This is a genomic window from Methylobacterium platani (assembly GCF_001653715.1).
Lineage (GTDB): Bacteria > Pseudomonadota > Alphaproteobacteria > Rhizobiales > Beijerinckiaceae > Methylobacterium > Methylobacterium platani.
This window is the reverse complement of the sequence record NZ_LWHQ01000022.1, coordinates 109420-165065: the sequence shown is the minus strand read 5'-3', so window position 1 is coordinate 165065 and position 55646 is coordinate 109420. Positions and strand designations below refer to the sequence as shown.

The 55646-nt window shown below is 73.1% G+C and carries 52 protein-coding genes (2 of these 52 only partly in view); 16 read left to right on the top strand and 36 right to left on the bottom strand.

Annotation, left to right across the window (positions count from 1 at the left end):
* From mnmE to A5481_RS13315, 5 genes are all read right to left on the bottom strand, one after another.
* Positions 1-258: the start of a tRNA uridine-5-carboxymethylaminomethyl(34) synthesis GTPase MnmE gene (gene mnmE / locus A5481_RS13335; RefSeq protein WP_048434569.1), read on the bottom strand. The gene continues 1053 nt to the left of window position 1, outside the view; the window shows 258 of its 1311 coding nt (coding positions 1-258); the start codon lies at positions 256-258; its stop codon lies off the left edge, out of view.
* A gap of 336 nt (positions 259-594) precedes the next feature.
* Positions 595-1908 carry a transcription termination factor Rho gene (rho, locus tag A5481_RS13330; RefSeq protein WP_048434568.1) on the bottom strand — a complete coding sequence of 438 codons (1314 nt, stop codon included), beginning with the start codon at positions 1906-1908 and terminating at the stop codon, positions 595-597.
* 521 nt (positions 1909-2429) lie between these two features.
* Entirely contained in the window at positions 2430-3032 is a 603-nt protein-coding gene (locus A5481_RS13325) for a Smr/MutS family protein (protein ID WP_245298639.1), read from the bottom strand.
* The gene (gene mltA / locus A5481_RS13320) at positions 3029-4252 is read right to left on the bottom strand and encodes a murein transglycosylase A (RefSeq protein ID WP_082173627.1); all 1224 of its coding nucleotides are present in this window, start codon (positions 4250-4252) and stop codon (positions 3029-3031) included. Before mltA ends, A5481_RS13325 begins: the two co-directional genes overlap by 4 nt.
* Before the next feature lie 114 nt (positions 4253-4366).
* Entirely contained in the window at positions 4367-5089 is a 723-nt protein-coding gene (locus A5481_RS13315; protein WP_197514181.1) for a Tim44/TimA family putative adaptor protein, read from the bottom strand.
* Between the two features lie 442 nt (positions 5090-5531).
* On the opposite strand from A5481_RS13315, the gene secB reads away from it, so the two are divergent.
* Entirely contained in the window at positions 5532-6029 is a 498-nt protein-coding gene (secB, locus tag A5481_RS13310; RefSeq protein ID WP_048437546.1) for a protein-export chaperone SecB, read from the top strand.
* A 90-nt stretch (positions 6030-6119) separates the two neighbouring features.
* On the opposite strand, the gene A5481_RS13305 is transcribed toward secB, so the two are convergent.
* On the bottom strand, positions 6120-6734 hold the full coding sequence (locus A5481_RS13305; RefSeq protein ID WP_245239263.1) for a LysE family translocator: 615 nt from the start codon (positions 6732-6734) through the stop codon (positions 6120-6122).
* Positions 6735-7000: 266 nt separating this feature from the next.
* Here A5481_RS13305 and A5481_RS13300 point away from each other — a divergent pair, with 266 nt between their 5' ends.
* Positions 7001-7414 carry an EVE domain-containing protein gene (locus A5481_RS13300; protein ID WP_048437550.1) on the top strand — a complete coding sequence of 138 codons (414 nt, stop codon included), beginning with the start codon at positions 7001-7003 and terminating at the stop codon, positions 7412-7414.
* Positions 7415-7436: 22 nt separating this feature from the next.
* Positions 7437-7817, top strand: coding sequence for a hypothetical protein (locus tag A5481_RS13295; RefSeq protein WP_082984922.1), 381 nt, complete (start codon positions 7437-7439; stop codon positions 7815-7817).
* Between the two features lie 19 nt (positions 7818-7836).
* Here the strand turns inward: A5481_RS13295 and A5481_RS13290 are convergent, their stop codons facing one another.
* On the bottom strand, positions 7837-8211 hold the full coding sequence (locus A5481_RS13290; RefSeq protein ID WP_048437715.1) for a PRC-barrel domain-containing protein: 375 nt from the start codon (positions 8209-8211) through the stop codon (positions 7837-7839).
* A 176-nt stretch (positions 8212-8387) separates the two neighbouring features.
* Here A5481_RS13290 and mepA point away from each other — a divergent pair, with 176 nt between their 5' ends.
* Positions 8388-9323 carry a penicillin-insensitive murein endopeptidase gene (gene mepA, locus A5481_RS13285; RefSeq protein ID WP_064503985.1) on the top strand — a complete coding sequence of 312 codons (936 nt, stop codon included), beginning with the start codon at positions 8388-8390 and terminating at the stop codon, positions 9321-9323.
* Between the two features lie 41 nt (positions 9324-9364).
* Here the strand turns inward: mepA and msrA are convergent, their stop codons facing one another.
* Positions 9365-10027: a peptide-methionine (S)-S-oxide reductase MsrA gene (gene msrA / locus A5481_RS13280; RefSeq protein WP_064503984.1), complete on the bottom strand. Its 663-nt coding sequence runs from the start codon at positions 10025-10027 to the stop codon at positions 9365-9367.
* 136 nt (positions 10028-10163) lie between these two features.
* Positions 10164-10421, bottom strand: a complete 258-nt coding sequence (locus A5481_RS13275) for a hypothetical protein (protein ID WP_048432021.1) — start codon at positions 10419-10421, stop codon at positions 10164-10166.
* Positions 10422-10878: 457 nt separating this feature from the next.
* On the opposite strand from A5481_RS13275, the gene A5481_RS13270 reads away from it, so the two are divergent.
* A complete protein-coding gene (locus A5481_RS13270; protein WP_048432022.1) occupies positions 10879-11925 on the top strand; it encodes a PAS domain-containing protein in 1047 nt (348 codons plus the stop codon).
* A gap of 4 nt (positions 11926-11929) precedes the next feature.
* Here A5481_RS13270 and A5481_RS13265 read toward each other — a convergent pair whose 3' ends face one another.
* The 4 genes from A5481_RS13265 to A5481_RS13250 are packed head-to-tail and all read right to left on the bottom strand — an operon-like array spanning position 11930 to position 15522.
* Positions 11930-12394 (bottom strand): DUF3237 domain-containing protein, encoded by a 465-nt coding sequence (locus A5481_RS13265; RefSeq protein ID WP_048432023.1) that lies wholly within the window; start codon positions 12392-12394, stop codon positions 11930-11932.
* Positions 12391-13611 (bottom strand): ABC transporter substrate-binding protein, encoded by a 1221-nt coding sequence (locus A5481_RS13260; RefSeq protein ID WP_048432024.1) that lies wholly within the window; start codon positions 13609-13611, stop codon positions 12391-12393. The genes A5481_RS13265 and A5481_RS13260 overlap by 4 nt, the downstream gene beginning before the upstream one ends.
* A gap of 15 nt (positions 13612-13626) precedes the next feature.
* Entirely contained in the window at positions 13627-14508 is an 882-nt protein-coding gene (locus A5481_RS13255; protein ID WP_048432025.1) for a beta-keto acid cleavage family enzyme, read from the bottom strand.
* Between the two features lie 30 nt (positions 14509-14538).
* The gene (locus A5481_RS13250; RefSeq protein ID WP_048432026.1) at positions 14539-15522 is read right to left on the bottom strand and encodes a 3-hydroxyacyl-CoA dehydrogenase NAD-binding domain-containing protein; all 984 of its coding nucleotides are present in this window, start codon (positions 15520-15522) and stop codon (positions 14539-14541) included.
* 135 nt (positions 15523-15657) lie between these two features.
* Here A5481_RS13250 and A5481_RS13245 point away from each other — a divergent pair, with 135 nt between their 5' ends.
* The 5 genes from A5481_RS13245 to A5481_RS13225 all read left to right on the top strand — a co-directional run bounded on the left by A5481_RS13245 (position 15658) and on the right by A5481_RS13225 (position 22241).
* Entirely contained in the window at positions 15658-16449 is a 792-nt protein-coding gene (locus A5481_RS13245; RefSeq protein ID WP_048432027.1) for a crotonase/enoyl-CoA hydratase family protein, read from the top strand.
* Between the two features lie 463 nt (positions 16450-16912).
* Positions 16913-18127: an ABC transporter substrate-binding protein gene (locus tag A5481_RS13240; RefSeq protein WP_048432028.1), complete on the top strand. Its 1215-nt coding sequence runs from the start codon at positions 16913-16915 to the stop codon at positions 18125-18127.
* A 4-nt stretch (positions 18128-18131) separates the two neighbouring features.
* Entirely contained in the window at positions 18132-19937 is a 1806-nt protein-coding gene (locus tag A5481_RS13235; RefSeq protein ID WP_048432029.1) for a feruloyl-CoA synthase, read from the top strand.
* Complete coding sequence (locus A5481_RS13230; protein WP_048432030.1) at positions 19934-20395, top strand: acyl-CoA thioesterase; 462 nt, start codon at positions 19934-19936, stop codon at positions 20393-20395. The genes A5481_RS13235 and A5481_RS13230 overlap by 4 nt, the downstream gene beginning before the upstream one ends.
* A 448-nt stretch (positions 20396-20843) precedes the next feature.
* Positions 20844-22241, top strand: coding sequence for a GntP family permease (locus A5481_RS13225; RefSeq protein WP_048432031.1), 1398 nt, complete (start codon positions 20844-20846; stop codon positions 22239-22241).
* 112 nt (positions 22242-22353) lie between these two features.
* On the opposite strand, the gene A5481_RS13220 is transcribed toward A5481_RS13225, so the two are convergent.
* The 5 genes from A5481_RS13220 to A5481_RS13200 form a co-directional block, all read right to left on the bottom strand.
* Complete coding sequence (locus A5481_RS13220; RefSeq protein WP_048432032.1) at positions 22354-22839, bottom strand: MarR family winged helix-turn-helix transcriptional regulator; 486 nt, start codon at positions 22837-22839, stop codon at positions 22354-22356.
* A 111-nt stretch (positions 22840-22950) separates the two neighbouring features.
* Positions 22951-24486 carry an FAD-dependent oxidoreductase gene (locus tag A5481_RS13215; RefSeq protein WP_048432033.1) on the bottom strand — a complete coding sequence of 512 codons (1536 nt, stop codon included), beginning with the start codon at positions 24484-24486 and terminating at the stop codon, positions 22951-22953.
* Positions 24487-24563: 77 nt separating this feature from the next.
* Entirely contained in the window at positions 24564-25814 is a 1251-nt protein-coding gene (locus A5481_RS13210) for a cytochrome P450 (RefSeq protein WP_048432034.1), read from the bottom strand.
* 14 nt (positions 25815-25828) lie between these two features.
* On the bottom strand, positions 25829-27109 hold the full coding sequence (locus A5481_RS13205; RefSeq protein WP_048432035.1) for an NAD(P)/FAD-dependent oxidoreductase: 1281 nt from the start codon (positions 27107-27109) through the stop codon (positions 25829-25831).
* Positions 27106-27315 carry a ferredoxin gene (locus A5481_RS13200; protein WP_048432036.1) on the bottom strand — a complete coding sequence of 70 codons (210 nt, stop codon included), beginning with the start codon at positions 27313-27315 and terminating at the stop codon, positions 27106-27108. Before A5481_RS13200 ends, A5481_RS13205 begins: the two co-directional genes overlap by 4 nt.
* A 263-nt stretch (positions 27316-27578) precedes the next feature.
* Between A5481_RS13200 and A5481_RS13195 the strand changes: the two genes are divergently transcribed.
* A complete protein-coding gene (locus A5481_RS13195; protein ID WP_048432037.1) occupies positions 27579-28130 on the top strand; it encodes a Ros/MucR family transcriptional regulator in 552 nt (183 codons plus the stop codon).
* A gap of 223 nt (positions 28131-28353) precedes the next feature.
* Here A5481_RS13195 and A5481_RS13190 read toward each other — a convergent pair whose 3' ends face one another.
* Positions 28354-29985, bottom strand: coding sequence for a dihydroxyacetone kinase subunit DhaK (locus tag A5481_RS13190; protein WP_048432038.1), 1632 nt, complete (start codon positions 29983-29985; stop codon positions 28354-28356).
* A gap of 207 nt (positions 29986-30192) precedes the next feature.
* Here A5481_RS13190 and A5481_RS13185 point away from each other — a divergent pair, with 207 nt between their 5' ends.
* On the top strand, positions 30193-32334 hold the full coding sequence (locus tag A5481_RS13185; RefSeq protein WP_064503983.1) for a hybrid sensor histidine kinase/response regulator: 2142 nt from the start codon (positions 30193-30195) through the stop codon (positions 32332-32334).
* Between the two features lie 110 nt (positions 32335-32444).
* The gene (locus A5481_RS13180) at positions 32445-34403 is read left to right on the top strand and encodes a methyl-accepting chemotaxis protein (RefSeq protein ID WP_048432040.1); all 1959 of its coding nucleotides are present in this window, start codon (positions 32445-32447) and stop codon (positions 34401-34403) included.
* 88 nt (positions 34404-34491) lie between these two features.
* Here the strand turns inward: A5481_RS13180 and A5481_RS13175 are convergent, their stop codons facing one another.
* The 10 genes from A5481_RS13175 to mdeB form a co-directional block, all read right to left on the bottom strand.
* Positions 34492-35769: an NAD(P)/FAD-dependent oxidoreductase gene (locus tag A5481_RS13175; RefSeq protein WP_048432041.1), complete on the bottom strand. Its 1278-nt coding sequence runs from the start codon at positions 35767-35769 to the stop codon at positions 34492-34494.
* A gap of 233 nt (positions 35770-36002) precedes the next feature.
* Positions 36003-37265, bottom strand: coding sequence for an allantoate amidohydrolase (locus tag A5481_RS13170; protein ID WP_048432042.1), 1263 nt, complete (start codon positions 37263-37265; stop codon positions 36003-36005).
* A gap of 277 nt (positions 37266-37542) precedes the next feature.
* Positions 37543-38793, bottom strand: coding sequence for a BatD family protein (locus A5481_RS13165; protein ID WP_048432043.1), 1251 nt, complete (start codon positions 38791-38793; stop codon positions 37543-37545).
* Positions 38787-39608 carry a tetratricopeptide repeat protein gene (locus A5481_RS13160; protein ID WP_048432044.1) on the bottom strand — a complete coding sequence of 274 codons (822 nt, stop codon included), beginning with the start codon at positions 39606-39608 and terminating at the stop codon, positions 38787-38789. Before A5481_RS13160 ends, A5481_RS13165 begins: the two co-directional genes overlap by 7 nt.
* The gene (locus A5481_RS13155) at positions 39608-40528 is read right to left on the bottom strand and encodes a VWA domain-containing protein (RefSeq protein ID WP_048432045.1); all 921 of its coding nucleotides are present in this window, start codon (positions 40526-40528) and stop codon (positions 39608-39610) included. The genes A5481_RS13160 and A5481_RS13155 overlap by 1 nt, the downstream gene beginning before the upstream one ends.
* Positions 40525-41493: a VWA domain-containing protein gene (locus A5481_RS13150; RefSeq protein WP_048432046.1), complete on the bottom strand. Its 969-nt coding sequence runs from the start codon at positions 41491-41493 to the stop codon at positions 40525-40527. The genes A5481_RS13155 and A5481_RS13150 overlap by 4 nt, the downstream gene beginning before the upstream one ends.
* Positions 41494-41500: 7 nt before the next feature.
* A complete protein-coding gene (locus tag A5481_RS13145; RefSeq protein ID WP_048432047.1) occupies positions 41501-41926 on the bottom strand; it encodes a DUF4381 family protein in 426 nt (141 codons plus the stop codon).
* On the bottom strand, positions 41913-42842 hold the full coding sequence (locus A5481_RS13140) for a DUF58 domain-containing protein (RefSeq protein ID WP_048432048.1): 930 nt from the start codon (positions 42840-42842) through the stop codon (positions 41913-41915). Before A5481_RS13140 ends, A5481_RS13145 begins: the two co-directional genes overlap by 14 nt.
* A 2-nt stretch (positions 42843-42844) precedes the next feature.
* Complete coding sequence (locus tag A5481_RS13135) at positions 42845-43873, bottom strand: AAA family ATPase (RefSeq protein ID WP_082172922.1); 1029 nt, start codon at positions 43871-43873, stop codon at positions 42845-42847.
* A gap of 368 nt (positions 43874-44241) precedes the next feature.
* Positions 44242-46974 (bottom strand): alpha-ketoglutarate dehydrogenase, encoded by a 2733-nt coding sequence (gene mdeB, locus A5481_RS13130; RefSeq protein WP_048432049.1) that lies wholly within the window; start codon positions 46972-46974, stop codon positions 44242-44244.
* A gap of 401 nt (positions 46975-47375) precedes the next feature.
* Here mdeB and gcvT point away from each other — a divergent pair, with 401 nt between their 5' ends.
* The 3 genes from gcvT (at position 47376) to gcvP (ending at position 52023) form a co-directional block, all read left to right on the top strand.
* Positions 47376-48521 (top strand): glycine cleavage system aminomethyltransferase GcvT, encoded by a 1146-nt coding sequence (gcvT, locus tag A5481_RS13125; RefSeq protein ID WP_048432050.1) that lies wholly within the window; start codon positions 47376-47378, stop codon positions 48519-48521.
* 17 nt (positions 48522-48538) lie between these two features.
* Positions 48539-48901 (top strand): glycine cleavage system protein GcvH, encoded by a 363-nt coding sequence (gcvH, locus tag A5481_RS13120; protein WP_048432051.1) that lies wholly within the window; start codon positions 48539-48541, stop codon positions 48899-48901.
* A gap of 272 nt (positions 48902-49173) precedes the next feature.
* Positions 49174-52023 carry an aminomethyl-transferring glycine dehydrogenase gene (gene gcvP / locus A5481_RS13115; protein WP_048432052.1) on the top strand — a complete coding sequence of 950 codons (2850 nt, stop codon included), beginning with the start codon at positions 49174-49176 and terminating at the stop codon, positions 52021-52023.
* A 46-nt stretch (positions 52024-52069) separates the two neighbouring features.
* Here the strand turns inward: gcvP and A5481_RS13110 are convergent, their stop codons facing one another.
* From A5481_RS13110 to A5481_RS13080, 7 genes are all read right to left on the bottom strand, one after another.
* Complete coding sequence (locus A5481_RS13110) at positions 52070-52351, bottom strand: helix-turn-helix domain-containing protein (protein WP_048432053.1); 282 nt, start codon at positions 52349-52351, stop codon at positions 52070-52072.
* Entirely contained in the window at positions 52348-52677 is a 330-nt protein-coding gene (locus A5481_RS13105) for a type II toxin-antitoxin system RelE/ParE family toxin (RefSeq protein WP_048432054.1), read from the bottom strand. The genes A5481_RS13110 and A5481_RS13105 overlap by 4 nt, the downstream gene beginning before the upstream one ends.
* A gap of 67 nt (positions 52678-52744) precedes the next feature.
* Entirely contained in the window at positions 52745-53458 is a 714-nt protein-coding gene (gene dnaQ, locus A5481_RS13100) for a DNA polymerase III subunit epsilon (RefSeq protein WP_048432055.1), read from the bottom strand.
* A gap of 51 nt (positions 53459-53509) precedes the next feature.
* The gene (gene coaE / locus A5481_RS13095; RefSeq protein ID WP_048432056.1) at positions 53510-54115 is read right to left on the bottom strand and encodes a dephospho-CoA kinase; all 606 of its coding nucleotides are present in this window, start codon (positions 54113-54115) and stop codon (positions 53510-53512) included.
* Positions 54112-54975 (bottom strand): shikimate dehydrogenase, encoded by an 864-nt coding sequence (locus A5481_RS13090; protein ID WP_048432057.1) that lies wholly within the window; start codon positions 54973-54975, stop codon positions 54112-54114. The genes coaE and A5481_RS13090 overlap by 4 nt, the downstream gene beginning before the upstream one ends.
* Positions 54976-54988: 13 nt before the next feature.
* Complete coding sequence (locus A5481_RS13085; protein ID WP_048432058.1) at positions 54989-55609, bottom strand: Maf family protein; 621 nt, start codon at positions 55607-55609, stop codon at positions 54989-54991.
* Between the two features lie 5 nt (positions 55610-55614).
* Positions 55615-55646, bottom strand: the end of a protein-coding gene (locus tag A5481_RS13080; protein ID WP_048432059.1) for a pyruvate, water dikinase regulatory protein. 799 nt of this gene lie beyond the right edge of the window; 32 of the gene's 831 nt are visible here — the last part of the coding sequence; its start codon lies beyond the right edge, outside the window; the stop codon is at positions 55615-55617.

Sequence of the window (55646 nt, the reverse complement as noted above, 5' to 3'; positions counted from 1 at the left end):
GTGGCAATGCAGTTCCGCCATGTCCTCGCCCGTGGCGGTGCCGGGGCCCGGCAACCAGGCTACCAGGGCGTGATCGAGGATGTCTCCCGTCGCCGGCTCGCGCAGGGTGCGCAGCGACAATCGCCGAGCCGCCGGCAGCGGCGCCCGGATCAGCGCCGACAGGGCCGGGCCGGCCTGCGGACCGCTGAGGCGGATGACCGAGACGGCGGTTCGGCCGAACCCGGTGGCAGGGGCGTAGATGGTGTCGGAAGGGAGCATCGGGTCGCGTCGCGAGGGGAGGGAACGGGCGAACCGCGACGAACCGCGCCTCGCGGCGACCGGGCTAGCACGATCCGGCGCCGGCGCGAACGGATCGGGCGCGCCGCGCGTCGACCACCGGGAACCGCGAGCGGGGGAGGGTGGGACGGCCGGGCCGGCGCAGGCCGCCGGCTCGCAGGTGCCGTTACGCCGCCGACAATCACCATCGTCGACGCGACGCCGGGCGCAAGCGTCGCTGCCCCGATCACCCGACGACCGGAGACCTTCGCCGAAACGAAAACGGCGCCCCTCCCGGGGCGCCGCGCATCGTGCAGCACTCGCGACGAGCCGGTCGCGTCAGGTGTTCATCGAGTCGAAGAAGTCGCCGTTGCTCTTGGTCTGGCGCAGCTTGTCGAGCAGGAACTCGATCGCGTCGGTGACGCCCATCGGGTTGAGGATGCGGCGCAGCACGTAGGTCTTCTTGAGCGAGTCCGGCGGGACCAGCAGCTCCTCCTTGCGGGTGCCGGAGCGGGTGATGTCGATCGCCGGGAAGATGCGCTTGTCGGAGACCTTGCGGTCCAGGATGATCTCGGAGTTGCCGGTGCCCTTGAACTCCTCGAAGATCACCTCGTCCATGCGCGATCCGGTATCGATCAGCGCGGTGGCGATGATGGTGAGCGAGCCGCCCTCCTCGATGTTGCGGGCGGCGCCGAAGAAACGCTTGGGCCGCTGCAGGGCGTTGGCGTCGACGCCGCCGGTCAGCACCTTGCCGGAGGACGGCACCACGGTGTTGTAGGCGCGGCCGAGACGGGTGATCGAGTCGAGCAGGATGACGACGTCGCGGCCGTGCTCGACGAGGCGCTTGGCCTTCTCGATCACCATCTCGGCGACCTGGACGTGGCGGGTCGCCGGCTCGTCGAAGGTCGAGGCGATCACCTCGCCCTTCACCGAGCGCTGCATGTCGGTGACCTCCTCCGGCCGCTCGTCGATGAGCAGCACGATGAGGTAGCACTCGGGGTGGTTCAGGGTGATCGACTGGGCGATATTCTGCATCAGCACCGTCTTGCCGGTGCGCGGCGGCGCCACGATCAGGGCGCGCTGGCCCTTGCCGATCGGCGCGACGATGTCGATGATCCGGGGCGAGAAGTCCTTGCGGGTCGGCTCCGACAGCTCGAGCTTGAAGCGCTGCGTGGGGAACAGCGGCGTCAGGTTGTCGAAGTGGACCTTGTGCTTGATCTTGTCCGGGTTCTCGAAATTGATCGTGTTGACCTTGAGCAGCGCGAAGTAGCGCTCGCCGTCCTTCGGGCCGCGGATCGGGCCCTCGACGGTGTCGCCGGTGCGCAGGCCGAAGCGGCGGATCTGCGTCGGCGAGATGTAGATGTCGTCCGGGCCCGGCAGGTAGTTCGAGTCGGAGGAGCGCAGGAAGCCGAAGCCGTCCTGCAGCACCTCGACCGTGCCGGCGCCGATGATCTCGACGTCCTTGGCAGCGAGCTGCTTCAGGATCGCGAACATCAGCTCCTGCTTGCGCATGGTCGAGGCGTTCTCGACCTCGACCTCCTCGGCGAAGGCGAGCAGCTCGGTCGGCGTCTTCGACTTGAGGTCCTGCAGCTTCACCTCGCGCATGGCGGGGGCGGCCGGGGTCTCGAGCGGGGCGAGAGTATCTTCGATCATGGGATATCGGGGTGCGGGGGCGAAGCGGGGAGCGTCATGTCCGGGCGGATCCGGCCGCCGCAGGACGCGGCGTTGAGCGGAAAGCAACGGGGTGGCCGAGGCGTGCACCGGTCGCGAAGTCGTCGCCTGATTGTCCCGGAGGTCGCGAGGGGGAGCCTGTCGGCCCGTATGCGACGTGACGTGACGATGGAGGAGGGAACGACTTTATGTAACGGGTCCTCGGCTTCGACTCAAGTCCCCGGCGGGGAAAAGTGAGGGGCACGCGGTGCGGCGGCAGCGAAGCAGACGGCGGGACCCGGCACGGATGCCCTGGCCGCGCCCAAAGCACGGTCGAACTATCGGGTCGTTCATCTCCTGCGTGCATTAACATTTGGAAAGTCCGGTTGCGAACACAGGACTGACGATCGTCATCGTTCGCGTCGCTCATGGGCAATCCAGCGGCGAGCCGCGAGCTTCCGTAACAGTAAGGTGCAGTCTTGGCGGCGGGGAGACGTGAGCCCTCGTCGGTGCCGGTCGGCGATCTAGCGCCGCCGCAGGCGGATGTAGAGGGCCCCGCCTCCGCCGTGATGGTGAGCGGCCTCCTCGAAACCGAGGACCAGCGGGCGCAATTCCGGCAGGCGCAACCAGTGCGGAACGCTGCGGCGCAGCACGCCGCGCTCGGCATAGGGGTCGTCGCCACCGGCGCCCTTGCCGGTGACGACCAGCACCACCGCGTGGCCGGACGCCCGGGAGCGGTGCAGGAAGCCGATCAGGGCGGCATGGGCCTCGGCCTGGCGCAGGCCGTGCAGGTCGATCGACGCATCGACGCTGCGCGAGCCGCGGCGCAGGCTCGTGCGCACCCGGCGCTCGAGGGGCGCGAGCGGCAGCAGGGGCGGCGCCGGCGCCGGGCTCGGGGGAGCCTTCTGCGGCGCCTTGCGCGGGGCCGGACGGACGGGCCGGGCCTTCGCGGAAGCCGGCGGCGGCGCGGGGGCGGGCTCCTGCGGCGGGGGAGGGGAGGGCGCGGGCGCGACGGGCGCGGGCGCCCGCCCGCGCAGGGGGGTGATCAGGCGGGCGATCTCGGCCCAGAGCCGGCTCTCCTCGGCGGAGAGCCGGCGCATCCGCCGGGGGCGACGCGGTTCGGTCACCGGGCGGCTCCTGCGGCCGCCGGCCTCGGCAGCAGCACGACGAAGCGGGCCGGATCCCGCAGCAGGCCCGCCGTGGCGCCGGCCCGGGCGCCGGTGCCGAGATAGAGATCGCCGCGGGCGGGCCCGAGGATCGCCGAGCCGGTATCCTGCGCCACCACGAGGCGGCGCAGCGTCGTGCTGCCGCCGTCGGGGTCCGGTAGCGCACCGTCGAGCCAGAACGGCAGCCCGTAGCGCCACAGGGTGGCGTCGACCGCGAGGCTGCGCCCTGCGGTGAGCGGGGCGCCGGCGGCGCCGCGCGGACCCTGCCCCTCCGGGACGCCGTCGTCGATCCGGAAGAAGATGTAGGAGGCGTTGCGGCGGATGAGGTCGCGGGCGATCTCCGGATTCGCCCGCAGCCAGCCGGTCCAGCGGGCCAGCGTCAGCCCTTCGAGCGGCAGGTGGCCGCCGGTGACGATCAGGCGGGCGACCGAGGTGTAGGGCCGGCCGTTGCGGCCGTCATAGGCGAGGCGCAGGGAGCGGCCGTCGGTGAGGCGCACCCGCCCCGAGCCCTGGACCTGCAGCACCAGGAGGTCGACCGCGTCGCGCAGCCAGAGGAGCGGCCGGGCGCGGGCGCCGAGCGCCCCGTCCTCGATCGCCGCCCGGTCCGGATAGGGCCGGAAGGCGTCGCCGTCGCGGCGCGCGGCGCGCAAGGCCGGATCGAGGCCGGGCCGGGTCTCGCCGGGATCGAGCGAGACGAGGTCGTCGGGGCGGGCGAGGACCGGCACGGTGAAGTCGGCGCTCGGCACCGCCGATCCGACGAGTTCGGGCTCGAAATAGCCGGTGAGGAACCCGGTCGTGCGCTCGGCCGCCGCGTCGCGCTCCGGCCGCAGGACGCGGTAGGCGGCGAAAGTCCGCTCGAAGAAGGCGTGGGCCTCCTCCGGCGCCACGCCGCCGGCGGCGGCGCAGGCGCCGGCGAGGTCCTGGCTCGGCGCGCCCGCCGCCGCCTCGGCGAGGACCGGGCCGGTGGGCGCCGCGCAGGTCGCCCGGAAGGTCGCCAGCGCCGCGGCGAGGTCGTCCTCGGCGAAGCCCGGCAGGGCGGAGAAGGGAACGGGCTCGAGCACGGCCTCGCCGATCCTCAGGGGCGCGGCACCGGCGGGACCGGCGGCGCCAGCGAGGAGAAGGGCGGCCAGAAGGGCGGCAGAGGGGCGAGCGAGGCGAGTTTGGCCGAGGGCCGGCGGCATGGGCTTGATGGGCTCCGGCCCCGGATAAGTCGGTGTTCGGCGAGGGGCGCCTTGCGGCGGCGCCCCATTGTCGTCGATGGCCGGTGGCCGATCAAGCCGCCGGCGCGGGCCGGATCAGTGACCGGCCTCGGTGGCGACGAGCTGCCAGTTCGGATCGCGGCTGCCGAGCGTGCGGGCGAAGGTCCAGACGTCGGTCACGTCGACGACCTTCTCGGGGCTGCCGTCGACCACCTGCCCCTGCGGGCCGCGGGTGGCGGTGATGAGCTTCGAGAGGTAGCGCACGGTGACCTGGGCGACGCGGTTGCGCACGTCGACACCGACGATCTCGGCCCGGTCGATCGACACGAAGGTGGTCTCGACGGTCTGGCCGGCACGCTCGCGGCCCTGGATCGCCCGCTCGAACCCGTCCGCGACCTCGCGCGAGAGCAGGGTCTTGAGCGTCTTGCGGTCGCCCTTGGCGAAGGCCGTGACGATGGTCTCGTAGGCGACCTTGGCGCCGTCGGCGAAGGCGCGGGGGTCGAAGTTCGGCTCCTGCTGCAGGATCTGGTCGAGGCCGCGGGCGGCGGGCGAGTTCGGCTCGACCACGCCCTTCCAGTTGCGCGGCACCGCGGTGGCGACCGGCGCGGCCGCGGCGGCGCGATCGGGACCGGCGCCCGGCAGCCGCACCACGTTGTCGCCGTCGCGCGGGGCGGCCGGCGGCTCCTCGCGGCGGGCGAGCGGGTTGAACGGCGGCCGCTCGCTCCCGGTCTTCTGACCGAGGACGGAGCGCAGCTTCCAGATCACGAAGACCGCAAGCCCGAGGAAGATGAGGGTCGTAAGGTCGAGGGAATCCTGCATCATCGATCCGATCGTGGCGGCTTCTACGCGGAGCATCCCTGACCGCGCCGGCACAGCGTGCGACGTCTCCGGGGCCGTGGCGGCTGTGGCACCGGGACGGAAGCGTGGCAAGCGCCCGGCCGGCGCCGCGCCGCGGGCCTCCCCCACGATATGGGGCCGGGGCCCCGCCGTATCCAGGCACCCGAGCCAGGCACTTGCGATCCGGGCACCGGCGCACGCCGACGCGCCGATCCGCGGGGCCGATGCCCGTCGGCGCCGGCCGCATCGCCCCGGCCGGGACCGGCTTGCCGCAGGGTCAGGGAGGCGGGAGGGATGATCGGCAGCTCTGCTTGTTCGCGGGTGAAGGGCATGATAGCGGCAACGCCGCCGTCGCGCGCGCCGATTTTCGCGCCAGCGTTGCGGCGGTCCGTCGTCACGTCCAGTCCTCGAAGGAAACTCCGCCATGGCCGACTCCCCGGTTCCGAACGGCAACGGTGGCGCCGCGGCGCAGCCCGACGATTTCACGCCGACCCTGAACGCGCTGGCCCAGTACGCCAAGGATCTCTCCTTCGAGAACCCCAACGCGCCGCGCTCCCTGCAGCCGCAGGAGCAGGGCCCGCAGATCAACATCCAGGTCAACGTCAACGCCAAGCAGCTCGCGGAGGAGGACTTCGAGGTCGACCTGCGCCTCGAGGGCGACGCCAAGATCGGCGCCGAGGTGCTGTTCGCGTTCGAGCTGACCTATTCGGGCATCTTCCGCCTGCGCAACATCCCGCAGGACCAGATGCACCCGGCGGTGATGATCGAGTGCCCGCGGCTGCTGTTCCCGTTCGCCCGCCAGATCATCGCCGACGCGGTGCGCAACGGCGGCTTCCCGCCGCTCTACATCGACCCGATCGACTTCGTCGGCCTCTACCGCCAGAAGGCCGCCGAGGCCCAGGCCCAGGGCGGCATGGCGTAAGCTGCCGGCGACGCGGGCCGGCCGCCCGGCCCGCGTCGCCGACGGGACTGTTTCACGGGAAACGCGGCCGTTTCCCGACCCCGCGCGACGTCACTCGCCGAGGACCGGCACCAGCGACCCCACCAGCAGCCCGGCCATCGCGAGGTTGAACAGCCGCACGGCCTGCCGCGTGCGCAGCACCCGGGCGGTACCGACGCCGATCAGGGTCCAGAGCGCGATGCAGGGCAGGGCGACGATCCCGAACAGGGCGGCGAGCCCCAGCGTCGCGGCGAGGGACGCGCCCTCCGCGCCGCCCGTGTAGGTGGCGAGCGCGCCCGCGGCGATGATCCAGGCCTTCGGGTTCACCCACTGGAACAGGGCCGCCCGCACGAAGCCGAGGGGCCGCCCGGACGCACCGGCCTTCGCGCCCGGCTCGGCCGGATCCGGATCGGCGCGCGCGATCGCCCAGGCGAGCCGGAGCAGGTAGGCCGCCCCGACCCATTTCAGCACGGCATGCACCCGCGGATCGGTCAGGAGCGGCAGGCCGGCGGTGCCCAGCACGACCAGCATCGCCGGGAAACCCACCGCGATGCCGAGCATGTGCGGCACGGTCCGGGCGAAACCGTAGGTGGCGCCGGAGGCCACCACCATGGTGTTGTTGGGGCCGGGCGTCGCCGACATCGCGACCGCGAAAGCGCTCGCCGAGAGAAGCCAGGTCCAGTCCACGATCATCCCTCCCGGTCGCGCCCTCGAATCGCCGTCGCGACGATACACGCCCGCGCGCCCGTCATGCCGGGAAAGCGGGCGCAGGGCGACCATCCCGCACTCTGCTGCCGGGCGGCCGGGCTGATCGCACCCGCGATCGGGCGACGGTTCCGAACCCTGGGGCAGGCGACCGCAGGAGCGTCGGGCGGCCGCCCCCTGGACTCCCGACCCCGGATCGGGCGATGGGGACCTCTCCCGAGACGAGCGACGAGTGGGAAGACGACGGGATGGCGTACTGGCTCTACAAGTCCGAGCCCTCGGTGTGGTCGTGGGACGCCCAGGTCGCCGCCGGCGAGGCGGGGACCCACTGGAACGGGGTGCGCAACCACGTCGCCCGCAAGAACCTCGAGGCGATGCGGCTCGGCGAGCAGGGCTTCTTCTACCATTCGAACGAGGGCAAGGCGGTGGTCGGCATCGTCGAGGTGATCCGCACCTACTATCCCGACCACACCGACGAGAGCGGCCGCTTCGGCATGGTCGACCTCAAGGCGGTCGCGGCCCTGCCCCGGCCCGTGACCCTGGAGGCGATCAAGGCCGAGACGGCGCTGCGCGAGATGGTGCTCGTCAACAATTCGCGCCTGTCGGTGCAGCCGGTGACCGAGCACGAATGGGCGCTGGTGCGCCGCATGGGGGGCCTGTGAGGGGGCGGGCGGGGGCCGGCGCGTGAGGCGCCTCCTCGGCGCGACCCTGCTCGCCCTCGGCGGCACCGGGCTCGGGCTCGGGCTCGGCGCCGGGCCGGCGCAGGCGCAACGGCCCAAGCCCCCGGCTGCGGCCAAGCCGCTTCCCGAGAAGCTCGTGACCTGCGGGGCGCTGTCGAACCTGCGCATCCTGATGGCCGAGACCGGCGGCGATCCGGCGGCGATCAAGGCGCGCCTGGCCGATCCGAAGGCCGACCAGCTCGGCTGCACCCGCATCGGGCGCGACCGGGTCGAGGGCAATGCCGAGCGGGTCGTGATCGGCGGCACCGCCTACGATTGCCTGAAGGTGAAGGAATCGAGCCTGTGCCGCTGGACCCTGTCGGGCGTGCCGGCGGAGGCGCCGTGAGGCGCCCCGCCGGGCGGGGTCAGACGCTCCAGTACGGCGTCGCGTTGAAGTAGCGGTGGACGTGCTCCTCCCACTGCCGGTCGTAGGAGGGGTCGTTGCCCTCCGCCGAGGTCGGCGGGGCCGAGCGCAGCTGCTCGTCCGAGACGTCGAGGACGTAGGCGTCGAGCTCCGGGGCGAAGCGCAGGGTCGACCACGGGATGGTGTAGTAGCCCTCGCCGATGCCCAGGAAGCCGCCGAAGCTCATCACGGCGTAGACGACCTGGCCGGTGGCCTTCTCGATCATCAGGCGCTCGATGCGGCCGATCCCGTCGCCGTTCGGGCGCCGCACGGCGGTGCCCTCGACGCGGTCGCTGGCGATGAGCTTGCCGGTCTCGTTGGTGGTGGTGCTGCCCATGTCGGAACGGTCGCCGATGGTCGGTGCGACGGTGGTCATCGGATGTCCTCCGGGTGGTTTGTCGTCCTGGGGAAAACGCTGCCGTAGCGGAGCCGTTCCGGTCGGCCGCACTGCGGCGAATGGCGGAGGCAGCGGGGCAGTTCCCCCGGAGCGCGCAGGGCGCTAGCCTGCGTCCCATGCCCGTGCGTCCCTCGCCGATTCGCCCTGCCGCCGTCCTGACGGTCCTCCTCGCGCTCGCCGCTCCCGCCCTCGCGCAGGACCGCGGCACCCTCCACCCGAAGCCGCTGCCGCCGCTCGCCAACCCGGACGATCCGTCGACGCCGGCCAAGGCGCTGTTCGGCCGCGCCACGACGCCCGCGGCGCTGCCGCCGCAATCGATCGGCGGCTACGCCCGGGGCTGCGTGGCCGGCGCCGAGGCCCTGCCGATCGACGGCGACACCTGGCAGGTGATGCGCCTGTCGCGCAACCGGAACTGGGGGCACCCGCGCCTCGTCGCCTTCGTGGAGAAGCTCGCCGCGGAGGCGCCGCGCAAGGCCGGCTGGCCGGGGCTGCTCGTCGGCGACATGTCCCAGCCCCGCGGCGGGCCGATGCTGACCGGCCACGCCTCGCACCAGCTCGGCCTCGACGCCGACATCTGGCTGACCCCGATGCCGGACCGGCGCCTGACCCGGGCCGAGCGCGAGGAGATGTCGGCCACCAACGTGGTGCGGCCGGACCGGCGCGACATCGACCCGGAGGTCTGGCGGCCGGAGCACCTGCGGCTGATCCGGATGGTGTCGCGCGAGCCCGAGGTGGCGCGGATCTTCGTCAATCCGGCGATCAAGCGGGCGTTGTGCCGCGAGGCCGGATCGGACCGGGGCTGGCTGACCAAGGTGCGGCCGATCTACGGCCACAACTACCACTTCCACATCCGGCTCGACTGCCCGGCGGGCGAGGCGGCCTGCCACGACCAGGATCCGCCCCCGGCCGGCGACGGCTGCGGCGCCGAACTCGACTACTGGTTCACCGACGCGGTGCTGAACCCCAAGCCCCGGCCGCCCGGCAAGCCGCGCCCGCCGATGACCCTGGCCGGACTGCCGGATGCCTGCCGCACGGTGCTGAAGGCGCGCTGAGCGCGATCCGGGACCGGCCGCGCCGGTCCCGGATGCCCGGTCTACTCGGCCGCGACGCCGAGTCCGACCGGGCAGGACACGCCGGTGCCGCCCAGGCCGCAATAGCCGCCGGGGTTCTTCGCCAGGTACTGCTGGTGGTACTCCTCGGCGAAGTAGAACGGGCCGGCGTCGCGGATCTCGGTCGTGATCGGGCCGTAGCCCTGCGCCTTCAGGGCGCCGGCATAGGCGTCGCGGGAGGCTTCGGCCTGGGCGCGGCGGGGATCGCCGTCGGGCAGGTAGAGGCCGGAGCGGTACTGGGTGCCGACATCGTTGCCCTGGCGCATGCCCTGGGTCGGGTCGTGGCTCTCCCAGAAGGTCTTGAGCACCGTCTCGAACGGGAGCACCGCCGGATCGTAGGCGACGAGCACCACCTCGTTGTGCCCGGTCATCCCGGAACAGACCTCCTCGTAGGTCGGGTTCGGCGTGGTGCCGGCGGCGTAGCCGACCGCCGTGACGTGGATGCCGTCGCCGAGCTGCCAGAACTTGCGCTCGGCGCCCCAGAAGCAGCCGAGGCCGAGCACGACCGTCTCGACACCCTCGGGATAGGAGCCCTTGAGCGGGCGGCCGTTGATAAAATGCCGCTCCGCCGTCGGCAGGGGGGTCGGCCGTCCCGGCAGGATCTGGGCGGGGGCGGGCATCTCGGCGCGCTTGCGGAAGAACAGCATCGGGTCGCTCCGGTATCGGAACGGAGCCTCGCGGCTCCGGAGGCGAGAGGCCTCTGTCGCAACCTGATGTGGGGTGCCGGACGCAGTTCCTGAAGGGGAGGGAGGATGTTGGAGACGAGGTCGGCCGTGCGCCGGCTCAGCGCAGGACCGGCACGTCCGCCGTCGCGGCGACGCGGGCCGGGGCGTCGGGCCCGAAGGCGGTGCTGGGATCGAAGAACGCGCCGCGGGCCGTGATCAGGCCGGCCGCCACGGCCCAGAACAGCGCGGCGGCGACGATCCGGCGCGTGCGGACCGGACGACGACGCGAGGTGCAGGCGGCTTCCTGCCCGGACCGCAGGTCGAGGCGTTCGCCGAACGGATCGAAGATGGCAGGACGCATGGTCGGACCCGGCATGACGCACGGCTCCGGCAGACCGGAGCTTCACGACAGTAGATAGGTCCGGCACAGGCTTCGCAGCAATAGACGCGGTTTTCTATTTTTCCGACCGAGAGAGAAGATGTTATCTGCGTACGATCATCGTGGGAGAAATTTTATCTTCGTTCCCCCGGAGCCGACGATCGCGGATGCGCATCGTGACGCAGCCGGGCCGCACCGCCGCATCCGGAGCGCTCCGCCGGGGACCGGCCGGCCCATGCGGCGAGCCCCGCGGTGCGAGGCGGGAGCGACCGGCCGGAACCGGTCCGCACGGTTGATCCGGAGGTCTTTGGCAGCGTACAATTCGATTGCGCTACGGTAGACCCGAGTCGTCTCGGTCGCCCATGACACCGGCATTAGGAAACCTTACCTTGAAACGCGACAGTCGGACGCGCGGTGCGCCGGCACGGGACCTCGCCGCACGGGACCTTGCCCGATGACCCAGACCCCTCAGGACGAGGATCCGGGGCCGCGGCCGGCGGACCCGTCCTCCCGCGACTTCATGCGCCTGATCGAGGCGTTCGGCCTCACCGGCGCGTGGCGCTGGGACTTCGCCACCGGCCGGCAGGTCTGGTCGTCCGGGCTGTACCGCCTGCTCGGGCTGCCGGAGAGCGAGCCGGCGAGCTACGAGCGGCTGCTCGGCCTCGTCCACCCGGCGGATCGCGACGTGCTCGAGGATGCCGCCCAGATCCTCCAGGGCGGGATCTTCGGCAGCCACACGGTCCGGCTGATCCGGCCGGACGGGACGGCGCGCACGGTGGTGAGTCGCGGCGAGGTCTTCTTCGACGCCGACGGGCGGCCGGTCGCGGTGACCGGCGTGCTCCTCGACGTGACCGACCGCGAGCGCCTCGCCGAGCTGCACCGGCTGGAGCAGCAGCGCCGGGTCAGCCTGGCCCGGCAGGCGCAGGTCTTCATCTACACCGAACCGACGCTGCCGCTGACCGAGTACGGCCCGGACTTCCTCGCCCTGGTGGGCCTGACCCGCGATGCGGTGAAGGCGAACTGGCTCGACCCGATCGTGCCCGAGGAATGGCCGCGCTGGCGCGAGGAGGTCCCGCGCCTCGCCGCCCTGGGGCGGCCGTTCAGCATCACGCCGACCCTGCGGCTCGCCGGGGGCGGGACGGCGCCGTTCCGCATGACGCTCGTGCCGCTGCGCGACGGGACCGCCGAGCCGGTCTGCTGGACCGCCGTGATCGCGCCGCTCGAGAGCGAGACGGTCGATGCCGGCGGAACGCCGCCGCTCCAGATCGACCAGGCGGTGGAGGGCTGCCACCTGCGGGCGGCGCGCGGCCTCCTCGACTGGACGCTGAACGACCTCGCCAAGGCGAGCGGCCTGTCGCTCTCCACCGTCCGGCGCCTGGAGGAGGATTCCGAGGGACCCGCCTCGCGCTCGCGCCCCCACGTCCTGGCGGCGTTGCGCCAGGCCGGGATCGTCTTCACCCTGGTCGAGGGCGGGACGGTGGCGGTGGCCCGCCCGGAGTGAGGCGTCACCCCACCCGGTATACGCTCAGCGCCACGTGGTCCGGCGCCCGGGCGCCGGTGGCGAGGAACAGGCTGGTCTGCATCCAGGCGAGGCGCGGGCAGGCGGTCTCGAATTGCGGCGCGGTGCGGAAATAGATCAGGCCGGGATCGACCGGCTCGCCCCGGCGCAGGCGCTCCAGCGCCTCCGGCGGGCCGAAGCGCAGGCCGGTATTCTCGACGTAGATCCGCGCCCCGTCCCCGGCCTCGATGACGTAGCGGGCGTGCAGCCGGGTCAGCCCGTCCGCCGCGATGGTCTGGTAGTCGGCGCCGCCGGGCAGGACGCGCCCGGTGAGGCCGGGCCCCGTCACCGTGCCGCCCGTGATGGCGATGACCCGCCGGGCGCCGGCGACGGTCGGGCCGACCTCGTAGGGCACGGCGACCAGGATGCGGGCGTCGAAGACGTGCTCGAGGACCGGGGCCGGGATCGTCACGGCTTGCCCCGCACCAGGGGGCAGTCGCTCTCGGAGAGCGGCCGGAACGCCTCGTCGCCGGACAGCGTCGCGACCCGTTCCATCACGTCCCACTCCCCCTTCGATTCCTCCGGGCGCTTGACCCGGAACAGCGAGACCTCGCGGATCACCCGCCCGTCCGGCCGCAGGCGGCCGCCCTTCGTCATGAAGTCGTCGATCGGGGTCTCGCGCATCTTCGCCATCACCGGCCCGGCCGCGTCGGTGCCGGCGGCCTGCACCGCCTTGAGGTAGTGCGTCACCGCCGAGTAGACGCCAGCCTGGTAGCTGTTCGGCATCGCGCGCTGGCGCTCGTAGAACCGCTTCGCGAAGGCCCGCGTGCCCTCGTCGGTGTCCCAGTAGAACGCCTCGGCGAGGTAGAGGCCGCCCGCGACCTTCAAACCGAGCGCATGGACGTCGACCGCCGTCATGTAGAATCCGGCGAGCTTCTGGCTGCCGCCCAGCACGCCGAACTCGGAGGCCTGCTTGACCGCGTTGATCGCGTCGCCGCCGACGTTGAACAGGGCGATCACACCGGCACCGGAGGCTTGCGCCTGCAGGATCTGCGACGACAGATCGGGCGAGAGCAGGGGATGGAAGACCTGGCCCGCCACCTTGCCGCCGCCGCCCGTCACCACCGGCGTCACGTCGGCGACGAAGGACTTGCCGAGGGTGATGTCGGCGACGACGTAGAACCAGGTCTTCTCGCCCGCCTCCACCAGGGGCTTCGCGATGGCGCGGGAGAGCGCGTGGGTGTCGATGACCCAGAGCGCGCCGTTCGGCGAGCACTGCGCCCCGGTGATCACCGTCGAGCCCGAGCCGGTGATGAGGGCGAGCCGGCCCTTCTCACCCGCCAAAGCCTGGACACCCAGCGCGACGGCCGAGTTGCCGAGGTCGGTGATCATGTCGACCCCCTCGACGTCGTACCAGCGCCGCGCCAGCGTGCTCGCCACGTCCGGCTTGCTCTGGTGGTCGGCGGCGACGATCTCGATCGGCTTGCCGAGCACCGTCGCGCCGAAATCCTCGACCGCGAGCCGCGCGGCGGTGACGCTGCCGGTGCCGTAATTGTCCGACATCGCCGTCGACATGTCGGCGAGCACGCCGATCTTGACGCGGTCGCCGGAGACGGCGCCCTCCGCCCGGACCGACGCGGGGGCGAGGGTGATCAGGCCCGCCAGCAGGGCGGAGCGGAGGGCGCGCATTTCTCGTCCCTCCCGTCAGACGGCCTTGAGGCCGAGGATCTCGCGGGCCTCGGCCGGGCTCGCCGGCTCGTGGTTGAGCTCCTTGACGATCCGCACCGTGCGGGCGACGAGCTGCTCGTTGGTCGCGAGCTGGCCGCGGGAATAGTAGTTGTTGTCCTCGAGCCCGACCCGGACGTGGCCGCCGAGCAGGATCGCCTGAGTCGTCGCCGGCAGCTGCGCCGGGCCGATGCCGGAGACGCAGAAGATCGATTGCGGCGGCAGCATCCGGATCATCGCCGCCAGGATGTCGTGCGAGTAGGGCATCGCGCCCTGGAAGCCCTTGTCGGCGCCGAGCACCATGTTGATGTAGTAGGGCGGCTTGTCGTAGCCCTTCTCGATCAGCCGGGTCACGTCCTGCAGGATGTGCTGGGGCCCGAACACCTCCCATTCCGGCTTGATGCCGCGCTCCTGCATGCGCTTGGCCAGGGCCTCGCAGCGGCTCGGCGTCGTCACCACCAGGATCTCGCGGCCGCCATGCACGTCCGCGAAGGTCATGCCGTCGAAGGTCGCCATCTCGGCGCCGGCCTCGCAGCCCTTCAGCCGCTCCTCGAAGCTCGATTCGAACAGCCCGTCGGGGCGCGGCACCAGCATGTCGCCGCTCGAGCCGCCGCCGGTCGAGTTGTTGAGGATGATGTCGCAGCGCTCGCGGATGCGCCGGTTGATGTCGCGGTAGATCTCGGCGTTGCAGGTCGCCTCGTCGTCGGGCCGGCGGGCGTGGAGTGCGGCGATCGCCGCGCCCTCCTTCCAGGACTTGTGCACCGACTCGGCGATCTCCGCGGGCTGGGTCGGCAGGTTGTGGTTCTGCGCCTTCGAGGCCATGCCGCCGGTCGGCGCCACCGTCACGATCACCTTGGCCATGTTGTCCTCCCTGGGTTGCTTGACGAGTGGTTAGGGCAGGTCCGGCGCCCCGCGCTTCTGCCGGACGAGGTCGACGAGGAGCCGGTCGCGCTGCGCCACCATCGCGTCCCGGTCGCGCGGTCCGAGCGCCTCGTCGAGGCCCCGGACGAGGGTCTGCTTCAGCTCGGGCGTCAGGCGCGGGTCGCCGAGATCGGCCCACATCGCCTCCATCAGCGGTCCCAGATGGTCGAGGGTGTGGGAAAGACCGCCCGGCCCGCCCGAGAGGTGGTTGAGCAGGCACGGCCCCATCAGGGCCCAGCGCAGGCCCGGCCCGTGCGCGATGGCGGCATCGATGTCCGCCACCGTGGCGGCGCCGGTGCCGACGAGGTGGAACGCCTCGCGCCAGAGCGCCGCCTGGAGCCGGTTGGCGACGTGGCCGACGAGTTCGCGGCGCAGGCGGATCGGCCGCTTGCCGATGCGCGCGTAGAACGCCATCGCGGCGTCGACCGCACCCTCGTCGGTGTGTTCGCCGCCCAGGACCTCGACCAGCGGCACCAGGTGGGGCGGGTTGAAGGGGTGGCCGAGCACCACCCGGCCCGGATGCCGGCACGCGGCCTGGATCGCGCTCGGGGTGAGGCCGGAGGAACTGGTCGCCAGCACCACGTCGGGGGCCGCGACCGCGTCGAGACGCCGGTACGTCTCGTGCTTGATCTCCAGGCGCTCGGGCCCGTTCTCCTGCACGAAATCGGCCTCGGCCGCAGCCTCTTCCGGCCCGGTGACGAAGGTCAGTCGGTCGGGCGAGGCACCGGGGGCAAGACCGATCTGCGTCAGGACCGGCCAGTGACGGGCGACCGTCTCGCGTAAACGCGCTTCGGCCCCCGGGGCCGGATCGGTGGCGACGACGTCGAGGCCGGCGCCGAGGAACTGCGACACCCACGACGCCCCGATGACGCCGGTGCCGATCACCGCCACCCGTCCGACGGCCGTGCGGTAGCCCGAAGCCGGGTCCTGCGCCCGTCCGCTCGCGTCGTTCATCGCGGCGCCCTCCCTGGTCGGGTCGTTGTCGGGGCTCGTCGCCCGATTGACCCGTTGAGATAGTTATATCACATTACAAATCAGGTTTGGCAATCCGGCGCGCAACGGCCGGAGCGAGAATCGGAGGAACGCCGTATGGCGGAGGACCTGTCGGGCCTCGGCACCGAGTCCCTGGTCGTCACCCGGCGGGACGCCGTGGCGATCGTCACCCTGAACCGCCCGCACAAGCGCAACGCCCTCGACGACGGCATGGTGCTGGGGCTGGAGCGCATCGCCCGCGGCCTGCCCGACGACGTGCGGGCGCTGGTCATCGCCGCGGAAGGCCCGCATTTCTGCGCCGGCCTCGACCTCGCCGAATTGACCGCGCGCGACGCCCCGGCCGGCATGCTGCATTCGCGGATGTGGCACCGGGCCTTCCAGGAGATCGAGTTCGGCCGGGTGCCGGTGGTGGCGGCGCTCAAGGGCGCGGTGATCGGCGGCGGGCTCGAACTCGCGCTCTCCGCCCATCTGCGGGTGGCCGAATCGTCAGCCTTCTACGCCCTGCCCGAGGGCCAGCGCGGCATCTTCGTCGGCGGCGGCGCCTCGGTGCGGCTGCCGCGGCTGATCGGCGTCTCGCGGATGCGCGACATGATGCTGACCGGCCGCGTCCACGATGCCGAGAGCGGCGAGCGGCTGGGCCTGTCGCACTACGTCGTGGCGCCGGGCGAGGGGCTGGAGCGGGCGATCGCGCTCGCCGCCCGGGCCGCCGAGAACGCGCCCTTGACCAACTACGCCCTGATCCACGCCCTGCCGCGCATCGCCGAGGCCGACCCGGCGACGGGCTACCTCGCGGAAGCCCTGATGACCGCGGTGGCGCAGAGCGACGCCGAGGCGAAGCGGCGCTTGGCGGAATTCCTGGAGGGGCGGGCGAAGAAGGTGCGGGAATGATCCCGATGACCCGCATCGCGTCCTGATACCCGCAGGGTCATTCCGGGGCCGCGAGAGCGGAGCCGGGAATTCAGACGCTCGGGTGGTTCAGGATCGATCCGACCGCGTTCCGCTTCATCCTGCACTACCCGCGGTTCTGGATCCCGGGCTCCGCTCTCGCGGCCCCGGGATGACCCTGAGACGTGGAAACGCAGCGCAGTACAAGTAAAGCGCAGTTCCCCTCTCCCGAGTGGGAGAGGGGTTAGGGGTGAAGGTGACACGCCTCCGTGTGAAACACTAAGCGCTGTGCTGGCAGCTCGACGGTTTAGGGTCGTTGCGGAAGCGTGTCACCCTCACCCCTACCCCTCTCCCACTCGGGAGAGGGGATCCCGTGCCTTCTTTTTATTCGTAAAGACGAAGACTTCCCAACATCGAATCCCCAAGACCCGGCACCAAGACCGGCCACCCCACCCCGGAGGAAACCATGCCTCGTCGCCCCATCCGCCGGCTCGGCCCGGCGCTCGCCGCCCTCCTGTCCCTCCTCGCGCCGGCCTCGGCCGCCGAGCGGGCGGTGAGGATCGGCGTCCTCAACGACATGTCGGGCCCTTACGCCGACTACCAGGGCCAGGGCTCGGTCATCGCCGCGCAGCTCGCGATCGAGGATTTCGCCAAGCAGGCCGGGCGGCCGGTCGAGCTGGTCTCGGCCGACCACCAGAACAAGACCGATATCGGCGCCGCCATCGCCCGGCGCTGGTTCGATCAGGACGGCGTCGACCTGATCGTCGACGTGCCGAACTCCGCCGTCGCGCTCGCGGTGTCGAACCTGGCACGGGAGAAGAACAAGGTGTTCATCGGTTCGGGCGCCGGCACCGCCGAGCTCACCGGCAAGCAATGCTCGCCCAACACCGTGCACTGGACCTACGACACCTGGTCGCTCGGCCACGCGCTCGCCAAGGCCCTGGTGCAGCAGGGGGGCAAGTCCTGGTACTTCCTCACCGCCGACTACACCTTCGGCAAGGACCTCGAAGGCTCGGCCTCCGAGGAGGTGAAGAGCATGGGCGGCAGCGTGAAGGGGGCGTCGCGCCATCCCCTCGGCACCGCCGACTTCTCGTCCTTCCTGCTCCAGGCGCAAGGCTCGGGCGCCGACGTGATCGGGCTGGCGAATGCCGGCGACGACACCTCGAACGCCCTCAAGCAGGCGGCGGAGTTCGGCATCGCCCCGGCCCAGCGCCTCGCCGGCCTGATCCTCAACATCACCAACATGCCGGCGCTCGGCCTCAAGGCGACGCAGGGCGTCTACATCGTCACGCCCTATTACTGGGACCTCGACGACGGCACCCGGGCCTTCGCGGCGCGCTATGCCGCCCGCCACCCGCGCCACGCCATGCCGAACGACATGCAGGCCGGCGTCTACTCGGCGGTGGAGCATTACCTGAAGAGCCTCGGCACCGTGAAGGATGCCGGCGACGGCCGCGCGGTCGTGGCCGCCATGAAGGCGATGCCGACCGACGACCCGATCTTCGGCAAGGGCCGGATCCGCGAGGACGGCCGCAAGCTGCACCCGATGTACCTCCTCACCACCAAGACCCCGGCCGAGAGCAAGGGCGGCTGGGACTATTTCAAGCCGGTCCGCACCGTGCCGGCCGACGAGGCCTGGCGTCCCCTCTCCGAGGGCGGCTGCCCGCTGGTGAAGGGGTAGGGCGATGGACACGCATCGTTTCACAGAGCGGGCCGACGGCAGCCTGCTCGTCACCGCGAAGGCGGCGCTGCCGCCCTACCCCGAGCGCCTGACCGCGCACCTGACGCGCCACGCCGCCGAGGCGCCGGACCGGCCGTTCCTGGTCCGGCGCGGGCCCGGCGGCGCCGAGCCCCTGACCTACGGGGCGGCGCTGCGCACCGTCGAGCGGATCGCGGCGGCGCTGCTGACGCGGGACCTCTCGGCCGAGCGGCCGGTGATGATCCTGTCCGGCAACGGGTTCGAGCACGCGCTCTTGTCGCTCGCCGCGCTCCATGTCGGCATCGCGGTGGCGCCGGTCTCGCCGGCCTATTCCACCGTGTCGCAGGACCATGCCCGCCTGCGGGCGATCGTGGAACTCCTCACCCCCGGCCTCGTCTTCGCGGCGGAAGGCGCGGTCTACGCCGGCGCCATCGCGGCCGCCGTGCCGCCGGGAACCGAGGTGGTGACCGCCGACGGCGCCGAGATCGGCCGGCCCGCGACCCCGTTCGCGGACCTGCTGACGGCCGAGAACCCCGAAGCCGTCGCGGCCGCCCACGCGGCGGTGGCGCCTGAGACGGTGGCAAAGCTCCTGTTCACCTCCGGCTCCACCGGCGTGCCGAAGGCGGTGGTGAACACCCACCGGATGCTCGGCTCCAACCAGGCGATGCTGCAGGCGCGCTTTCCCGCGCTCACCGCCGAGCCGCCGGTGATGGTCGACTGGCTGCCCTGGCACCACACCTTCGGGGGCAACCACAACTTCAACCTGGTGCTGGCGAATGGCGGCACGCTCCACATCGACGAGGGCCGGCCGACTCCCGCCGGCATCCGCGAGACCGTGCGCGCCCTGCGGGAGGTGGCGCCGACGCTCTACCTCACGGTGCCGAAGGGCTTCGAGGCGCTGGTGCCGCACCTGCGCGACGATGCCGCGCTGAGGGAAAACTTCTTCAGCCGGCTCCAGGTGACGTTCTTCGCCGCCGCCGGCCTGCCGCAGCCGGTCTGGGACGCCATCGACGACCTCGCCCGCCAAACCATCGGCCGGACCGTGCCGATGGTGACGGGCTTGGGCGCCACCGAGACCGCGCCGATGGCCCTCGTCACCGACGACCGCCCGGCCAAGGCCGGCCAGGTCGGCCTGCCGGCGCCCGGCGTCGAATTGAAGGTCGCGCCCGTGGGCACGAAGCGCGAGGCGCGGGTGCGCGGGCCCAACGTCACCCCGGGCTACTGGCGCCGGCCGGACCTGACCGCGGCGTCCTTCGACGAGGAGGGGTTCTACCGGCTCGGCGACGCGCTGGTGCCGGTCGACCCCGCCGACCCGCAGCGCGGCTTCACCTTCGACGGGCGCCTCAACGAGGATTTCAAGCTCACCACCGGGGTGTGGGTCAGCGTCGGGCCCTTGCGCGCCGCCTTCCTCGACGCATTCCAGCCGCTGGTGCGCGACGTCGCCATCGCCGGGGAAGCGCGCGACGAGGTCACCGCCCTGGTCTTCCCCGACCTCGCCGCCTGCCGCGCCCTGTCCGGGGCGGGCGGCGAGGACGCCGGCGTCCTCGCCGATCCGGCCCTGCGGCGGGACTTCGCCCGGCGCCTCGGGGCCTTCGCGCGGACATCCACCGGCTCGTCGAACCGCATCGCCCGGCTCCTGCTCCTCGCCGAGCCGCCGGCCCTCGACCGCGACGAGGTGACCGACAAGGGCTCGATCAACCAGCGCGGCGTCCTGCGCAACCGGGCCGCGTCGGTCGCCCGCCTCTACGCCGCGCCGCTTCCCCCCGACGTCATCCTGCCGGAGACCGCATGACCCCGCCCACGCAAGACCCGATCGCCGATCACGAGGGCTTCAGCCATGCCCGGATCCTGACGGTGGAATGGGGCCATTGCGACCCCGCCGGCATCGTGTTCAACCCGCGCTTCTTCGACTTCTTCGACTGGTCGACGGCGATGCTGTGCGAGGCCGCGACCGGGCTGCCGAAGGCCGGGATGCTGGCGCGCTACGACCTCCTCGGCATCCCGCTGGTCGAGACCGGGGCGCGGTTCCTGAAACCCTCGCGCTACGGCGACACGGTCGAGATCGTCTCGACGGTGGTCGATGTCGGCCGCTCGAGCTTTGCCGTGCGCCACCGCCTGCTCAAGGCCGGCGAGCTCGCCGTCGAGGGCCGCGAGCGCCGGGTCTGGGCCGGCCGCCATCCCGACGACCCGGCCCGCATGAAGGCGGCGCCGATCCCGGACGAGCTGGTCAGGCGGTTCCGGGGGGAGTGATACGAAATCCGGAAGATCACTTCCGGATTTCGTATCACGAGCCCGCGCGGCGTCTGAGCGAAGCCGATTTCCGCATCGCGAAGCGATCAATCGGAAATCGTATGAGCCGGGCCGGATCCCGCGAACCGCCCGGTCGCCCGCCCTCTCCCGCCCGGCAAAGGCACCGGTTCTCCCAGCCTCGTTCCGGGCGCGGCCCGGATCCGGCGGCGGGCGCGTCGCAATCCGGAAACGCAGGCCGCCTAGAGGAGAGCCGATAGCGTTCCATTTCGTCCTGCATTACCAGGGCCCGAACTCGATCCGCTCGACCGGCAGAACGGTTGCGGAGGGTGAGGTTCAGGAGGATGGCTTTCGACACCCGTCGGGTAAGAGCCACCTTTCGCTGCGTCCGTGCCTGAAACTCCGCGATGCAGTCTTCCGTTGGGCCCGAAATGAGCGAAATGGACGCGCCATGACCTCCGTCGACCTCCACCTTCTTGCCACGGCTGCCGGCGGGGTGCTGCTCCTCGTCGTTCTGATCGTCTCGCGAACGCGGCTGCATCCGCTCCTGGCCCTGCTGATCACCTCGCTCGGCGTCGGGCTCGTCGCGGGCATGCCGGTCGGGCGTCTCCTGAAGTCCATCGAGACCGGAGCGGGCAATACGCTGGGCGCCGTCGGCCTCGTGGTGGCGCTGGGCGCGATGCTCGGCAAGATCCTCGCCGATGCGGGCGTGACCGAGAGCATCTCCGACCTGATCCTGCGCCGGACGACCGTTCGCTCCCTGCCCTGGGCGATGGCCGGCGCGGCGTTCGTGATCGGCATTCCGATGTTCTTCGAGGTGGGCCTCGTGGTCCTCCTGCCGCTGATCTTCAGCGTCGCGCGCAAGCTCGAAGCCTCGTCCGGCCTCCGCGGCTCGGCCTACGTCTATGTCGGCGTGCCGGTGATCGCCGCGCTCGCCGCCATGCACGGCATGGTGCCCCCGCATCCCGGCCCGCTGACGGCGATCGCGACCCTGAACGCCAATGTCGGCGCGACGATGCTCTACGGCTTCGTCGCCGCCGTTCCGGCGATCGTCCTCGGCGGTCCGCTCTACGGCATCCTCGTCACCCCGCGCCTGAGCGTCAGGCCCGACCAGGCCCTCCTCGACCAGTTCGCGGCCAGGCGCGCGAGCAGCGAGGGCGGCGCGGCGCATCCCCGGCCGGGTCTCGGCCTCGGTCTCGTCGCCACGCTGCTGCCCGCCCTTCTCATGCTGCTCCACGCGGTGGCCGAGCTCGCCTTTCCCAAGGATTCGGCGGTCGTTCACGCCACCGGCTTCATCGGCCACCCGCTGATCGCGATGCTCCTCGGCGTCCTGTTCGCCTCGGTCGCGCTCGTCCTGGCGCGGGGCGGCGCCTCCGAGCCCCTGCGGAACGCCCTCTCGGCCAGCGTCAAGCCGATCGCCAACGTCCTTCTCATCATCGCCGGCGGCGGGGCCTTCCAGCGCGTCCTGACCGATGCCGGGGTCGGCAACGCGATCCTGCACGTGAGCCAGCAATTCTCGCTGTCGCCGCTGATCCTCGGCTGGTTCATCTCCATGCTTCTGTCGGTCTCGACGGGCTCCGCCACCGTGGGCATCGTCGGCGCGTCCGGGCTCCTCGCGCCGCTGGCGGCGAGCGGCGCCGCGGTCAACGCGCCCTTGCTGGCCCTATCGATCGGCTGCGGCTCGCTGTTCTTCAACTACGCCAATCATGCCGGATTCTGGCTGGTCAAGGAATCCTTCGGCATGAGCATGGGGGAGGCGACCGCGACGATCTCCATCATCCAGTCGATCGTCTCACTGGTCGGCCTCGCGATGGTACTCCTGTTCAACCTCATGCCGCCGCTGGCATGAGGGCGGAAGCGGTGCGGCCCGGCATCGGGGTATGATCGCTGCTCGGCGCCGCTGCGCGGCCCCGGGATTTGTCTGTGATACGGGATCCGGAAGATTCCTTCCGGATCCCGTATCACTCCGCCTCGTCCACCCCGCCTTCGTCCTCCGTCACCTCCCGCGCGCCCTGCTCCAGGCGCCGCAGCAGGCCGAGGAGCACGCTCCGCTCCTCAGGCTCCAGGAAGGCGGCGATGCGCTCCTCGTGGGCGGCCTCGCGGCGGTGCAGCTCGGCCATCAGGGCCGCGCCGGCCTCGGTCAGGAACAGGGAGTGCGAGCGGCGGTCGGAGGGGTCGGGCGCGCGGCGGACCAGGGTGCGGGCTTCCAGCTCGTCGAGGAGCGGGCCGATATTGGCCCGCTTGATCCCGATCGCCGCGCCGACCTGGCTCGGCCGCAGGCCCGGGCTGCCCTCGATGACGGTGAGCACGCCGAGCTGGCTCTGGCGCACGTCGAGATCGGCGAACAGCTCGACGAAGCTGCGCGACACCGCGACCTGCGCCCGCCGCAGGGTGTAGCCGATCAGGCCTTCGAGACGGGCGAGGCCCGGGGAATCGTCACGCGGCAACGCTGGACAGGCCCTTGTTCGACCGTGAACACCTGTCGCGCCACCTGCCCGCGATCGGGCCCGGGCGCAAGCCGGCGCCGCGCCAAGGCCCGAGCGACAAGCCCCGAGCGATCAGCCTTCCGACCGGGCCTCGCGGTCCCACGCCGCCTCGACCTCGAGCGATTGCTTGTCGCGCTTGCAGGTCGCGAGTGCGGCATCGCGGCCGTCCTCGCGGTAGGTGACGGCGAAGTCGCCCTTCGCCACCTCGCCCTCGATGCGGGTGTCCTCCGTCGAGCCGGCATGGCCGACATAGCGCAGGCTGGTGCCGTAATGGCCGCTCCAGAAGAACGGCGTCTCGGCGAACGGCGCCGCATCGCCGAGCAGCGTGCGGGCGACGTGCTGGCCCTGGCGCTGGGCATGGACCCAGTGCTCGACCCGCAGGCGCTCGCCGCTGCGCGGATCCGGATAGGCGGCGACGTCGCCGATCGCGTAGATCCCGGGGGCGGAGGTGCGAAGATGCCCGTCGACCGCGATGCCGCCGCCCTCGTCCTTCCCCGCGAGCGTCAGGCCGGCCCCCGCGGCGAGGTCGGCACGAGGCGCCACGCCGGTGCCGAGCACGACGAGGTCGGCCTCGATCCGGCTGCCGTCGTCGAGGGCGAGCGCGCTCCCGTCGAAGCCCGTGACCTTGCGGCCGAGCCGGAACGTCACGCCCTTCTCCTCGTGCAGGCCCTGGACGAAGCGGCCGACCGTCTCGCCGAGGACACGCGCCAGCGGCACCGCGTCGGGCGCCACCACCGTCACCGTCTTCTCGCGGGCCACCATCGCGGCGGCGACCTCGAGGCCGATGAAGCTCGCCCCCACGACCGCGACGCTGCGGGCCTTCCCGGCCGCGGCGATCAGCGCGTCGGCGTCCCGGAGGCTGCGCAGGGTGTGGACCTCCGGCCGGTCGAAGCCCGGCAGGTCGGGCCGCTGCGGCGCGGCGCCGGTCGCGATCACCAGGGCGTCGTAGGGCAGCCGCTCGCCGCCCGCGGTGACGGCCTCCTCGGCCCCGAGATCGAGGGAGACCACCCGGTCGCGCAGGAGGCGCGGGCCCCCGCCGCGGTAGAAGTCGTCCGGGGCGAGCCGCGTCGCCTCGCGCGCCGCCTTGCCGGAGAGATACTGCTTCGAGCAGAAGGTGCGATCGTAGGGCGGATCGGGATCGTCGCTCACCAGGGTCACGGCGGCGCCGTGGCCGGCCCGGGCGAGCCACTCGGCGCAGGCATGGCCGCCGGCGCCGCCGCCGACGATCACGACCCGTCCGGGGGATCGCCCCGGAGGTTTCGCCGCCGCCTCGCGGCGCCCGGTCACGGTGATGCGGCCGTCGCGCTCCTCGGCGCGGTAGCACGGCAGCGGGTCGAAGGCCGGGGCGCCGACCGCCTCGCCGGTCTCGAGGCTGAAGCGGGCATGGTGCCAGGGGCAGCGCAGCTCGCCCTCGACGACGATCCCCTTGGCCATCGGCGCGCCGAGATGGGTGCAGCGGGCGCCGATCGCCCTGACCTCTCCGTCGCGGCGCAGGAGCAGGACCTTGTCCTCGCCGAGCGTGCCTTCGAGCATCGCGCCCTCGGGCAGGTCGCCCGACGCGATCCCGCGGGCGAAATCCGGCTTCCGTTCGGAATTCGTGTCGGCCATGGCCTGCCTCTTCGTCAATCGGCGCATTCGTCGGCAGGCAACGCATCTGTGCCCTGACGGTGCCGTCGGCGACAGCGTCAGGCGATGCCGTCGACGACGAGTCGCAGGCGTTTCGGCCCCCTGAGGGAGGATCCGTCCCGGTAGGGCGGCGGGTCCTCGGCGAGGCGGGGCGCGCGCAGCCGCGCGGCGAGCGCCGTCAGCGCCGCCTCGGCCTCGATACGGGCGAGCGGCGCGCCGACGCAGTAATGCAGGGCGCCGCCGAAGCCGAAATGCTGGTTGTCCGCGCGGTCGGGATCGAACCGGTCGGGATCGGGGAAGCGCGCCGGATCGCGGTTGCCCGCGGCGAAGAGCAGCACCAGGGGCGCGCCTTCCGGGATCACCGTGCCGGCGATCGGGATCGGCGCCCGGGCGACCCGGGTGCGGTAATGCACCGGCGGCTCGTAGCGCAGCAATTCCTCGATCACCCGCGGCGCCCGCTCCGGATCGGCGCGCAGGCGCGCGAGCTCGTCGGGATGCCGCAGCAGCGTCAGCATGCCGTTGGCGATGAGGTTCACGGTGGTCTCGTGGCCGGCGATCAGGAGCAGGATCGCGGTGGCGATCAGGTCGGGATCGCTCATCCGCCCGGCCTCCGGATCCCGTGCGGTGGCGAGCCCCGAGAGCATGTCGTCGGCCGGTGCCTTCCGCTTCTCGCGGATCAGGTCGCGCATGTAGCCGGCGATGGCGTCGAAGGTCTCGGTATTGCGGGCCCGCAGGGCCTCGTCCTTGCGGCTCTCGGGCTCGAGGGCGGTGGCGAGCTGCGTCGCCCAGGCATGGAAGCGCGGCTCGTCCTCCCGCGGCACGCCGAGCAATTCGCAGATCACCGTGACGGGCAGCGGATAGGCGAGGTCGTCGACGAGGTCGAAGCTCGCCGCCTCCGCGCATCGCTCCAGGCACTCGGCCACCAGGGCGTCGGTCCGCCGCTTCATGCCGCGCACCCGCGCCACCGTGAACTGCGCCATCACCTGGCGGCGCAAGAGCCCGTGGTCGGGGGGATCACGGAAGATGAAGGGGCGGTGGCGGTCGGCGATCCGGTCCTTCAGCGGGTTGACGATCCAGTCCTTGACCGGGTTGCCGGTCCGCGGGTGCTCGGCCGGCGGCAGGTCCTCCGAGCTGACCCGGGGATCGTGCAGCAGGGCGCGGATCTCGGCATGGCCGCTCGCCACGACCGTCCCGTCGTCCTGGCGCGCCACCGGCCGCGCGCGCAGGCGGGCGTAGAGCGGGTAGGGGTCGGCGCGGTTGCGGGGATCGCGGACCTGCGCGAACAGCGTGCCGTCGGAGGCGTCGGTCATGAGGGAACCTCGGATCACGCAGGCTGCAGGGCGGGCAGCCCCGACGGCACCGGCCGCACGCTCGGCTGGTCGGCGCCGCCGACGATCGGCGGGAACGGCGCGCCCTCCCGGATCGGCGCCTCGTAGGCCGGCAGCCAGCGCCCGGCATCGACCGAGACCGCCGCGACCGTGTGGCCCTCGCGCCCGTAGACCGCCAGGAAGCGGCCGGTCCTCGGATGGCCCTGCACGACCGCGACCGCGTCGGCGCCCTCGGTGAGGCCGAGCGACTTGATGGTGAGCCCGAACTGGCTCGACCAGAAGGCCGGCACCTCGGCGTAGCGCCCGGCGGCCTCCGGCCCGTCGATCATCGCCCGGGCGGCGTGCGCGGCCTGCGCGACGGCGTTGCCCCAATGCTCCAGGGCGACCGGGCGGCCGCCGAAGAGCGGATGGGGACAGCGCGCCACGTCGCCGGCGGCGAAGATCGCGTCGTCGGGCCGTCCCGCCTCGTCGAGGGCGCGGCAGGCGCCGTCGCAGGACAGCCCGCCCTCGTCCGCGTCGAGGCCCGAGCCGGCGAGCCACTCGGTGTTGCGCACCGCGCCGAGCGCCACCACGACGAGGTCGGCCGCGATCGTGCCGCCGTCGGTGAGCCGGGCGCCGCGGACGCGGCCGGCCGCGCCCTCGAGATGCGCCACCTCGGTGCCGACGCGCAGGTCGATCCCGGCCGCCTCCATCCGCCCGGCGACGAAGCCGCCGATCACCGGGCCGAGAGGCCCGGCGAGGGGGGAGGGCGCCGGATCGGCCACCGTGACCGGCAGCCCGAGGGCGCGGATGCTGGAGGCGACCTCGCAACCGATGAAGCCGGCCCCGAGGATCAGCACCCGCTCCGGCCGCGCCGCCAGCCCGGCGGCCAGCGCCGCCGCGTCGTCGCGGCTGCGCACGGTGTGGACGCCCGCGAGCGCCGCCTCGTCGGGCACGGGCCAGGGCCGGGCGCGGGCTCCGGTGGCGATCAGCAGGCGGTCGAAGGGCAGGCGCTCGCCCCCGCCCACGAGGAGCGCCCGGCCGGCGCGGTCGAGGCCCGTCACCGGCGCGCCGAGGCGCCACTCGGCCCGGAGCGCGCCGACGCCCGGCAGGGTGGTGGCCTCCGGCGCGATCTCCCCGGTGAGGACGTGCTTCGACAGGGGCGGCCGGTCGTAGGGGCGGTGGGGCTCGTCGCCGACGAGGACCAGCCGGCCGGAAAAGCCGCGGGCCCGCAGGGCCTCGGCCCCGCGCAAGGCCGCGAGCGAGGCACCCGCGACGACGATGGTGCCGTCCCTCACGCCGCGCCCGCCGGGGCGTCGTGCTCGACCCGGATCGCGCGGACCGGGCAGGCCTGCACCGCCCGCTCGATCGCCGCACGGTCCGCCGCGGGCGGCGCCGGATCGTAGACCAGGATCTCGTTGCCCCGCAGCACGAAGCGCTCCGGCGCCGCGTAGCAGCACTGGGCGTAGGCCTGGCAGCGATTCAGGTCGACGACGACGCGCATCCGCGATTCCTTCGAGAGGACGAGAGGAGCCGGCAAAGGGGAGATTCGTCGGCTCCCGCGGGAGAACCGCGGTGACCGGGCCCGGTTCCGGCAGCCGCAGCGTGCGACCGGCCAGCACGGCCGTCGATCTCGCCGTCCCCTGTTATGTCAAACGGCGGATTCCCGTGAGAAAGCGGTTTTCTGGAAAGATAATTCTTGCCTTCCTGGCCAACGCGAACTTAAGGGTATGGAACCGATTTGCAGTGATTCCCGAGCGCGCAGGCATGGACGAGACTGCCAACACTCACGATCAGATCGTTACGCTGACAGCCGACATCATCTCTGCCTATGTCAGCAGCAACCATCTCCAGAGCGCCGAGCTGCCGAAGCTGATCGCCGACGTCTTCGCGGCGTTGAACGAGATGGCGCAAGGCGGCAAAGCTGCCCCGGAGCCGCCGCATCCGAAGGCGACCCCGGGCGAGATCCGCCGCTCGATCACCCACGACTTCCTGATCAGCTTCGAGGACGGCAAGTCGTACAAGACGCTGCGCCGTCACCTCACCTTGCGGGGCCTGACCCCGGAGGCCTACCGGCAGAAATGGGGCCTGCCCCACGATTACCCGATGACCTCGGCGAGCTATTCCGAGCAGCGCTCGGAGCTGGCACGCTCGCTCGGCCTCGGCCAGCAGCGCCGCCGCAGCGCCGCGCGGCCCGACGACGAGGCCGGCGAGGCGATCGGGAACGACACCGCGCCTGCCCCCGAGCCGGAGGTCGAGGCCGCCCCGGCTCCCGAGAACCCGACCGACGGCAAGCCCCGCCGCGGCCGCCGCGGCTGAGCCCGCGACGCCGTCTCCCCCCGGCGCCGATGCGCCGAACGCGCCCGCCTCGGCGTGTCATGCGGGCGCGCGACGGTCTCGTATCCACGCGCCTTGCCCTCGCGCCTCGGCATCGACCCGTCGATGCCGAGGCGTCCGGCGCATCGGCGCCGGCGCAATGAACAGGAGACCTTGCGGGCTCGGCCAGCGCCGTCGAACGGATCCGTTCGACGGCGCTGCTGTCTCAACCGGTCGCCAGCGCGGTGAAGCCCCGCGACACCGCGACCGCACCGGGATCCTCCACCCCGGCGAGGTCGGCGGCGGCGAGATAGCTCGACCGGCCGGTCCCGGCCCGGGTCATGCCGGCGGTGGCGGCGGCACCGTCTGCGGCCGCCCGCGCCGCCGCGGCGAGGCCGCCGGAGCGCAGGGCCTGGAGGGCCGGCACCAGGGCGTCGAGGAGCGTGCGGTCGCCCGGCCGCGCGCCGCCATGGGCCTGGAGCCGGACCGCACCCTCGTCGAAAGCCGCCGGCCAGCCCGCCCCTGCGGCGAGGCCCGCGCCCGCCGCCTCGAAGAAGATCGACATCAGCACCCCGCTCGATCCGCCGGCCACCCGGCCGAGGCGGTCGGCGAGGGCGCGGCACAGGGCGGCGGGCTCGGCCTGCGGCAGCCGGTCGAGATCGGCGAGCACGGCGCGGGCCGCCGCGGCGAAGGTCGTGCCGGTATCCCCGTCCCCGACCCGGGCATCGAGGGCGTTGAGCTCCGCCTCCGCTCCGATCAGGGCGGTGCAGACGGCCGTGATCGCCCGCGCCACCGCGGGATCGGACGACGGCGTCGGCGCCGGACCCCGGCCGAGGCCGTCGGGCAGGGGGCGCGTCGCCGGCGCGCCGACCGGCCGGGCGGGCGGCCAGGCCGGCGCATCGGTCGGGGCGGCGAGCGCCCGTTCCGTCGCGGCGTCGAGGGGCATCAGCGAGAGCGAGGCCCCGTGCATGTCGAGGGCGGTCATCGCGGCGGCCGGCCCGAGGAGCAGGCGCACCCGGGCGCCCAGCGGCGTCGCCAGGACCGCGCGGGTCAGCACCTGCATCTCCAGCGCCGTCGTGCCGCCGAGATCGTTGACGAGGAGGGCCAGCGGCCCGTCCGCCGGCAGCGCCTCGGCGAGGCGCGCCGTCATCAGGCGGGCCAGCGCTGCGGCCGGCGGCAGGGCGATGCGCTCGATGCCGGGCTCGCCGTGGATGCCGAGACCGAGCTCCGCCTCGCCGGGAGCGAGGCGCGCCTCCGCGCGCCCGCCCAGCATCGTGCAGCCGGAGACCGCGATGCCGAGGGACTTGACGCCCCCGGCCGCCGCCCGCGCCGCCGCCGCCACCTCGGGGAGCGGACGGCCGGCCTCGGCGGCGTGGCCCGCCGCCTTGTGCACCAGGAGCGTGCCGGCGACGCCGCGGGGTTGCGCCGCCCCCGGGATCGCGACGTCGTCGGCGACCGTGACCGTCTCGACCATGAGCCCGCGGGCGCGCGCCCGCTCGGCGGCGAGGCCGAAGTTCAGCCGGTCGCCGGCGTAGTTCTTGATGATGACGAGACAGCCCGCCGGCCCGGTCACCGCCAGGATCCCCGCCAGCACCGCGTCGACGGAGGGCGAGGCGAACACGTCGCCGCAGACCGCCGCGGTGAGCAGGCCCCGCCCGACGAAGCCCGCATGGGCCGGCTCGTGGCCCGCGCCGCCGCCGGAGACGACCGCGACCCGGTCGGCGCGCCAGTCGGCCCGCAGCACGACCCGGATCGCCGGGTCGCCGTCGAGCCGGGCGAGCCGCCCGCCGCTGATCGCGACGAGGCCGTCCACCGCCTCCGCCACCAGGGCGGCGCGGTCGTTGATGAAATGGGCCATCGGGTCCCCTCCCGGCGGCTCCCGCCCCGCGGCGGTCCTGCGCCGGGGCCGATCCTGCCAAAAGCGCGGCCCTCCCGCCATCGCGGACGGCTTTGCCGAATCGGCCGCTTCGGGCGATAAGGCGCGACTCTCACCACCGGCCGCGCCGGGACGGCCGACGCCTCCCTCGCCTGCGTGCCTGCCTTCCGTGGACTCGCCGCGACGCCGATGAGCGACCCCCTTCCGTTCCTGGCCGGCGGCGGCCGCGCCGCCGCGATGATCCGCGCGCGCGACTGGTCGGGTCATCCGCTCGGCCCCCCCGGAACCTGGCCCGAGGCCCTGCGCACGGCGCTGAGCCTGGTGCTGAACTCGCCCGAGAGCATGATCCTGGCCTGGGGCCCGGACCTGCATTTCTTCTTCAACGAGACCTACTTCCCGCTGCTCGGGCCCCGCCTCGACTGGGCGATGGGGGAGCGCTTCGACCGGGTCTGGGCCGACGGCTGGGAGCAGGCCAAGCCCATCATCGACGACGCCCTGGCGGGACGCAGCCGGCGCTTCGTCGACCTGCCGTGGAAGCTCGGCACCGACCGGGGCGAGGCCGACACCTGGTGGACCTTCTCCTACTCGCGCGTCCTCGACGGCGCGGGCGGCGTCGCCGGCCTGTTCATCCTCACCAACGAGACCACCGCGCAGGTGACGGCGACCCGGCGCTTGCGGGAGAGCGAGGCGGTCGCCCGGGAGAACATCCAGCGGGTCCAGCTCGCCCTCGGCGCCGGGGCGATCATCGGCACCTGGTTCTGGGACCTGCCGACCGACCGCTTCACCGTCGACGAGGCCTTCGCCCGCAGCTTCGGCCTCGACCCGACCCTGGGCCGCGAGGGCCTGAGCCTGGAGCAGGTGATCGAGACGGTCCATCCCGACGACCGGGCCGGCCTGATCGCGGCGATCGACGCGGTGGTGATCCGGGGCGGCGCCTACGCGCACCAGTACCGCACGCGGCGCGCCGACGGGAACTACTACTGGCTGGAGGCGAACGGGCGGGTCGACCACGCCCCCGACGGCACGCCGCTGAGCTTTCCCGGAGTCCTCATCGACGTCGACGAGCGCCGCGCCGTCGAGGCCGAGCGCGACCGCGCGATCGCCCAGCTGCGGGCCCTGACAGAGACGCTGGAGCAGCAGGTGGCGGAGCGCACCGCCGAGCTGATGCGGGCCGAGGAGGCGCTGCGCCAGTCGCAGAAGATGGAGGCGGTGGGCCAGCTCACCGGGGGGCTCGCCCACGACTTCAACAACCTGCTCGCCGGCATCTCGGGCTCGCTCGAGCTGATGCAGACCCGCATCGGGCAGGGGCGGCTCAAGGACGTCGACCGCTACATGACGGCGGCGCAAGGGGCGGCCCGGCGCGCCGCGGCGCTGACCCACCGGCTCCTCGCCTTCTCGCGCCGCCAGACGCTCGATCCCCGGCCCACCGACGTCAACCACCTCGTCGCCGGGATGGCGGAGCTGATCCGGCGCACCGTCGGCCCGGCGATCGAGATCGCGGTCGAGGCCGCCCCCGACCTCTGGACCGTCCTCGTCGACCCGCCGCAGCTCGAGAACGCGCTGCTCAACCTGTGCCTCAACGCCCGCGACGCGATGCCCGACGGCGGGCGCATCGCGATCGAGACCGCCAACCTCGACCTCGACGCGGCGGCGGCGCGCGCGCACGAGGTCCCGCCCGGCGACTACCTGTCGCTTGCCGTCTCCGATACCGGCGCCGGCATGGCGCCGGAGGTGATCCAGCGCGCCTTCGACCCGTTCTTCACGACGAAGCCCCTCGGCCAGGGCACGGGCCTGGGGCTGTCGATGATCTACGGCTTCACCCAGCAATCGGGCGGGCAGGTGCGCATCGCCTCGGCGGTGGGGCAGGGCACCACGGTGCGCCTCCTCCTGCCGCGCCACGACGGCGCCTCGGAGCGGGAGGCGGCGGAGGCGCGCCTCGCCGAGGCGCCCCGGGCCGAGCGGGGCGAGACGGTGCTGATCGTCGACGACGAGCCGACCGTGCGGATGCTGGTGACCGAGGTGCTGGAGGATCTCGGCTACACCGCCATCGAGGCGGCCGACGGCGCGGCCGGCCTCAAGGTGCTGCAATCGGAGGTCCGCATCGACCTCGTCGTCACCGATGTCGGCCTGCCCGGCGGCATGAACGGCCGCCAGATGGCCGATGCGGGCCGGGTGCGGCGGCCGGGCCTGAAGGTGCTGTTCATCACCGGCTACGCCGAGACCGCGGCGCTCGGCCCGGGCCGGCTCGAACCCGGCACCGCCGTGCTGACCAAGCCCTTCGTGGTCGAGGCCCTGGCCCTGCGCATCCGCGAGATGCTCGCCCTCGCCTGATACCGCGCCGGCGCCGCGACGTCGGGACGCGGGATGCCGCTACGTTACCTGGAATTAATCCCCTCGGGCGCAAGAGAGAGGACGCCCAAGACCTTCCGGGAAGGCCCCCCATGTTCGCCTCCGCGCGCCGCGCCAGCACCGCCGCCAAGCTGGACGCCATCGAGCGGTCGCAGGCGTTCGTCGCCTTCGACCTCAACGGCATCGTGATCGAGGCGAACGAGAATTTCCTGCAGCTGATGGGCTACGGCCTCGACGAGGTGCGCGGCCGCCACCACCGCCTGTTCGTCGACCGCGCCGAGGCGGCGGATCCCGCCTACGAGGCGTTCTGGGACACCCTGCGCCGGGGCGAGATCCAGAGCGCCGAGTTCCGGCGCCTGGCCAAGGGCGGCCGCGAGGTGTGGATCCGCGCCAGCTACAACCCGGTGCTCGACGCCCGCGGCCGGCCGGTCCGGATCGTGAAATTCGCCCTCGACATCACCGCCGAGAAGCAGGCCGCGACCGATGCCGCCGGCCAGATCACGGCGATCAACCGCTCGCAGGCGGTGATCCACTTCGCCCCCGACGGGACGATCCTCGACGCCAACCCGCATTTCCTCGCGGCGATGGGCTACGGCCTCGACGAGGTGCGCGGGCGCAACCACCGCATGTTCGTCACGGCGGAGGAGGCCGAGTCGCCGGATTACCGCGATTTCTGGGCGCGGCTCTCGCGCGGCGAGTACCATGCGGGCGAGTTCAAGCGCCGGGGCAAGGACGGCAACGAGGTCTGGATCCAGGCGACCTACAACCCGATCCTCGACGCGACCGGCCGCACGGTCAAGATCGTGAAGTACGCCGCCGACATCACCGCCGCCAAGCAGGAGGCGGCCGACACGGCCGGCAAGATCGAGGCGGCGCTCCGCTCGCAGGCGGTGATCGAGTTCGACATGGACGGCACCATCCTGGATGCCAACGGCCATTTCCTGACTGCCATGGGCTACGGGCTGCACGAGATCGTCGGCCGCCACCACCGCATGTTCGTCACCCCCGACCAGGCCGAGAGCCGGAGCTACGCCGAGTTCTGGGACGGCTTGCGGGCCGGGCGCTACTCCGCCGCGGTCTACCAGCGCATCGGCAAGGGCGGCCGCGAGGTCTGGATCCAGGCGACCTACAATCCCGTCCTCGACCTCAACGGGCGCCCCTGCAAGGTCATCAAGTTCGCCACCGACGTCACCCACAGCATGAGCGTGCGGTCCCGCGCGATCGCGGCGACCGAGACGACCCTGACCCGGGTCCAGGCGGTGGCGGCGGCCTCGGAGGAGCTGTACCGCACCTCGGAGGCGATCGCGGGCCGGATGGGCCAGTCGCGCGAGGCGGTCGAGGCGATCCAGGAGCGGATGGGCAAGGCGAGCCGCGCCACGGCGCAGCTCGACGAGGCCGCCCAGGCGATGAACGGCGTCGTCGAGGCGATCACCGCCATCGCCGAGCAGATCAACCTCCTGGCCTTGAACGCCACCATCGAGGCCGCCCGCGCCGGGGCGGCCGGCCGCGGCTTCGCGGTGGTGGCGGCGGAAGTGAAGAACCTCGCCGGCCAGGCCCAGGCGGCGACGGGGCGGATCACCGGCGAGATCGGCGCGATGCAGGCGGTGTCGCGCGAGGTCGCCGAGGCGCTCGGCTCGATTTACGGCGCGGTCGACACGGTCCAGGGCTTCATCGTCGAGACGGCCATCGCGAGCGAGCGCCAGCGCAGCACGAGCGGCGACGTCAACACCAACATCCAGGTCACCGCGGCGGGCGTCGCCGACATCGCCGGCAACCTCGACGAGTGGCTGGTCGGCCTGGAGGAGCGGCGAATCCAGGAGCGCGTCCGCACCTCGCTGTCGGCCCGGATCGCCCTGCCGGACGGGTCCGGGCCGGTCGAGGCCATGACCTGCGTCGTCCTGAACCTCTCGGCCTCGGGTGCCAAGATCGCGCTCGATCGGCCGGTGCGGCTGCCGGCCCGGATCGTGCTGCACGTCGAGGACCGGCCGGCGCAATCCTGCGAGGTGATGCGCCAGCACGGGTCCGAAGTCGGCCTTCGCTTCCTGGCGTGACGGGACGATATTTTCCACCGGAAACCATCTCGTTAGCCGGCTTCTTATCATTGGTCCCGTCACGCGCGGGCGCGGCGGGACCGTCCGTCTAGAGCCGCGGCCAGCCCAGGAGCCGCCCGGGCGCGAACGGCGCCACCGGAACGGCGGGTGCCTCGCCGGTGGCGAGGTCGGCGACGAGCCGGCCGGTGATCGGGCCGGTCGAGAGGCCGATATGGCCGTGGCCGAAGGCGAAGATCAGGCCGTCGTGGCGCGGCGCCGGGCCGATCACCGGCAGGCCGTCGGGGGTCGAGGGGCGCGAGCCGAGCCAGGGCCGGTTGTCGAGGGGCTGGCCGAGGCGCACCGTGCCGGCGGCCTCGCGCGCCGCCGCCTCGATCTGGCGGTAATCCGGTGCTGCGTGACGGTCGGCGACCTCGACGCCGGAGAGCACCCGCACCCGGCCCTCGCCCATCGGCGACAGGATCGAGGCGGCGCCGGTGTCGTAGATCGGCCGGGTCAGGGCCGGGCTGCCGGGCTGGAGCGCGTAGTGGCGGTGATAGCCGCGCTCGGCCGCGAAGGCGAAGCGGTAGCCGAGCGGCCGGGCGAGCTCGTGCGCCGCCGCTCCCGTCGCCAGCACCACCTGGCGCGCCCGCACCACGCCGCCCGGATGGACGATGCGCCAGCCCTCTTCCGTCGGCTCCAGGCGGCTCACGGTGGTGCACAGGGTCCGCCCGCCGAGGCCGGCGAACAGCGCTTCGCAGGCCTCGACCAGACCGCCCGGATCGGCGACGGCACCGGTCTCGGGCAACAGCATCGCCCGGGCGAAGGGCCGGATCAGCGCCGGCTCCAGCGCCTGGATCGCCGCGCCGTCGAGGATCTCGAACGGCACGCCGTGATCCGCCAGGATTTCGCGCTCCAGGCTCGCCCCGGCGAAGGCCTCCTCCGTGCGGTAGAGCTTCACCCAGCCGCATTCGCGCAGGAGATGGGGCACGCCGGCCCGCTCGGAGAGGCGCTTGTGCTCGGGATAGGCGGCGTTGGTCAGCGGCGCCAGGGCGTCGGCGGCCCGGCGCCAGGCCGAGGTGCGGGCGCTCGCCAGGAAGTGGGCGGCCCACGGCATCACCCGCAGCAGGTGCAGGTGGCGCAGGCGAAGCCCGGCATCGGCGTTGCGCAGATAGGCCGGCAGCTTGGCCCAGAGCGCGGGGCTCGACATCGGGAAGATCGAGCCGCGGCTGACCACGCCGGCATTGCCGTAGGAGGTGCGCGCCCGCGCCTCGCCGGGATCGCACAGGACCACGTCCCGCCCGCGATCCTTGAGGGCGATGGCGGAGGACAGGCCCACCATCCCGCCGCCGACCACCACGATGTCGGCCGTCCGTTCGTCCTGCTGCATCGAAGAACTCTTTCGCCGCTCGAGGCTCGTCATTGTCCGAGGAGTCCTCCCCATCCGCGACCTCATCCCGGGGCGCCCGCGCAGCGGGCCTCGAAGCAGGGCTCCAGTCGGCACGGAGCGATCCGGAGCCCTGCGTCGAGGCGAGCAACGCTCGCACCCCGGGATGAGGTCGCGGGTGGGGAGGGGGAAGAAGCGAGAGGGACCGGCCGCACGCCGACGGGCCGGGTGGGCCCTCAATCCGGCAACCCCGCCAGATCCCGCACCGTCCCCAGGAGCACCCGCGTCGCCGCGTCGGCATCCTCCAGGGTGATCGATTCGGCCGGGTTGTGGCTGATGCCGCCGCGGCAGCGCACGAACAGCATCGCCGACGGGCCGAGCGCCGCCATCGCCACCGCGTCGTGGGTGGCCCCCGAGGGGAGCAGCAGGGGAGCGTGGCCGAGGCGCCGCGCCGCCCGGTCGAGGGCCGCCTGCAGGCCCGGATCGAGGGCGACCGCCGGGTTGTCCATGAAGGTCTCGCAGGAGAAGCCGACCCCGCGGCGCCGCGCGACCGCCCGGCACGCGGCTTCAATCGCCTCGAACAGGCCCCGCCGGGCCGCATCCTCCGGCGCGCGCACGTCGAGGCTGAAATCGACCCGGCCGGCGATCACGTTGACGGCGCCCGGCACCACGGTGAGCGAACCGACCGTCGCGACCGCGCCCGCCACGCCCTCGCCCAGCCGCTCGACCGCGAGCGCCATCTCGGCGGCGGCGGCGAGCGCGTCGCGGCGCATCCCCATCGGCACGGTGCCGGCATGGTTGGCCTCCCCCGTCACGGTGCAGCGCGCCCGGGTCAGCCCGACGATGCCCGAGACCACGCCGACCGGCTGCACCGCGGCCTCGAGCGCCGGTCCCTGCTCGATGTGGATCTCGAGGTAGCCGGCGATCTCGCCCGGGCGGCGGGCGAGGGCCGGTATGCCCGCCGGGTCGCCGCCGAAGGCGGCGAGCGCCTCGCGCAGGGGCGTGCCGGCGGCGTCGCATCCGTCCAGCCACTCGGACCGGTACTGCCCGGCCCAGGCCTTCGAGGTCGAGAGCGAGGTCGGGAAGCGCACGTTCTCCTCGTCGCCGAAGGCCACCACCTCGATCGCGAAGGGCAGGGACGCGCCGCGCAGCTCCTCGGCGACGACGAGGCCGGCCGCCACCCCGAGCGGGCCGTCGTAGCGCCCGGCGTCGACCACGCTGTCGATGTGCGAGCCGAGCACCAGGGCCGGCAGGCCGGGCTCCCGCCCCTCGATCCGCCCGACCACGCTGCCGGCGGCGTCGATCCGCGCCGTCATCCCGGCCGCCCGCATCAGGCCGAGCACCGCGTCGGCGGTCGCCCGGTGGGCCGGCGACAGGTAGAGCCGGGTGAGCCGGCCGGGCTCGTCGGTGTGATGGGCGAGGTCGTCGATCAGCGCCATCACGCGGGCGCCGAGGCGGGGGGTGGGCTCGGTCATGGCGTCGGTGGTGGCGTCGGTCATGGCTGGTCGCGACCCTGCGGTGTCGAGCGGGCGGTATGCAGGGTCGATGCCGGTCGAGGCAACCGGGTCGCGGCGCATGGCGCCGCGCGGGACTGCCTGGCGTGGACGGCGCGTGGACTGCGATTGTGATGCCTCGATTGCGATGCCTTGCACCTTCGAACGGAAGCGTCCGACGGCGCTGGCGAAGCCCGCAAGGTCTCCATCTCGTCGTGCCGGCGCCAGTGCGAGGGGGGAGCCGGCGCGGATTTCGTCCCGGGCAGCCCTGCCTGTGGCCGGGTCAGGCCTTTGCGGAGCGCGTCCCGTCGAGAGGCGCGAGCGCGGTGGCAATCGAAGCGGGAGGCCTGACGCGCCCGAGATCCCGGGCGAGGCCGGGGAGGTCCGGCACCGGAGCGCTCCCCTCGCCGAACAACGCCGCGTCGAGGGCGGCGAGCCGCCGGGCGAGGTCCGGATCGGCGCGCCACGCCGCGGCGAGGCCCGGGTCGCGGCGTGCGGCCTCGGTGAGGGCGGCGTGGCACGCCCGGGCGTCGCGCCGCCGCGCGGCCCGGGCGAGTGCCCGGAGGGCGCCCGCCGCCGGCATCTCGCCGCGGCGGCGGGTGCCCCAGGCGCCGAGGCCGAAGCCGAAGGCGGCGAGGCCCGCCAGCAGCGCCCGCCAGGGCGAGGCCGGGGGCGGGGGCGCCTCGTCCGGGGTTGTCGCGGTGCGCCCGCCGATGATGCGGGCCGGGATCTCGGCCTCGCGCATCACCCGCGCCCGGGTATCGAACCACGGGATGGCGATCGCCGACAGGGTGATCGGCTCGGGCACGCCGGGGCGCACGTCCCAGCGGTAGGTGACGCGGGCCACCGGCCCCGCCGGGGTGATGCGGGTCTGCCGCTCCACCGGCCCGGCGAAGGTGAGGACGCCGCGGGTGCGCAAGGTCGGCCGCGGCGGCAGGGCGTCGGCGGTGACGCCGCGGGCGTCGAGCGTCACGGTGCGGCGGGCCGGCTCGCCGAGCTTCAACCCTTCGGGCTCGGGCTCCCACTGGTCCGTCACCGTCACGTCCTGCGCCGCCAGCCACCAGGGTTCCTTCGCGTCCGGCCCGCCCGGTCCCTGCCAGGCCGCGACCTCGAGCGGCAGGGGGGCGGAGCGCACCTCGACCACCCGGCGCTCGCCGCCGTCGACGATGGTCAGGCGATGGACGAAGGGATCGATGACGAAGCGGCCGGGCCCCTGCGGGAAGACCGCGACCGTGCGCTCGAAGCCGCGCGCCTCCTGGCCCTGGATCGTGGCGCGGGTCCAGCGGTCGCGGCCGAGCTGGGTCCAGCCGAAATGCGGCAGGCTCGGCTGGCGCAGGTCCTCGAGGGCGATCTGCGCCCGGTAGGTGCCGCGGATGTGCAGGAGCACCATCTCGCGCGGGAACGGCGTCGCCCCGCCCGGCACCTCGGCGGTGACGGTCAGGCCGAGGTCGCCGTCCTCCAGCGCCCGGGCCGGCGCCGCGGCGAGCACCAGGGCGGCGACGAGACACCATCTCGCCATGGGTTGCCTCACCATGGGTTGCTCCCGGGCTGGACGGCGGTGCCGGCCTCGCGCCGGCGGGTCTGCTCGGCGAGGATCCGCAGGCGGACGAAGCGGCCGGGATCGTCCGGCAGCGTCGCGAGCCAGTGCCGGTCGGGGCGGATCTCGCGGGCCTCGAAGCTCTTCGAGACCCGGCGCACCTCGCGCTCGATCACCTCGGACACGCTGGCATTGCCGCCGCCCCGGCGCCCGCCGCCCTCCGCGTCGCTCGCCGAGCCGCGGGCCTGGCCGCGGCCGGGATCGACCGACCGCTGCTCGGCCCGGCCGGTGCGGGCGGCCTTGGAATTGCCGGGCGAATCGGCGGCCGAGGAGGCCTCGCGGTGGCCGGCGAGCCCCTCGCCGGTCGAGGCGGTGCCGGGATCCTCGGCATCCGATTCGGTCTTGGTGGCGTAGCGGGTGGCGGCGTCCGCCTGGGCGTTGGCCTGTCCGGCGGTGCGCCCGCCCGGCGCGTCCGGCGTGTCGAGGAGGCGTGCGATCAGCTCGCGGTTCGCCTTGGCGTCCTCGTCCGCGGGGTCGCGGGCAAGCGCGGCGTCGTAGGCCGCGAGCGCGCCCTTGAGGTCGCCCGCCCGCGCCAGCGCGTTGCCGCGGTTGTAGGGGGACGACGCGAAGGCCGCGGCCGCCTCCGCGTAGCGGCCGGCGGCGTAGAGGGCGGTGCCGCGCCAGGCCGGGTCGTCGCTGACGCGCGCGGCGAGCCCTGGCAGGCCGGCCCCGATGAGGAGGCGGGCGAGGGCGGCGGGCTCGGCGGCGAGGCCCAGGAGCGCGGCCGCCCCGGCGGCGAGGAGGATCCGCATCAGGCGCTCCGCCGGAAGAGGAGCAGGACCGGGACGAGCGCGAGGCCGGCGAGAAAGCGGCCGAGATCCTGCCAGGCGAGCACCGCGTAGCCTCCCTCGGCGAGGTGGCGGGCGACGCTCTCCGACATCGCCGCGACGACCGGGCCCGGCGCGTCGAGGCTGCCGGCCGCACCGTTGCCGAGGGCGGCGAGGCGCGCGAGCCCGGCACCGTCCGGCCGCGGCGCGTCGGGCGGCAGGGCGGGATCGGTCACCAGCACGGTGTGCACCCGGTGGCCCTCGGCCGCCAGCGCCGCCGCCTCGCGCGAGGCCGCCTCGTCGAGGCCGCCGCCGTCGGTCAGCAGCACGACGTCGCCGGTCACGACCGCGCTCTCGGCGAGCGTCCGGCGGGCGAGCGCCAGCGCCCGGGCCGGGTGGCTGCCGCGGTCGGGCACGGTGGTCCCGTCGAGGGCGAACAGGATCGTCCCGAGGGTGTCCTGGTCGGTGGTCGGCGGCGCGGCGAGGTAGGCGTCGCCCCCGTAGGCGATGAGCGCCACCGCCTTGGTGCCGGCGGCCTCGGCCAGCCCCTGCGCCAGGACCCGGGCCTCGCCGAGGCGCCCGCCCTCGGCGACCGAGCGCGACAGGTCGAGGGCGACGATCGCGGCGTCGAGGTTGCGGAAGCCCGCGGTGTCGCGGCGTTCCAGCGCCGGGCCGGCGAGGCCGAGGGCGAGGAGGGCGCCGGCCAGGACGAGGAGCCGCTGCCCGCCGCGCCGGCCCGGCCGCACCGCGCCGCGGGCCTGGAGCGCCGCCATCAGGTGCGGCTCGACGACCCGGGCCCAGTCGCCCAAGGGGGCCGCGCGGTGGGCGGCGCGCCAGGCGAGGAGCCCGAGGACGGGCAGGGCGAGGAGCCACCAGGGGCGCAGGAGGGTGAAGGCCTCGGTCACGCCGCCCTCCGGGTCAGCAGCAGGACGAGGGCCGCGAGCAGCGCCAGCCCGCCCGGCCACGGCCAGAGGTCGCGCCGCAAGGGGACCGGCGGGGCCCGGTCGCGGCCGCCCTCGAGCGCGTCGATGCTGTCGGCCACGCCGGCGAGGTCGTCGGTGGTGCGCACCCGGAAGAACCGCCCGCCGCTCGTCGCCGCGACGTCGCGCAACGCCTCGGAATCGACGACGTCCTGCTCGCCGTTCGCATCGGCGAGGTCGCGGGGGCCGAGCGCGATGGTGTGGACCCGGATGCCGAGCTCGCGGGCGAGGAAGGCCACGTCCCGCGGCGTGGTCTGGCCGGCATTGTTGGCCCCGTCGGAGAGCAGCACCACCACCTTGGACGGGCCGGGCAGCGCGTCGAGGCGCTTCAGGGCGAGGCCGAGCCCGTCGCCGATGCCGGTCGAGCGGCCGACGAGGCCGATCTGCGCCTCCTCCAGCGCCCGGGCGACGGCCTGCGTGTCGAAGGACGGGGCGGCCGCCACGTCGGCCTGATCGGCGAAGATCACGAGGCCGACCCGGTCGCCGGCCCGGCGGCGGATGAAGTCGGCGCCGACGCGCTTGACCGCGGCGAGCCGCGAGGTGGTGCGGCCGTCGAGCGCGAAGTCGATCCGCTCCATGCTGCCCGAGAGGTCGAGGGCGAGCACGATGTCGCGTCCCGAGGCCGGCAGCGCGGCGCCGGGCAGCACCAGCCGCGGGCCGGCGAGGGCGGCGACGAGGGCGATCCAGAGCATCCAGGTCAGGGCGGCGCGCCCCCGCGTGCCGAGCCTGAGCGGCCCGCCGCTCTCGAGCCCGGCGACGAGGGAGGCGGGCACCGTCAGGGCGCCGCTGGTGCCGGCCTTCGGCGGCAGGAACCGGGCGGCGAGGAGCGGCAGCGGCAGCAGCAGTCCGGCGAGCGGCGCGGCGAAATCGAGGGAGGCGAGGCCGGCCATCGGTCCCTCAAGCCCGCAGCCGCGCGACGAGGCGGGCGAGGCCGGCCTCCGTCGCGGCGAGGTCGGGCGCCGGGCCCGGGGCGTAGAGGTTCTCGGTCAGCGCCCGGCCGGGACCGGTTCGGAAGAAATCGGTGCGCAAGCGCGCATCGAGCCCCGCCGGTCCCTCGACCCCGAGGCTGCGGGCGAGCCGCCGGGCGAGGCGCGCGAGGGCGAGGCGCCGCTCGTCCGGCGGCAGGGTGCGGGCGGCGGCGAGTTCGGCGAGCGCCGCGCGGCGGATCGGGCGGCCGCGCCGGCGCGGCCAGAGCCAGGCCGCGAGGCCGGCGAGCGCCAGGCCGGCGACGATCGCCGCCAGGATGTCGAGCCGCACCAGCCCCGGATCGGGCGGGGCGTGCAGGCCGCGAAGCCCGGCGAGCGCTTCGTCACAGCACGGCATCGAGCCGCTCCAGCAGGGGGGCGAAGCCGTCCGGCCCGGTCTCGGTGTCGAGGCGCACCACCGTGACGCCGAGGCGGGCGAGGCCCGCGACCCGCTCCTCCGGCGCCGGCCTCCGTCCCCCGATCCGCGCGGTGCCGCGCTGCCCGTCCGGGGTGGCGTAGGGGTAGAGGCCCGGCGGGGCCTCGCGCTCGAAGGCGTCGCTCACCAGGATCAGGCTGACCGAGACCCGCTCGGCCAGGACCGCCAGGGTCTCCGCAAACTCCTCGCCCGGGGCGTCGAGGGCGCTCGCCAGGACCAGGTGCCCGCCCGCCGGCAGCAGGGCGCGGGCCCGCTCCAGGGCCGGGCCCAGCGGGGGATCGGCCTGCGGGTCGGCCGCGAGCGCCGCCCCGTGCGCCCGGGCGAGGCCCTGGCACAGGGCCGCCATGCCGCGCCCGCCGCCCCGCGGCGGCAGCGCCACCGACTCCGCCCCGCCGACGCTGAGCAGCCCGACCCGGCCGCCATCGGCGGCGATGCGCCAGCCGAGCAGCGCCAGCGCCTCCGCGGCCGCGACCGAGCGCAGGGCCCGGCGGGTGCCGACCAGCATCGAGGGCCGGAAGTCGGCGAGCATCACCACGGCGCGGTCGCGCTCCTCGTGGTGGGTGCGGACGTGGAGAATGCCGGTGCGGGCGGTGGCGTTGCGGTCGATGTGGCGCACGTCGTCGCCCTCCGCCCAGAGGCGGACGTCGTCGGGCTCGCTGCCGCGCCCGCGCCGCCGGGTGACGATGCCGCCGGGCAGCCCCGTGCGGACCCGGCTCGCCGCCCCGGCGCCGCGGCGGGCGAGGTGGCGCAGGCCCATGAGCGCGCCGGATTCGACGGCGATGCCGGGGGCCTGGAGCGGATCGGTGCCGGGACGCGGCCGTGCCGGGGTCGGGATCATCGTCAGAGCGGGCGCACCCGGTCGAGGAGGCCCGCCACCAGGGCGCGGGCGGTCTGCCCTTCCGCCGCGGCGCGCCAGGTGAGCGCGAGGCGGTGGGCGAGCGCATCGCCGGTGAGCGCCACGACGTCGTCCGGCACGACGTGGTCGCGCCCGTGCAGGTAGGCCCGGGCCTTGCCGGCGAGCATCAGCGCGAGCGTGCCGCGGGGCGAGACCGGGTGCTCGATCGCCCCGCGCAGGTCGGCCGCCGCCGGCCCGCCGCGGGTGGCGGCGACGAGGCGGACGAGGAAGTCCTTGAGGGCCGGCGAGACGTGGGTCTTGAGCGCCGCGGCCCGGGCGGCGCGCAGCTCGTCCGCCGTGAGCCGCACCGGCATCGGCGCGGCCTCCTCGGTCATCTCGCCCTCGACGAGGTCGAGGATGCGGCGCTCGGAGGCCTCGTCCGGCATCTCGACCACGACGTGGAGCAGGAACCGGTCGAGCTGCGCCTCCGGCAGCGGGAAGGTGCCGGCATGCTCGATCGGGTTCTGGGTCGCCACCACCATGAAGGGATCGGGCAGCGGGTGGGTGACGCCCGCCACCGTGACCTGCCGCTCGGCCATCGCCTCGAGGAGGGCCGACTGCACCTTGGGCGGCGCCCGGTTGACCTCGTCGACCAGCACCAGGGAGTGGAACAGGGGACCCGCGAGGAACTCGAACCGGCCGCCGTCGGGCCGCCAGACCGTGGTGCCGGTGAGGTCGGCGGGCATCAGGTCGGGGGTGCACTGGATGCGGGCGAAGCCCGTGTGGAGCCCGTCGGCGAGGCGCTTGACCGCACGGGTCTTGGCGAGGCCCGGCGCGCCCTCGATCAGGAGATGGCCGCCGGTGAGGAGCCCGATCAAGAGCCGCTCGACGAGGCCGGACGCGCCGATCAAGCCCGCCTCCAGGCCGGTCCGCAGGGCCTCGAGCCGGGCGCGCACCGGATCGTCGGGCGTCGGTCCATCGAGGCCGGTCCTCGTGACGCTCCGCGCCACGGCCTGCTCAGCGCCTCGCGCCATTCCGTGCGTCTCCCTCGGGCCGGTGCGTCGTGCCGGCGTTGCGGCGATCAGGCCGCGTCTTCCCCGGTGCGTCAATCCCGGGGGGAGGGGGACAGGGGTGTGCTTAAGTCCGCGGCGGAGGCAAAGGCGCCTGTAGCGAACCCGGCTCGCGCTGCTCGAATGAAGATGGCGGGATCCCCTCTCCCGGGTGGGAGAGGGGTAGGGGTGAGGGTGACACGCTTCAGTATTGATCGCTGAGCATGGTGTTTGCGGCGGGACGGTCAGAGCACGACTCAAGACCGTAGCACCCTCACCCCCGGCCCCTCTCCCACACGGGAGAGGGGAGAGCGCCCCCTGGATGAGCATCCCGCCTCACGTCTTAAGGTCCCTCACACCGTCCAGGGCGCCGGCCGGTTCGGGCTGAGTCCGTAACGCGCCACCGCCTCCGCCACCGTCGCGCGGTCGAGCTTGCCCTCGTCGGCGAGCGCCGCGAGCGCCGCCACCGCGACGTGGTGCCGGTCGACCTCGAAGAAGGCCCGCAGGGCGCTGCGGGTGTCGCTGCGGCCGAAGCCGTCGGTGCCGAGCGTGACGTAGCGGGCCTGGATCGCGGTCGCGATCAGTTGCGGGTAGGCGCGGACGTAGTCGGTGGCGGCGACGACCGGCGCCAAGCCGGGCAGCGATTCCTCGACGAGGCTGCGCTTTGCCGGCAAACCGGGGTTCAGGCGGTTGGCACGCTCGACCTCGCGGGCCTCGCGGGCGAGCTCGCTGAAGCTCGTCACGCTGTGGACCTCGCTGGCGATACCCCACTCCTCGGAGAGCAGCTTCGCGGCGGCGATGACCTCGGGCAGGATCGCACCCGAGCCGAGAAGTCGGATAGCCGGCTCATCATCTCCGTAGCCGGCAAAACGGTACATCCCGCGGATGATCCCGTCCCGCACGCCCGCCGGCATCGACGGCTGGGCGTAATTCTCGTTCATCGCCGTGACGTAGTAGAACGCATCGACGTCGCGCTCCATCATGTCGCGGGCGCCGTGATCGAGGATCACCGCCATCTCGTAGGCGAAGGCCGGGTCGTAGGCGCGGCAATTCGGGATCGTCGCGGCGACGAGGTGGCTCGACCCGTCCTGGTGCTGCAAGCCCTCGCCGCCGAGCGTGGTGCGGCCGGCGGTGGCGCCGATCAGGAAGCCGCGGGCGCGCTGGTCGGCCGCCGCCCAGATCAGGTCGCCGACGCGCTGGAAGCCGAACATCGAGTAGTAGATGTAGAACGGCAGCATCGCGAGGCCGTGGACGCTGTAGGACGTCGCGGCCGCGGCCCAGGACGAGATCGCGCCGGCCTCGGTGATGCCCTCCTCGAGCAGTTGCCCGTCGCGGGACTCCTTGTAGTAGAGCATCGAGCCGGCATCCTCCGGCTCGTAGAGCTGGCCGAGCGGCGAGTAGATGCCGACCTGCCTGAACAGGTTGGCCATGCCGAAGGTGCGCGCCTCGTCGGCGACGATCGGCACGACCCGCGGGCCCAGCTCCTTGTGCTTGATCAGGCTGCTGAACAGCCGCACCGCCGCGGTGGTGGTCGACATCTCCTTGCCGTCGGCGTCCAGCGCGAAGCCGGCGTAGGTGGAGAGATCCGGCACCGCGACGTGGGCGGCGGTGCGGCGGCGCTTGGGCAGGAAGCCGCCGAGCTTTTCGCGCCGCTCGCGCAGGTAGCGCAATTCGCGGCTGTTCTCGTCGGGCTTGTAGAACTCCAGGCCCTCGACCTGCGCATCGGTGAGCGGCAGGGCGAAGCGATCGCGGAACGCCTTCAGCGCGTCGGTGTCGAGCTTCTTCGCCTGGTGGGCGGTCATGCGCGACTCGCCCGCGCCTCCCATGCCGTAGCCCTTCTTGGTCTTGGCCAGGATCACGGTCGGGCGGCCCTTGGTCGCCTTGGCGGCGGCAAAGGCGGCGTAGAGCTTACGGAAATCGTGTCCGCCGCGCTTGAGCTTGTCGACGTCGCCGTCCGACATGTGGGAGACCAGCGCCTTCACCTCCTCGTCCTCACCGAAGAAGTGGGCGAGGTTGTAGGCGCCGTCCTTGGCGCCCAGCGTCTGGTACTTGCCGTCGACCGTGGCGGCGAAGCGGCGCAGCAGGGCGTGGTTGGTGTCGCGGGCGAAGATCGCGTCCCATTCCGAGCCCCACAGCACCTTGACGACGTTCCAGCCGGCGCCGCGGAAGACGCTCTCCAGTTCCTGGATGATCTGGCCGTTGCCGCGCACCGGCCCGTCGAGACGCTGGAGGTTGCAGTTGATGACGAAGGTGACGTTGTCGAGCTTTTCGCGCGCCGCCAGCGTCAGGGCGCCGATCGATTCCGGCTCGTCCATCTCGCCGTCGCCGAACACGCCCCAGACGTGCTGGCCGGCGGTGTCGGCCAGCCCCCGGTCGCTGAGGTAGCGCATGAAGCGCGCCTGGTAGATCGCGTTCATCGGCCCGATGCCCATCGAGCCGGTCGGCACCTGCCAGAACTCGGGCATCAGCCAGGGATGCGGGTACGAGCACAGGCCCTCCCCGGCGATCTCCTGGCGGTAATGCTTCAGGTTGGTCTCGGAGAGACGCCCTTCGAGGAAGGCGCGGGCATAGACGCCGGGCGCCGAGTGCGGCTGGAAGAACACGAGGTCGGCGCCCGCTCCGCTCGCGTCGCCGGCCTGGAAGAAGTGGTTGAAGCCGAGCTCGAAGATCTCGGCGGCGGAGGCGTAGGAGGCGACGTGGCCGCCGAGCTCGCCGTAGGCCATGTTGGCCCGCACCACCATGGCGAGCGCGTTCCAGCGCATGATCGAGGTGATGCGCTCCTCGACCGCGAGGTCGCCCGGATAGGGCGGCTGCTTCTCGAGGGAAATGGTGTTGCGGTAGGGCGAGTAGGGCGGCGCCTCCTCGACGACGCCGATCTCCCGCGCCTTCTGCTCCAGCCGGTCGAGCAGGAAGCGGGCCCGGGCGGCGCCGCCGTGGCGCAAAACCGATTCGAGCGAGGCGAGCCAGTCCGCGGTCTCGGCCGGATCCGGATCGGCCACGCCGCGCGGGCCCAGAATGGCTTGGTTGCCGGTACGCTCGTTCTCGTTGACCGGCACGGCCGGGATCGGCTTGGCGCTCGCGCTCATGGCCTGGATTCCTCCCTTGGATCGCGCCAGGATAGTTCCCCGGTCGCGGTAGATGCTGCTTCGTTTGCCGCCGCTGCGGCGGGATGCGCAAAACATTTTCGCCGGAACGGGCGTTCACGGTCGATCTTGCCGCAGGCGGGTAGCCGACCGGCACCGTCCGGCGGTCCGCGCCCGACCCCGGATTCCTGGCAGCGCGCCCGGCGCGGCCATTCCGAGGAGCCCGATCGCCGGACGCCCACCGGGTAGCGTCAATGGCACTTTTGTCCTAAGCTCACAGCCGAAATCGGGCCGTGCGGGGCCTGCCTGCCCGTCGCTCTTCTTGCGTCGAAGCCGCTTCGACGCGGAAAGACGGGATCGTCGGCCCGCCCAGGCCCGAACGCGCTCGGGGAGCCACCGTTCCGATGACCGCCGATACGGCCGCCAGCCTGCTCCAGACGCCCCTGCACGCGCTGCACCAGGAGGCCGGCGCCCGGATGGTGCCGTTCGCCGGCTATAGGATGCCGCTGCAATACCCGCTCGGGCTCCTCAAGGAGCACCTGCACACCCGCAGGGCGGTTGGGCTGTTCGACGTCTCGCATATGGGCCAGATCGCCGTGCGGGCCCGCTCCGGCGACCTCGCCGACACCGCCCGCGCCCTCGAGACGGTGGTGCCGATCGACGTCGTCGGGCTTCCGCCCGGCCGTCAGCGCTACGGCTTCCTGACGACGCAGGGCGGCGGCATCCTCGACGACCTGATGCTCGCCAACCTGGGCGACCATTACCTGCTGGTCGTCAACGCCGCCAACAAGGCCGCCGACCTCGCCCACCTGCTCGACGCGATCGGCACCGAGTGCACGGTGGAGCCGGTCGACCGGGCGCTGATCGCGCTCCAGGGCCCGGGGGCGGAAGCGGCGCTCGCCCGCCATCTGCCGGCGGTGGCCGAGATGCGGTTCATGGATGCCCGTGCCGTCTCGTTCCAGGGCGAGGACGGCGTCATCGTGCGGGCCGGCTATACCGGCGAGGACGGGTTCGAGATCGCGCTGCCGCCCGGCTCCGCCGTGGCGCTCGCCCGGGCGCTGCTCGCCGATCCGGACGTGAAGCCGGTCGGCCTCGGCGCCCGCGATTCGCTGCGCCTCGAGGCCGGCCTGTGCCTGCACGGCGCGGACATCGACCACGAGACCTCGCCGGTCGAGGCCGGCCTGTCCTGGGCGATCCCGAAGGTGCGGCGGCGCAGCGGCGCCCGGGCCGGCGGGTTTCCCGGCGCCGAGCGCATCCTTACCGAGCTGGACGACGGGCCGGCGCGGCTGCGGGTCGGCCTGCGCCCGGAGGGGCGCACGCCGGTGCGGGCGGGCGCGGCGCTCTATGCCGCCGCGGATGCGTCCGAGCCGGTCGGCCGGGTCACCTCCGGCGGCTTCGGGCCGAGCCTGGACGGGCCGATCGCCATGGGGGTGCTGCCGAGCACGCTGGCCGTGCCCGGCACCCCCGTCTTCGCCGAGGTGCGCGGCCAGCGCCTGCCCTGCGCGGTGGCGCCGCTGCCGTTCCGCCCCGCCGGCTTCAAGCGTTCCTGAACGAGGGAGTGTCCTTCATGCTGAAATACACCGACGAGCACGAGTGGCTGCGCCTGGAAGGCGACGTGGCGACGGTGGGGATCACCGACCACGCCGCCGAGCAGCTCGGCGACCTCGTCTTCGTCGAGCTGCCGAAGGTCGGCGCCACGCTGACCAGGGGCGCCGCCGCCGCGGTGGTGGAATCGGTCAAGGCGGCCTCCGACGTCTACGCGCCGGTCGACGGCGAGGTGACCGCGATCAACGAGGCCGCGGTGAGCAACCCGGAGAGCGTCGGCACCGACCCGCAGGGCGCCGGCTGGCTCTACCGCGTGCGCCTCAGCGATCCGTCCCAGCTCGACGGGCTGATGGACGAGGCGGCCTACCGCGCCTTCGTCGGCTGAACTGCGACGATCTTCGTCTGATCTGTTCCGACACCAGTCAAGCGCGGGATCCCCTCTCCCGTTTGGGAGAGGGGTAGGGGTGAGGGTGGCTCGGCTTCCAGATAAGCCGCCGCCCGTCAAGCTGGGCAGCTCGCCGGTTCCGGGTCATTGCGGGACCCGAGCCACCCTCACGCGGGATCTTCGATCCCCCGGCCCCTCTCCCACGCGGGAGAGGGGAGATGCGCTCCACCTTTTGAGCCGCGTTGTACGGCTCCGGTCAGGACACCTCTCCCATGCCGATGGACAAGTACGATCCCTACGACTTCGCCAACCGCCGCCATATCGGCCCGTCGGTGGACGAGATCGCCCGCATGCTGGAGGTGGTCGGTGCCGACACCCTCGACGCCCTGATCGACGAGACCCTGCCGGCCGGCATCCGCCAGAGAGAAGCCACCGAGTTCGGCGCCGCCCTGTCGGAGCGCCGGGCGATCGAGCGCCTGCGGGCGACCGCCAACAAGAACAAGCTGCTGACCTCGCTGATCGGCCAGGGCTACCACGGCACCACGATGCCGCCGGCGATCCAGCGCAACATCTTCGAGAACCCGGCCTGGTACACGGCCTATTCGCCCTATCAGCCCGAGATCAGCCAGGGCCGGCTCGAAGCGCTCCTCAACTTCCAGACCTGCGTCGGCGACCTGACCGGGCTCGACATCGCCAACGCCTCGCTGCTCGACGAGGCCACGGCCGCCGCCGAGGCGATGGGGATGGCGCGCCGGATCGCCAGTGCCAAGCCCGACACCTTCTTCGTCGACGCGCAGTGCCTGCCGCAGACCATCGCGGTCCTGAAGACCCGGGCCGAGCCGTTCGGCTGGCGCATCGTCGTCGGCGACCCCTTCGCCGACCTCGATCCCGCCTCGGTCTTCGGCGCGATCTTCCAGTATCCGGGCGTCGAGGGCGCGGCCCACGACTTCACCGCCGTGATCGCGAAGCTCCACGACTTCGGGGCCATCGCCGTGGTGGCGGCCGATCCGCTGGCGCTCACGGTGCTGAAACCCCCGGGCGAGATGGGGGCGGACATCGCGGTCGGCTCGATGCAGCGCTTCGGCGTGCCGATGGGCTATGGCGGGCCGCACGCCGCCTACATGGCGACGCGGGACGCCCACAAGCGGGCGTTGCCCGGGCGCATCGTCGGGGTGTCGGTCGATTCCCGCGGCAACCGCGCCTACCGGCTCTCGCTCCAGACCCGCGAGCAGCACATCCGGCGCGAGAAGGCGACCTCGAACATCTGCACCAGCCAGGTGCTGCTGGCGGTCATCGCCTCGATGTACGCGGTGTTCCACGGGCCGCGCGGGCTCAAGGCGATCGCGATGCGCATCCACCGCGACGCGACGCGGCTCGCCGCCGGGCTGAACGCCCTCGGCTTCGAGACCCATCCGGACGCCTTCTTCGACACGATCACCGTGACGGTCGGCCCGTTCCAGGGCGTGATCCTGAAGAACGCCGTCGCCAACGGGATCAACCTGCGGAAAGTGGGCACCGACCGGATCGGCATCACGGTCGACGAGCGCACGCGGCCCGACATCATCGAGGCGGTGTGGCGCGCCTTCGGCGGCGACAGCCTGGCGTATGACGAATCCTGGCCCGAGCCGCGGCTGCCGGCGGATCTCGTGCGCACCTCCGAGTACCTGACCCACCCGATCTTCCACATGAACCGGGCCGAGAGCGAGATGACGCGCTACATGCGCCGCCTCGCCGACCGCGACCTCGCCCTCGACCGGGCGATGATCCCGCTCGGCTCGTGCACGATGAAGCTGAATGCCACGGCGGAGATGCTGCCGGTCTCGTGGCCGGAATTCTCGGAGCTGCACCCCTTCGCGCCGAAGGACCAGGCCGAGGGCTATGCCGAGATGATCGCCGATCTCTCGCAGAAACTCGCCGACATCACCGGCTACGCGGCGATCTCGATGCAGCCGAATTCCGGCGCGCAGGGCGAGTATGCGGGGCTGCTCGCGATCCGCGCCTACCACCTGTCGCGCGGCGACGGGCACCGGACCGTCTGCCTGATCCCGTCCTCGGCCCACGGCACCAACCCGGCCTCGGCGCAGATGTGCGGCATGACCGTCGTGGTGGTCGGCGCCGACCGCGACGGCAACGTCGACGTGGCCGATTTCCGCGCCAAGGCCGAGAAGCATGGGGCCAACCTCGCCGCCTGCATGATCACCTACCCGTCCACCCACGGGGTGTTCGAGGAGGCGGTGCGGGAGATCTGCGACATCACCCACGCCCATGGGGGCCAAGTCTACCTCGACGGCGCCAACCTCAATGCGCTGGTCGGCCTCGCGCGGCCCGGCGACATCGGGGCCGATGTCAGCCACATCAACCTGCACAAGACCTTCTGCATCCCGCATGGCGGCGGCGGGCCCGGCATGGGGCCGATCGGCGTCAAGGCGCACCTGATCCCGTTCCTGCCCGGCCACGTCGAGACCGACGGGCGCGAGTTCTCGGTCTCGGCGGCGCCGTACGGCTCCGCGGCGATCCTGCCGATCTCGTGGAGCTACTGCCTGCTGATGGGCGGACGCGGGCTGACGCAGGCCACCCGCATCGCGATCCTCAACGCCAACTACATCGCGCGTCGCCTCGCCGGGGCCTTCGATGTCCTCTACACCGGCACCCACGGCCGGGTGGCGCATGAATGCATCATCGACGCCCGCCCGCTGATGAAGAGCGCGGGCGTCAGCGTCGAGGACATCGCCAAGCGGCTGATCGATTGCGGCTTCCACCCGCCGACGATGAGCTGGCCGGTGGCCGGCACCCTGATGATCGAGCCGACCGAATCCGAGACCAAGGGCGAGATCGATCGCTTCTGCGACGCCATGCTGGCGATCCGCGACGAGATCCGGGCGATCGAGGAAGGCCGGATGGACCGGGCCGACAACCCGCTCAAGAACGCGCCCCACACCGTGGAAGACCTCATCGGTGCATGGGAGCGGCCTTATTCCCGCGAGGCCGCCTGCTTCCCGGCCGGCGCCTTCCGGGTCGACAAGTACTGGCCGCCGGTCAACCGGGTCGACAATGCCTATGGCGACCGCAACCTCGTCTGTGCCTGCCCGCCGGTGGAGAGCTACATGAAGGCGGCGGAGTAGGACGCCAGCGGCGCCCAACCTCGACGGAGGCCGGGCGCCGATCGGATCAGGCCGCGTCCGAGACGCGAAGCTCGACGTGAAGCCCGGCTGCGGCCAGCAGGGCGACGAGATCGTCGAGTGGAAACAGGTCGATCCTGCCGCGCAGGAGATCTACAACGCGGGGCTCCGTCGCGCCGAGTCTTTGCGCCGCCTCGGCCTGCGTCCACTCCTTCGCTCCGATGTGTCGATCCAGCGCCATCAACAGGGCGGAGCGGAGCTTCATTGTCTGAGCATCCGCGGGTGTATCCTCGATGGCATCCCACACGCTCGCAAAACCGTCGTCGCTCATCGGCCTAGCTCCCTCGCGAGATTGGCGTAGCGCTTCGATGCCAGATCCAGATCCGCGGCGCTCGTCTTCTGTGTCTTCTTCTGAAAGCAGTGTCGTACGTGGACCGCATTGGCGAACTTGGCGACATAGATTACCCGGAACGCACCAGCCTCGTCCCGTATCCTAATTTCCTGCACGCCGATCCCGATAGTGGGCATCGGCTTCCAGTCGTTCGGCGCCAGCCCGTTCTGGACCCTGTCGAGCTGATAACCCGCTTCACGCCGCGCCGCGTGCGAGAAGGCACGCAGATCGCCGAGGGAGCTGCCGTGAAACTTGAGCACCTTCATACAACGAACCTACGAAGTGTTTGTACGCTCGTCGCGGATGCGGGCAAATCCCTTCACGTCAACGCGCTCACCCCGCCTCCCCCAGATAATCCCGCCAGATCGCCTTCTCGCCCATGCCCGCCGCGAAGGCCGCATGGGCCGCCAGCTCGGCCTCGGTGAGGCGGCTGCGGGTCGGGCGGGGGCCGTGCTCGACCGGCGCGGCGTGCAGGCTCGGTCCGGCCGGGCCGGCATTGCCCTCGACCGTCAGACCGAGCGTCGTCTGCTTGCCGCCGAGCAGCTCGATATAGACTTCCGCCAGGATCTGCGAGTCGAGGAGCGCGCCGTGCTTGGTGCGGCGGGAATTGTCGATGCCGTAGCGCGAGCACAGCGCGTCGAGGTTGTTGGCGGCGCCCGGATGCTTGCGCCGGGCGAGCGCCAGGGTGTCGACGACGGAGGCGAGCTCGATCAGCGGCGGGGATTTGTCGCCGAGCCGCGCGTACTCCGCGTTGAGGAAGCCGACGTCGAAGGCGGCGTTGTGGATCACGAGGGTCGCGTCGCCGCAGAACGCGAGGAAATCGGGCAGGATCTGGGCGAAGAGCGGCTTGTCGGCGAGGAACGCATCCGAGAGGCCGTGGACCCGGAACGCGCCCTCCGACACCGCCCGCTGCGGGTTGATGTAGCGGTGGAACTCGCGCCCCGACGGAATGTGGTTGAGGAGCTCGATGCAGCCGATCTCGATCAGCCGGTCGGTCTTGGCCTCGGTACCGGTGGTCTCGGTGTCGAGGACGATCTCGCGCAGCATGCCTGCGGCTCCCTTCCAGACGTGGGTTTCGACCGGTGTAGCGACGAAGCGTTAACCGGCCCGCCTCGCCGCGGCGGCCGCGATCACCGCGTCGACCTGCGCCTCGGCGTGCGGGAAGCCCCGGTCGGTCTCGATGAGGTAATCGGCGCGGCGGCGCTTCTCGGCATCGGGCATCTGCTTGGCCAGGATCTGCCCGAAGGCCTCCTCGGTCATGCCCGGCCGGGCGAGCACCCGGGCGCGCTGCACCTCCGGCGGGGCGGTCACCACCGCGACGGCGTCGCACCCCGCCTCGCCGCCGGTCTCGAACAGGAGCGGCACGTCGAGCACGACGAGGGCTGAGGCGGCATGGATGGCGAGGAACTCGTCCCGGGCCCGCCGCACCAGGGGATGGACCAGGGATTCGAGACGGCGCAGGCGCTCAGTGTCGCCGAGGACCGCGTTGCGCAACGCCGTGCGGTCGACCGAGCCGTCGGGCGCGAGCGTGCCGGGAAAGGCCTCGCCGATGGCGATTGCGGCGGCCCCGCCCGGCCCGTAGAGGGCGTGGACGCAGGCATCGGCATCGTGGACCGGCACGTGTCGGGCACGGAACATCGCCGCGGTGGCGCTCTTGCCCATGCCGATCGAGCCGGTCAGCCCGAGGATGAAGGGCCGGCTCATCCGTGGCTCCCGAGATCGGCGACGATGCGGGCGCGCAAATCCGGCGACACCGCGGGCGTGCGGCCGAACCATCGCGAAAAACCCGGCACCGCCTGGTGCAGCAGCATGCCGAGCCCGTCGACGGCGGGAAGCCCCCGGGCGCGGGCGGCGGCGAGCAGCGGGGTCTCGAGCGGCACGTAGACGATGTCGGCCACCGCCGCCGCGGCGGGCAACGGCGCGAGGTCGAGGGCGAGCGGGTCCTGCCCGGCCATGCCGAGCGCCGTGGTGTTGATGAGGAGCCCGGTCTCCGGGAGACGGGCCGGCACCGCGTCCCAGGCCACTGCGGCGATGCGGGCCGGATCGAGGGCCGTCAGCCCCTCGGCCCGCTCGGCGCTGCGGTTGGCGACGATCAGGCGGGGAAGGCCGCGCTCCAGGAGCCCGACCAGGATCGCCCGGGCCGCCCCGCCGGCGCCGAGCACCAGGGTGGCACGCCCCGCGGCGAGGCCCGTCGCCGCCGGCCAGCCCGCGCCGAGGCTGGCATCGAGATGGGCGAGGAAGCCCGGCGCGTCGGTGTTGTCGCCGAAGAGGCGCCCGTCCTCGAACCACAGGGTGTTGACGGCGCCGATCCGCTCCGCCCGCGGCGTCAGCACCTGGCTGAGGCGGAACGCCGCCTCCTTGTGCGGGATCGTGACGTTGCCGCCGACGAAGCCCTCGGCCCGGAGGCTGCGGACGAAATCCGGGAAGGCGTCGGGATGGACGTCGACACGCTCGTAAGTCCCGGGCAGGCCGTGCTCGGCGAGCCAGTGGCCGTGGATCAGCGGCGAGCGCGAATGGCCGATCGGGTGGCCGACCACGAAGGCTCGGGGGTGTGGAATCGTCATCGCGAAGGTCGTCTCAGAACGCCAGCAGGCCCCGCTCCCGCAGGCGCGCGAGCAAGGCCAGGAGCGGCAGGCCCAGGATGGTCGAGTGGTCGCCCTCGATCCGGTCGAACAGGTGGATGCCCGCGCCCTCGAGCTGGTAGGCGCCGACGCTGCCGGTGACGGCGGGGCCGGCGGCGTCGAGATAGGCGGCGATCCCCGCCTCGTCGAGGGCGCGCATGGTGAGCCGCGCGGTCGCGACGAAGCGCTCCACCACCGCGCCGTCGACCGCCAGGGCCACGGCGGAATGGAGCGCGTGGGTGCGCCCCTGCAACCGCGCGAGATGGGCGGCGGCCCCGGCCCGGTCGGCGGGCTTGTGGAACACCGTGCCGTCGAGGTCGAGCACCTGGTCGGCGCCGATCACTACCCGGTCGGGGGCCTGGACCGCGACTGCGGCGGCCTTGGCTTCGGCCAGGCGCCCGGCGAGATCGACGGGGGAGAGGCCGGCGGCCTGCGCCTCGACGGCGCGCTCGTCGACGCCCGGCGACCGGGTCTCGGGATCGAGCCCCGCGGAGGCGAGCAGCGCGCGCCGGGTCGGGCTGGTCGAGGCGAGGAGGAGCGGCGCGGACCCGCGCCAGAGCGGGGAGGGGGACGGCATCGGCGTCAATCGGCGATGAACTTCAGCCGGTGCTCGC

What these genes read in the sequence shown, in the direction of transcription:
- A5481_RS13105 (WP_048432054.1), bottom strand. Translation starts at nt 52,677, where the DNA reads ATGAAGGTGCTCAAGTTTCACGGCAGCTCCCTCGGCGATCTGCGTGCC.
- A5481_RS13195 (WP_048432037.1), top strand. Translation starts at nt 27,579, where the DNA reads ATGGACGAGACTGCCAACACTCACGATCAGATCGTTACGCTGACAGCC.
- gcvP (WP_048432052.1), top strand. Translation starts at nt 49,174, where the DNA reads ATGCCGATGGACAAGTACGATCCCTACGACTTCGCCAACCGCCGCCAT.
- rho (WP_048434568.1), bottom strand. Translation starts at nt 1,908, where the DNA reads ATGATCGAAGATACTCTCGCCCCGCTCGAGACCCCGGCCGCCCCCGCC.
- A5481_RS13250 (WP_048432026.1), bottom strand. Translation starts at nt 15,522, where the DNA reads ATGAACGACGCGAGCGGACGGGCGCAGGACCCGGCTTCGGGCTACCGC.
- A5481_RS13235 (WP_048432029.1), top strand. Translation starts at nt 18,132, where the DNA reads ATGGACACGCATCGTTTCACAGAGCGGGCCGACGGCAGCCTGCTCGTC.
- coaE (WP_048432056.1), bottom strand. Translation starts at nt 54,115, where the DNA reads ATGAGCCGGCCCTTCATCCTCGGGCTGACCGGCTCGATCGGCATGGGC.
- A5481_RS13160 (WP_048432044.1), bottom strand. Translation starts at nt 39,608, where the DNA reads ATGCGGATCCTCCTCGCCGCCGGGGCGGCCGCGCTCCTGGGCCTCGCC.
- A5481_RS13145 (WP_048432047.1), bottom strand. Translation starts at nt 41,926, where the DNA reads ATGCCGTGCTGTGACGAAGCGCTCGCCGGGCTTCGCGGCCTGCACGCC.
- A5481_RS13135 (WP_082172922.1), bottom strand. Translation starts at nt 43,873, where the DNA reads ATGGCGCGAGGCGCTGAGCAGGCCGTGGCGCGGAGCGTCACGAGGACC.
- A5481_RS13200 (WP_048432036.1), bottom strand. Translation starts at nt 27,315, where the DNA reads ATGCGCGTCGTCGTCGACCTGAATCGCTGCCAGGCCTACGCCCAGTGC.
- mdeB (WP_048432049.1), bottom strand. Translation starts at nt 46,974, where the DNA reads ATGAGCGCGAGCGCCAAGCCGATCCCGGCCGTGCCGGTCAACGAGAAC.
- A5481_RS13255 (WP_048432025.1), bottom strand. Translation starts at nt 14,508, where the DNA reads ATGGCCAAGGTGATCGTGACGGTGGCGCCGACCGGCGGCATGGCCTCG.
- gcvH (WP_048432051.1), top strand. Translation starts at nt 48,539, where the DNA reads ATGCTGAAATACACCGACGAGCACGAGTGGCTGCGCCTGGAAGGCGAC.
- A5481_RS13180 (WP_048432040.1), top strand. Translation starts at nt 32,445, where the DNA reads ATGTTCGCCTCCGCGCGCCGCGCCAGCACCGCCGCCAAGCTGGACGCC.
- A5481_RS13290 (WP_048437715.1), bottom strand. Translation starts at nt 8,211, where the DNA reads ATGGGCAGCACCACCACCAACGAGACCGGCAAGCTCATCGCCAGCGAC.
- A5481_RS13225 (WP_048432031.1), top strand. Translation starts at nt 20,844, where the DNA reads ATGACCTCCGTCGACCTCCACCTTCTTGCCACGGCTGCCGGCGGGGTG.
- A5481_RS13215 (WP_048432033.1), bottom strand. Translation starts at nt 24,486, where the DNA reads ATGGCCGACACGAATTCCGAACGGAAGCCGGATTTCGCCCGCGGGATC.
- mepA (WP_064503985.1), top strand. Translation starts at nt 8,388, where the DNA reads ATGCCCGTGCGTCCCTCGCCGATTCGCCCTGCCGCCGTCCTGACGGTC.
- A5481_RS13300 (WP_048437550.1), top strand. Translation starts at nt 7,001, where the DNA reads ATGGCGTACTGGCTCTACAAGTCCGAGCCCTCGGTGTGGTCGTGGGAC.
- A5481_RS13185 (WP_064503983.1), top strand. Translation starts at nt 30,193, where the DNA reads ATGAGCGACCCCCTTCCGTTCCTGGCCGGCGGCGGCCGCGCCGCCGCG.
- secB (WP_048437546.1), top strand. Translation starts at nt 5,532, where the DNA reads ATGGCCGACTCCCCGGTTCCGAACGGCAACGGTGGCGCCGCGGCGCAG.
- A5481_RS13275 (WP_048432021.1), bottom strand. Translation starts at nt 10,421, where the DNA reads ATGCCGGGTCCGACCATGCGTCCTGCCATCTTCGATCCGTTCGGCGAA.
- A5481_RS13140 (WP_048432048.1), bottom strand. Translation starts at nt 42,842, where the DNA reads ATGATCCCGACCCCGGCACGGCCGCGTCCCGGCACCGATCCGCTCCAG.
- A5481_RS13150 (WP_048432046.1), bottom strand. Translation starts at nt 41,493, where the DNA reads ATGGCCGGCCTCGCCTCCCTCGATTTCGCCGCGCCGCTCGCCGGACTG.
- A5481_RS13085 (WP_048432058.1), bottom strand. Translation starts at nt 55,609, where the DNA reads ATGCCGTCCCCCTCCCCGCTCTGGCGCGGGTCCGCGCCGCTCCTCCTC.
- A5481_RS13315 (WP_197514181.1), bottom strand. Translation starts at nt 5,089, where the DNA reads ATGCAGGATTCCCTCGACCTTACGACCCTCATCTTCCTCGGGCTTGCG.
- A5481_RS13270 (WP_048432022.1), top strand. Translation starts at nt 10,879, where the DNA reads ATGACCCAGACCCCTCAGGACGAGGATCCGGGGCCGCGGCCGGCGGAC.
- A5481_RS13245 (WP_048432027.1), top strand. Translation starts at nt 15,658, where the DNA reads ATGGCGGAGGACCTGTCGGGCCTCGGCACCGAGTCCCTGGTCGTCACC.
- A5481_RS13190 (WP_048432038.1), bottom strand. Translation starts at nt 29,985, where the DNA reads ATGGCCCATTTCATCAACGACCGCGCCGCCCTGGTGGCGGAGGCGGTG.
- A5481_RS13240 (WP_048432028.1), top strand. Translation starts at nt 16,913, where the DNA reads ATGCCTCGTCGCCCCATCCGCCGGCTCGGCCCGGCGCTCGCCGCCCTC.
- A5481_RS13210 (WP_048432034.1), bottom strand. Translation starts at nt 25,814, where the DNA reads ATGACCGACGCCTCCGACGGCACGCTGTTCGCGCAGGTCCGCGATCCC.
- A5481_RS13260 (WP_048432024.1), bottom strand. Translation starts at nt 13,611, where the DNA reads ATGCGCGCCCTCCGCTCCGCCCTGCTGGCGGGCCTGATCACCCTCGCC.
- A5481_RS13110 (WP_048432053.1), bottom strand. Translation starts at nt 52,351, where the DNA reads ATGAGCGACGACGGTTTTGCGAGCGTGTGGGATGCCATCGAGGATACA.
- A5481_RS13175 (WP_048432041.1), bottom strand. Translation starts at nt 35,769, where the DNA reads ATGCAGCAGGACGAACGGACGGCCGACATCGTGGTGGTCGGCGGCGGG.
- A5481_RS13170 (WP_048432042.1), bottom strand. Translation starts at nt 37,265, where the DNA reads ATGACCGACGCCACCACCGACGCCATGACCGAGCCCACCCCCCGCCTC.
- msrA (WP_064503984.1), bottom strand. Translation starts at nt 10,027, where the DNA reads ATGCTGTTCTTCCGCAAGCGCGCCGAGATGCCCGCCCCCGCCCAGATC.
- A5481_RS13165 (WP_048432043.1), bottom strand. Translation starts at nt 38,793, where the DNA reads ATGGTGAGGCAACCCATGGCGAGATGGTGTCTCGTCGCCGCCCTGGTG.
- mltA (WP_082173627.1), bottom strand. Translation starts at nt 4,252, where the DNA reads ATGCCGCCGGCCCTCGGCCAAACTCGCCTCGCTCGCCCCTCTGCCGCC.
- dnaQ (WP_048432055.1), bottom strand. Translation starts at nt 53,458, where the DNA reads ATGCTGCGCGAGATCGTCCTCGACACCGAGACCACCGGTACCGAGGCC.
- A5481_RS13090 (WP_048432057.1), bottom strand. Translation starts at nt 54,975, where the DNA reads ATGACGATTCCACACCCCCGAGCCTTCGTGGTCGGCCACCCGATCGGC.
- gcvT (WP_048432050.1), top strand. Translation starts at nt 47,376, where the DNA reads ATGACCGCCGATACGGCCGCCAGCCTGCTCCAGACGCCCCTGCACGCG.
- A5481_RS13230 (WP_048432030.1), top strand. Translation starts at nt 19,934, where the DNA reads ATGACCCCGCCCACGCAAGACCCGATCGCCGATCACGAGGGCTTCAGC.